Origin of the sequence: Bacillus sp. CH30_1T, assembly GCF_008364765.1 — a bacterium.
Classification (GTDB): Bacteria; Bacillota; Bacilli; order Bacillales; family Bacillaceae_B; genus Rossellomorea.
In genome coordinates, this window is sequence record NZ_VTUY01000006.1 from 115,344 (window position 1) to 173,014 (window position 57,671).

57 protein-coding genes and 3 riboswitches (2 of these 60 cut by a window edge) are annotated in these 57,671 nt (G+C 42.7%); of the genes, 51 read left to right on the forward strand and 6 right to left on the reverse strand.

Annotated elements, in window-relative coordinates; genetic code table 11:
- From ftsX to cobD, 27 genes are all read left to right on the forward strand, one after another.
- Nucleotides 1-130: the final stretch of a permease-like cell division protein FtsX gene (ftsX, locus tag F0342_RS13865; protein ID WP_149156513.1), read on the forward strand. It extends 755 nt beyond the left edge of the window; the window shows 130 of its 885 coding nt (coding positions 756-885); its start codon lies beyond the left edge, outside the window; its stop codon occupies nucleotides 128-130.
- Between the two features lie 39 nt (nucleotides 131-169).
- On the forward strand, nucleotides 170-1,501 hold the full coding sequence (locus F0342_RS13870) for a murein hydrolase activator EnvC family protein (protein WP_149156514.1): 1,332 nt from the start codon (nucleotides 170-172) through the stop codon (nucleotides 1,499-1,501).
- A gap of 1,003 nt (nucleotides 1,502-2,504) precedes the next feature.
- Nucleotides 2,505-2,596, forward strand: a riboswitch (cyclic di-GMP riboswitch).
- A gap of 127 nt (nucleotides 2,597-2,723) precedes the next feature.
- Nucleotides 2,724-2,960 (forward strand): hypothetical protein, encoded by a 237-nt coding sequence (locus F0342_RS13875; protein ID WP_149156515.1) that lies wholly within the window; start codon nucleotides 2,724-2,726, stop codon nucleotides 2,958-2,960.
- Nucleotides 2,961-3,155: 195 nt separating this feature from the next.
- Nucleotides 3,156-3,425, forward strand: coding sequence for a 30S ribosomal protein S14 (gene rpsN / locus F0342_RS13880; RefSeq protein WP_149156516.1), 270 nt, complete (start codon nucleotides 3,156-3,158; stop codon nucleotides 3,423-3,425).
- 27 nt (nucleotides 3,426-3,452) lie between these two features.
- Complete coding sequence (locus tag F0342_RS13885) at nucleotides 3,453-3,698, forward strand: type B 50S ribosomal protein L31 (RefSeq protein ID WP_149156517.1); 246 nt, start codon at nucleotides 3,453-3,455, stop codon at nucleotides 3,696-3,698.
- Nucleotides 3,699-3,758: 60 nt separating this feature from the next.
- Nucleotides 3,759-4,133 (forward strand): hypothetical protein, encoded by a 375-nt coding sequence (locus F0342_RS13890; RefSeq protein WP_149156518.1) that lies wholly within the window; start codon nucleotides 3,759-3,761, stop codon nucleotides 4,131-4,133.
- Nucleotides 4,134-4,487: 354 nt separating this feature from the next.
- Nucleotides 4,488-5,063, forward strand: a complete 576-nt coding sequence (locus tag F0342_RS13895; RefSeq protein WP_149156519.1) for a class I SAM-dependent methyltransferase — start codon at nucleotides 4,488-4,490, stop codon at nucleotides 5,061-5,063.
- A gap of 32 nt (nucleotides 5,064-5,095) precedes the next feature.
- Nucleotides 5,096-5,713 carry a hypothetical protein gene (locus F0342_RS13900; RefSeq protein WP_149156520.1) on the forward strand — a complete coding sequence of 206 codons (618 nt, stop codon included), beginning with the start codon at nucleotides 5,096-5,098 and terminating at the stop codon, nucleotides 5,711-5,713.
- The gene (locus F0342_RS13905) at nucleotides 5,706-6,287 is read left to right on the forward strand and encodes a peroxiredoxin family protein (protein ID WP_149156521.1); all 582 of its coding nucleotides are present in this window, start codon (nucleotides 5,706-5,708) and stop codon (nucleotides 6,285-6,287) included. The genes F0342_RS13900 and F0342_RS13905 overlap by 8 nt, the downstream gene beginning before the upstream one ends.
- A gap of 100 nt (nucleotides 6,288-6,387) precedes the next feature.
- The gene (locus F0342_RS13910) at nucleotides 6,388-6,771 is read left to right on the forward strand and encodes a DUF302 domain-containing protein (protein WP_149156522.1); all 384 of its coding nucleotides are present in this window, start codon (nucleotides 6,388-6,390) and stop codon (nucleotides 6,769-6,771) included.
- Between the two features lie 123 nt (nucleotides 6,772-6,894).
- On the forward strand, nucleotides 6,895-8,034 hold the full coding sequence (locus F0342_RS13915; RefSeq protein ID WP_149156523.1) for a trans-sulfuration enzyme family protein: 1,140 nt from the start codon (nucleotides 6,895-6,897) through the stop codon (nucleotides 8,032-8,034).
- Between the two features lie 95 nt (nucleotides 8,035-8,129).
- Nucleotides 8,130-8,249: riboswitch (SAM riboswitch) on the forward strand.
- A 332-nt stretch (nucleotides 8,250-8,581) separates the two neighbouring features.
- The gene (locus F0342_RS13920) at nucleotides 8,582-9,877 is read left to right on the forward strand and encodes an O-acetylhomoserine aminocarboxypropyltransferase/cysteine synthase family protein (protein WP_149156524.1); all 1,296 of its coding nucleotides are present in this window, start codon (nucleotides 8,582-8,584) and stop codon (nucleotides 9,875-9,877) included.
- A 383-nt stretch (nucleotides 9,878-10,260) separates the two neighbouring features.
- On the forward strand, nucleotides 10,261-11,331 hold the full coding sequence (gene metX / locus F0342_RS13925) for a homoserine O-acetyltransferase MetX (protein ID WP_149156525.1): 1,071 nt from the start codon (nucleotides 10,261-10,263) through the stop codon (nucleotides 11,329-11,331).
- A 174-nt stretch (nucleotides 11,332-11,505) separates the two neighbouring features.
- Nucleotides 11,506-12,951, forward strand: coding sequence for a S41 family peptidase (locus F0342_RS13930; RefSeq protein ID WP_149156526.1), 1,446 nt, complete (start codon nucleotides 11,506-11,508; stop codon nucleotides 12,949-12,951).
- Between the two features lie 174 nt (nucleotides 12,952-13,125).
- Nucleotides 13,126-14,385 (forward strand): PDZ domain-containing protein, encoded by a 1,260-nt coding sequence (locus F0342_RS13935; RefSeq protein ID WP_262481748.1) that lies wholly within the window; start codon nucleotides 13,126-13,128, stop codon nucleotides 14,383-14,385.
- A 250-nt stretch (nucleotides 14,386-14,635) separates the two neighbouring features.
- A complete protein-coding gene (locus F0342_RS13940) occupies nucleotides 14,636-15,085 on the forward strand; it encodes an Lrp/AsnC family transcriptional regulator (RefSeq protein WP_148970246.1) in 450 nt (149 codons plus the stop codon).
- 246 nt (nucleotides 15,086-15,331) lie between these two features.
- A complete protein-coding gene (gene nikB, locus F0342_RS13945; protein ID WP_149156528.1) occupies nucleotides 15,332-16,273 on the forward strand; it encodes a nickel ABC transporter permease in 942 nt (313 codons plus the stop codon).
- 20 nt (nucleotides 16,274-16,293) lie between these two features.
- Entirely contained in the window at nucleotides 16,294-17,199 is a 906-nt protein-coding gene (locus F0342_RS13950; protein ID WP_149156529.1) for an ABC transporter permease, read from the forward strand.
- Between the two features lie 19 nt (nucleotides 17,200-17,218).
- Nucleotides 17,219-18,751, forward strand: a complete 1,533-nt coding sequence (locus F0342_RS13955; RefSeq protein ID WP_149156530.1) for a glutathione ABC transporter substrate-binding protein — start codon at nucleotides 17,219-17,221, stop codon at nucleotides 18,749-18,751.
- Between the two features lie 8 nt (nucleotides 18,752-18,759).
- Nucleotides 18,760-19,764 carry an ABC transporter ATP-binding protein gene (locus tag F0342_RS13960; RefSeq protein ID WP_149156531.1) on the forward strand — a complete coding sequence of 335 codons (1,005 nt, stop codon included), beginning with the start codon at nucleotides 18,760-18,762 and terminating at the stop codon, nucleotides 19,762-19,764.
- On the forward strand, nucleotides 19,733-20,731 hold the full coding sequence (locus F0342_RS13965; protein WP_149156532.1) for an ABC transporter ATP-binding protein: 999 nt from the start codon (nucleotides 19,733-19,735) through the stop codon (nucleotides 20,729-20,731). Before F0342_RS13960 ends, F0342_RS13965 begins: the two co-directional genes overlap by 32 nt.
- Nucleotides 20,728-22,341, forward strand: a complete 1,614-nt coding sequence (locus F0342_RS13970) for a gamma-glutamyltransferase family protein (RefSeq protein WP_149156533.1) — start codon at nucleotides 20,728-20,730, stop codon at nucleotides 22,339-22,341. Before F0342_RS13965 ends, F0342_RS13970 begins: the two co-directional genes overlap by 4 nt.
- A gap of 38 nt (nucleotides 22,342-22,379) precedes the next feature.
- Nucleotides 22,380-22,940, forward strand: coding sequence for a chromate transporter (locus F0342_RS13975; protein WP_149156534.1), 561 nt, complete (start codon nucleotides 22,380-22,382; stop codon nucleotides 22,938-22,940).
- On the forward strand, nucleotides 22,937-23,470 hold the full coding sequence (locus F0342_RS13980; RefSeq protein WP_149156535.1) for a chromate transporter: 534 nt from the start codon (nucleotides 22,937-22,939) through the stop codon (nucleotides 23,468-23,470). Before F0342_RS13975 ends, F0342_RS13980 begins: the two co-directional genes overlap by 4 nt.
- Before the next feature lie 158 nt (nucleotides 23,471-23,628).
- Nucleotides 23,629-24,309 (forward strand): adenosylcobinamide amidohydrolase, encoded by a 681-nt coding sequence (locus F0342_RS13985; protein ID WP_149156536.1) that lies wholly within the window; start codon nucleotides 23,629-23,631, stop codon nucleotides 24,307-24,309.
- On the forward strand, nucleotides 24,309-25,289 hold the full coding sequence (gene cbiB, locus F0342_RS13990) for an adenosylcobinamide-phosphate synthase CbiB (protein WP_316252614.1): 981 nt from the start codon (nucleotides 24,309-24,311) through the stop codon (nucleotides 25,287-25,289). The genes F0342_RS13985 and cbiB overlap by 1 nt, the downstream gene beginning before the upstream one ends.
- Complete coding sequence (cobD, locus tag F0342_RS13995; protein ID WP_149156538.1) at nucleotides 25,246-26,322, forward strand: threonine-phosphate decarboxylase CobD; 1,077 nt, start codon at nucleotides 25,246-25,248, stop codon at nucleotides 26,320-26,322. The genes cbiB and cobD overlap by 44 nt, the downstream gene beginning before the upstream one ends.
- A gap of 328 nt (nucleotides 26,323-26,650) precedes the next feature.
- Here the strand turns inward: cobD and F0342_RS14000 are convergent, their stop codons facing one another.
- From F0342_RS14000 to F0342_RS14015, 4 genes are all read right to left on the reverse strand, one after another.
- On the reverse strand, nucleotides 26,651-27,886 hold the full coding sequence (locus F0342_RS14000) for a dicarboxylate/amino acid:cation symporter (RefSeq protein WP_149156539.1): 1,236 nt from the start codon (nucleotides 27,884-27,886) through the stop codon (nucleotides 26,651-26,653).
- Nucleotides 27,887-28,047: 161 nt separating this feature from the next.
- Nucleotides 28,048-29,439, reverse strand: coding sequence for a sensor histidine kinase (locus F0342_RS14005; RefSeq protein WP_188048550.1), 1,392 nt, complete (start codon nucleotides 29,437-29,439; stop codon nucleotides 28,048-28,050).
- Complete coding sequence (locus F0342_RS14010; RefSeq protein WP_149156541.1) at nucleotides 29,423-30,115, reverse strand: response regulator transcription factor; 693 nt, start codon at nucleotides 30,113-30,115, stop codon at nucleotides 29,423-29,425. The genes F0342_RS14005 and F0342_RS14010 overlap by 17 nt, the downstream gene beginning before the upstream one ends.
- Nucleotides 30,116-30,138: 23 nt before the next feature.
- The gene (locus F0342_RS14015; RefSeq protein WP_149156542.1) at nucleotides 30,139-31,293 is read right to left on the reverse strand and encodes a hypothetical protein; all 1,155 of its coding nucleotides are present in this window, start codon (nucleotides 31,291-31,293) and stop codon (nucleotides 30,139-30,141) included.
- Between the two features lie 247 nt (nucleotides 31,294-31,540).
- Here F0342_RS14015 and F0342_RS14020 point away from each other — a divergent pair, with 247 nt between their 5' ends.
- Nucleotides 31,541-32,494 carry a polysaccharide deacetylase family protein gene (locus F0342_RS14020; RefSeq protein ID WP_149156543.1) on the forward strand — a complete coding sequence of 318 codons (954 nt, stop codon included), beginning with the start codon at nucleotides 31,541-31,543 and terminating at the stop codon, nucleotides 32,492-32,494.
- Between the two features lie 52 nt (nucleotides 32,495-32,546).
- On the opposite strand, the gene F0342_RS14025 is transcribed toward F0342_RS14020, so the two are convergent.
- Nucleotides 32,547-33,392, reverse strand: a complete 846-nt coding sequence (locus F0342_RS14025; protein WP_149156544.1) for a DUF1206 domain-containing protein — start codon at nucleotides 33,390-33,392, stop codon at nucleotides 32,547-32,549.
- A gap of 201 nt (nucleotides 33,393-33,593) precedes the next feature.
- Nucleotides 33,594-33,731, forward strand: a riboswitch (cyclic di-AMP (ydaO/yuaA leader).
- Between the two features lie 241 nt (nucleotides 33,732-33,972).
- Between F0342_RS14025 and F0342_RS14030 the strand changes: the two genes are divergently transcribed.
- Entirely contained in the window at nucleotides 33,973-34,629 is a 657-nt protein-coding gene (locus F0342_RS14030; RefSeq protein WP_148970228.1) for a potassium channel family protein, read from the forward strand.
- 3 nt (nucleotides 34,630-34,632) lie between these two features.
- A complete protein-coding gene (locus tag F0342_RS14035) occupies nucleotides 34,633-35,955 on the forward strand; it encodes a TrkH family potassium uptake protein (protein ID WP_149156545.1) in 1,323 nt (440 codons plus the stop codon).
- A gap of 16 nt (nucleotides 35,956-35,971) precedes the next feature.
- Here F0342_RS14035 and F0342_RS24905 read toward each other — a convergent pair whose 3' ends face one another.
- Nucleotides 35,972-36,130 (reverse strand): hypothetical protein, encoded by a 159-nt coding sequence (locus F0342_RS24905; RefSeq protein WP_188048551.1) that lies wholly within the window; start codon nucleotides 36,128-36,130, stop codon nucleotides 35,972-35,974.
- A gap of 669 nt (nucleotides 36,131-36,799) precedes the next feature.
- Between F0342_RS24905 and serC the strand changes: the two genes are divergently transcribed.
- From serC to hisH, 21 genes are all read left to right on the forward strand, one after another.
- The gene (serC, locus tag F0342_RS14040) at nucleotides 36,800-37,879 is read left to right on the forward strand and encodes a 3-phosphoserine/phosphohydroxythreonine transaminase (protein WP_149156546.1); all 1,080 of its coding nucleotides are present in this window, start codon (nucleotides 36,800-36,802) and stop codon (nucleotides 37,877-37,879) included.
- Between the two features lie 2 nt (nucleotides 37,880-37,881).
- Nucleotides 37,882-39,057, forward strand: a complete 1,176-nt coding sequence (locus F0342_RS14045) for a phosphoglycerate dehydrogenase (RefSeq protein WP_148970225.1) — start codon at nucleotides 37,882-37,884, stop codon at nucleotides 39,055-39,057.
- Nucleotides 39,058-39,127: 70 nt separating this feature from the next.
- On the forward strand, nucleotides 39,128-39,898 hold the full coding sequence (locus F0342_RS14050; RefSeq protein ID WP_188048552.1) for an alpha/beta fold hydrolase: 771 nt from the start codon (nucleotides 39,128-39,130) through the stop codon (nucleotides 39,896-39,898).
- A 77-nt stretch (nucleotides 39,899-39,975) separates the two neighbouring features.
- On the forward strand, nucleotides 39,976-40,617 hold the full coding sequence (locus F0342_RS14055) for an HD domain-containing protein (protein ID WP_148970223.1): 642 nt from the start codon (nucleotides 39,976-39,978) through the stop codon (nucleotides 40,615-40,617).
- Between the two features lie 72 nt (nucleotides 40,618-40,689).
- Nucleotides 40,690-40,920, forward strand: coding sequence for a CsbA family protein (locus tag F0342_RS14060; RefSeq protein ID WP_148970221.1), 231 nt, complete (start codon nucleotides 40,690-40,692; stop codon nucleotides 40,918-40,920).
- A 597-nt stretch (nucleotides 40,921-41,517) separates the two neighbouring features.
- Entirely contained in the window at nucleotides 41,518-43,500 is a 1,983-nt protein-coding gene (uvrB, locus tag F0342_RS14065; RefSeq protein WP_148970220.1) for an excinuclease ABC subunit UvrB, read from the forward strand.
- A gap of 7 nt (nucleotides 43,501-43,507) precedes the next feature.
- Nucleotides 43,508-46,381, forward strand: a complete 2,874-nt coding sequence (gene uvrA, locus F0342_RS14070; protein ID WP_148970219.1) for an excinuclease ABC subunit UvrA — start codon at nucleotides 43,508-43,510, stop codon at nucleotides 46,379-46,381.
- Nucleotides 46,382-46,598: 217 nt separating this feature from the next.
- Nucleotides 46,599-46,913, forward strand: a complete 315-nt coding sequence (locus tag F0342_RS14075) for a magnetosome magnetite crystal formation protein family (RefSeq protein WP_149156548.1) — start codon at nucleotides 46,599-46,601, stop codon at nucleotides 46,911-46,913.
- A 22-nt stretch (nucleotides 46,914-46,935) separates the two neighbouring features.
- Entirely contained in the window at nucleotides 46,936-48,069 is a 1,134-nt protein-coding gene (locus F0342_RS14080; RefSeq protein ID WP_149156549.1) for a DUF4097 family beta strand repeat-containing protein, read from the forward strand.
- 21 nt (nucleotides 48,070-48,090) lie between these two features.
- Nucleotides 48,091-48,294, forward strand: a complete 204-nt coding sequence (locus tag F0342_RS14085; RefSeq protein WP_148970216.1) for a PspC domain-containing protein — start codon at nucleotides 48,091-48,093, stop codon at nucleotides 48,292-48,294.
- Entirely contained in the window at nucleotides 48,294-48,650 is a 357-nt protein-coding gene (locus tag F0342_RS14090) for a phage holin family protein (RefSeq protein WP_148970215.1), read from the forward strand. The genes F0342_RS14085 and F0342_RS14090 overlap by 1 nt, the downstream gene beginning before the upstream one ends.
- A gap of 168 nt (nucleotides 48,651-48,818) precedes the next feature.
- Nucleotides 48,819-49,754, forward strand: coding sequence for an HPr(Ser) kinase/phosphatase (gene hprK / locus F0342_RS14095; protein ID WP_148970214.1), 936 nt, complete (start codon nucleotides 48,819-48,821; stop codon nucleotides 49,752-49,754).
- A 68-nt stretch (nucleotides 49,755-49,822) separates the two neighbouring features.
- Entirely contained in the window at nucleotides 49,823-50,659 is an 837-nt protein-coding gene (gene lgt / locus F0342_RS14100; protein WP_149156550.1) for a prolipoprotein diacylglyceryl transferase, read from the forward strand.
- A gap of 19 nt (nucleotides 50,660-50,678) precedes the next feature.
- Nucleotides 50,679-51,644 carry a nucleoside recognition domain-containing protein gene (locus F0342_RS14105; protein ID WP_148970212.1) on the forward strand — a complete coding sequence of 322 codons (966 nt, stop codon included), beginning with the start codon at nucleotides 50,679-50,681 and terminating at the stop codon, nucleotides 51,642-51,644.
- Nucleotides 51,616-52,266: a pyrophosphatase PpaX gene (gene ppaX, locus F0342_RS14110; protein ID WP_149156551.1), complete on the forward strand. Its 651-nt coding sequence runs from the start codon at nucleotides 51,616-51,618 to the stop codon at nucleotides 52,264-52,266. Before F0342_RS14105 ends, ppaX begins: the two co-directional genes overlap by 29 nt.
- Entirely contained in the window at nucleotides 52,263-52,802 is a 540-nt protein-coding gene (locus F0342_RS14115) for an acyltransferase (RefSeq protein ID WP_149156552.1), read from the forward strand. The genes ppaX and F0342_RS14115 overlap by 4 nt, the downstream gene beginning before the upstream one ends.
- A 422-nt stretch (nucleotides 52,803-53,224) precedes the next feature.
- Nucleotides 53,225-54,412, forward strand: a complete 1,188-nt coding sequence (locus tag F0342_RS14120) for an ATP phosphoribosyltransferase regulatory subunit (protein ID WP_149156553.1) — start codon at nucleotides 53,225-53,227, stop codon at nucleotides 54,410-54,412.
- Nucleotides 54,409-55,032 carry an ATP phosphoribosyltransferase gene (hisG, locus tag F0342_RS14125; protein ID WP_149156554.1) on the forward strand — a complete coding sequence of 208 codons (624 nt, stop codon included), beginning with the start codon at nucleotides 54,409-54,411 and terminating at the stop codon, nucleotides 55,030-55,032. Before F0342_RS14120 ends, hisG begins: the two co-directional genes overlap by 4 nt.
- Before the next feature lie 179 nt (nucleotides 55,033-55,211).
- Nucleotides 55,212-56,486 (forward strand): histidinol dehydrogenase, encoded by a 1,275-nt coding sequence (gene hisD / locus F0342_RS14130; RefSeq protein WP_149156555.1) that lies wholly within the window; start codon nucleotides 55,212-55,214, stop codon nucleotides 56,484-56,486.
- 54 nt (nucleotides 56,487-56,540) lie between these two features.
- On the forward strand, nucleotides 56,541-57,125 hold the full coding sequence (gene hisB / locus F0342_RS14135; RefSeq protein WP_187443407.1) for an imidazoleglycerol-phosphate dehydratase HisB: 585 nt from the start codon (nucleotides 56,541-56,543) through the stop codon (nucleotides 57,123-57,125).
- 3 nt (nucleotides 57,126-57,128) lie between these two features.
- Nucleotides 57,129-57,671, forward strand: partial view of an imidazole glycerol phosphate synthase subunit HisH gene (gene hisH, locus F0342_RS14140; protein ID WP_148970203.1) — the 5' portion only. 93 nt of this gene lie beyond the right edge of the window; the window shows 543 of its 636 coding nt (coding positions 1-543); it begins with the start codon at nucleotides 57,129-57,131; its stop codon lies beyond the right edge, outside the window.

Below are 57,671 nucleotides of genomic sequence, written 5' to 3' on the forward strand. Positions count from 1 at the left end.
AAACCATTTTATTCAGATATTAGATTTTACCCCCTTTATCTATCAAGTAAACGGATTGATTCTATTAATGGGTTGCTTGATCGGGGCTTGGGGAAGCTTTATGTCTGTACGTAAATTCTTAAAAGTGTAAAATTTGATAGGTTGATAGAAGCTGAAAGGAGCATGCCGCTTGAACAAGAAGTATTTCATATCATTATCAATTGCAGCAGCATTAACAATCGGAAGTCTACCAACGTTAGGGACAACTGCTAACGCTCATTCCTCCGTGGAGGAATTACAGAAGCAACAAGAAGGCATTTCTTCTAAAAAAGAGGAAATCAATGGCAAGATTAATGAGAAAAAATCACAAATCAACCAAAACATCAATAAACAACAAGAAATTCAATCACAAATTGCTGAAATCAGTACAAAATTAAAAGATACTGAAACAAAGATTGCCGAGAAATCAAAAGAGATTGACGAAACTACTGAAGAAATCAATAAACTTAAAGAAGAAATTGAAGTTCTAAAGCAAAAGATAGAAGAACGTAACGAACTATTAAAAGAACGTGCCCGTGCGATCCAGGAAAAAGGCGGCTCTGCAAATTATCTTGATGTACTACTTGGGGCGGACAGCTTCGGTGACTTCATCAACCGTGTAACAGCAGTGAACACGATTGTTAGTGCTGATAAGAAAATCATGGACGAACAAAAACGTGATCAGGCTAAATTAGAAAAGAAACAAGAAGAAGTAGAAGGCAAGCTTGCAGATTTAGAGTCGACTAAAGCAAGTTTAGAGTCTCTGAAAAAAGATCTTGATAGTCAAAAATCTAAAAAAGCGGATCTATTCAAGCAGCTAGAAGCACAGCAGGCATCTTTGGAAGTGGAGAAAAAAGATCTTCAAACTGAATCTGATGAGCTTTCTAAAATGGAACACCAGCTTGAAGGTGAAATCCAGGCTGAACAAGCACGTTTAGCGGAACTTGCACGCCAGCGTGAAATCGAACGCAAGCGTCAAGCGGAGGCTGAAGCGGCAAAAAGTGCAGCAGCACAACAACAAGCAACAAACAGCAGTGATTCTACATCTACAGCTCCAAGTGCTCCAGTAAGTGCTGGTGCATGGACAGCCCCAGCTTCTGGAACGATTACAACAAACTTCGGCTGGGATGTATTAAACGGTAAGAAACGTTTCCACTATGGTACGGATATCGCGGCAAGAGGCAGTGTTCCAATCTCAGCAGCAGCTGATGGATATGTCATAAAGAGCCACTATAGCTCAAGCTATGGAAATGTCGTTTACATCACTCACTCAATCAATGGTCAAACGTTCACCACGGTTTATGCCCACATGGCTTCTTCATCAGTAAGCACTGGACAAGCAGTGAACAAAGGTGACAGAATCGGTTACATGGGTAACACAGGATATTCTTTCGGACAGCATTTACACTTTGAGCTTCATGCAGGTTCTTGGAATGCATCTAAATCAAATGCTGTAAACCCACGTCTATATATTAACTTTTAATTAGAAAGAGGCTGGGACAAAAGTGTTTTAGTCTAACTAAAACTCGAACTAATTTGCATTCTAAGTGGCAAATTAGTTCGGGTTTTTAATTTGTTCAAATGGACATTTAGATGTAGCTCTTTCTAGCGGTTGATTGGAGTGCAAGACGAAGACTCCTGCGGGAAGAGTAGCTTATGTGAGACTTGTCCAGCTATAGGGCTTAGAGGCAAATGTCATAAGGCAGATCGTCCATGAAGGCAAAGAACGCCTTCAAGCCCGCTCCGCCTTATGCCAACCGCCTCTGAGCGAAGCCCTTCCGCTTTCCAACCCGCAGGCTTGCCGAGNATTTATCAATGCAAACACAGGAGAAGAAGAAAAAGTAGAGAAGCTCAGAAAAGCGGAACCGATTTATGAAGAAGTCGTCTAAGCTTTTAAAGGAGGCTGGGACAAAAGTGTTTTAGCCTAACTAAAACCCGAACTAATTTGCATTCTAAGTGGCAAATTAGTTCGGGTTTTTAATTTGTTCAAATGGACATTTAGATGTAGCTCTTTCTAGCGGTTGATTGGAGTGCAAGACGAAGACTCCTGCGGGAAGAGTAGCTTATGTGAGACTTGTCCAGCTATAGGGCTTAGAGGCAAATGTCATAAGGCAGATCGTCCATGAAGGCAAAGAACGCCTTCAAGCCCGCTCCGCCTTATGCCAACCGCCTCTGAGCGAAGCCCTTCCGCTTTCCAACCCGCAGGCTTGCCGAGGAGGCTCACGGGCTACCCGCGGAAAGCGAAGTCTTGCACGGAAATCATTAGCGGTATTAAGAACCTACACTGAAATTGTTCGTCTTGATGTCGTGGTTTTTTTGTTTTGTCCCAGCCTCTTCTTTTATTGATATATTTCATTTGGTCTTCATTACATTAAGATGTAAGGAAATGGAATGGAATATTATTCTCATGACTGTTTTCATATCCTTTTCCTTCTAGTATAATGACAACTATATTACCTAAATATTAAAATAATGATTTGTATAGTCCTTCGTAAAGGCAATCTAATTGAAAGATTAGGACTCAAAACCAAGGGTCTTCCATTTTTTATAATACAATAATGATCGCCGGCTTACCGAAAATAATGGATTACAATGAATACTAATTAGGACGTTTATTAGTATCATTTTGCCTGCCATTCTGGTGGGATTTTTTTATCTATATGTCCAGTATAGTAGGATTTGAATCTGTAGTAAGGATGATGATGTTGGAATCGACTGAATTAAAAAGGCAATTAAGAAGTTTTTGTAGAAGGAACCGTACTGCATTAAAGCATACCTATGTTGGTGAATATACAGCAGAAGAAATCAGTGAAATGCTTATCCAGAGTCTGGGTGCTGAAGAGGTTAAAAAAATTCTAGCTGATATTGATATAATCAATCGTCGCAACGGAGATACAGTTAAATATTTTATGCTTATTTTAGAGGGATTGAAAGCAGCATAAGAATACATAAAAACCGAATGCCGGTCTCGAATGGCATTCGGTTTTATCTATGTTTCAACAGTAGTGTGTACGTCGGGGAGTACTCTCCTGCAGGTTGTAGGCAAATATCATTGCAAAAAGAAAAAGAGTATGGTTTAATAGCCATATGCGTTTTAAAACGTAATCATTACGATTAACAAAAAGGAGTGAATCACATTGGCTAAAAAATCAAAGGTAGTAAAAGAGAAGAAGCGTCAGGAGCTTGTTCAGAAATATGCAGATTTGCGCAGGGAGTTAAAGGGAAAGGGTGATTATGAAGCGTTAAGAAAGCTGCCGAGGGATTCCTCACCGACACGATTAAATAGTCGTTGTGAAGTGACAGGGAGACCGAGGGGGTATCTCCGTAAATTTAAGATGTCCCGTATCGCTTTTAGGGAGTTTGCTCATAAAGGGCATATACCTGGCGTCAAAAAATCAAGCTGGTAATCCACGAAACTATAAGGAGGAGTAAGAATGAAAAAAGAAATCCATCCAGATTATCAACAGGTGGTATTTATGGACACGAACAGCGGTTTTTCCTTTTTAACAGGATCTACAAGAACATCCAATGAAACGATTGAGTGGGAAGACGGGAACACGTATCCTTTATTAAAAGTAGAAGTAAGTTCAGACACGCATCCTTTTTATACAGGACGACAGAAGTTCTCAGATCGTGGAGGCCGTGCAGAACGCTTCTTGAAAAAATACAACATGAACTAGTGCATGTATTCCTGTCAGAAAGAATAGGTTGAGGTATAGACTCATGCCGAGGTGACTACGATGAACGAACATTTAATGGAAATTGTCGCAAGGGATATTGTTGAAGGCCTGCCAAAGGAAAAAAGGGACATCTATCAATATGTGGTCGGTCTTGAAGATGAATTGGCGAGCCGATCCGAGACGTCAGAGGAATTTATGGCCTTACTTGTGAAACATTCTCCCCATCAACAGGCAGCCTCTCATTTTAACATGAGCTTTGGAGAGCTGATGAAACGGATGAGGGATATCGAACAAGAGATTAATACGAAATTAGATCAGAAGCTGCTAAATGTAACATGGATTGATTATACAGACACCATACAGTCGATGAAAGGACCAGAAGCAATAAATTCAAGTTACTTCTTCTTCTCCATGGATCATGCTTATACTAAATAAGAAGTAGAAGTATAGAGTTTAAATCGTAATCATTACGTTATGAAGAGGTTTCTAAATGAGAATACCGGGATATAAATGAACAGGTGATTTTCTTTTTATAAAGCGGTTTTTAAATAATTTTTTTGAAGAAAAGCATTATGGAAAAAATCCTTTTACGAAAGCCCTAATTAAGGAATAAAGGATTCTCCCATCAGGGAGAATCCTTTTATTATTCAAAAATTCGACACACATTTCCCCGCACTATCTGTAATAATTCTCCTATAGGATACACTATGAGTAAATAACTTGCTTGTATTTAAAAGATTTAAGATACTAATACATAACAGGGTATATTTACCGAACGGAGGAACCCCGATGACCGGAGATTTATTTGAACATCACAAAGCTTCAAAGCTCCTCGATCCAAAACGTCAAGAGCTCGTACCGGTGGACAAAGTACTCGAACTTCTCAAACTCAATAAAGACGATATCGTCGCCGATTTAGGCTGTGGCAATGGCTACCTGACGCTTCCTATTGCCAAAACGGTTGAAACAAAGGTCCAGGCGGTAGATCTGCAACAGGAAATGCTGGAGTACCTGAAACACCGTGCCACTGAAGAGAATGTAGACAATATTATTTACGAGAAATCATCCCTTGAGTACCTCAGTTTCAACAAAGGTACTTTGGATAAAATCGTATCCGCTTTCGTCTTGCACGAAGTTCCCGATCTGATCAAAGTATTTCAGGATTTACACGATATGCTGAAGGAAGATGGAATTTGGCTGATCCTTGATTGGGAAAAGGTAGAATCAGAAATGGGACCGCCTTTAAATCATCGGATTTCTTCCGAGGAACTCGATCGACAGCTCCAATCATCCGGATTCCACACAATAGTAGGTCACTTGCATCCATCGGCTTATTATATTGTTGTTAGAAAGAATAATAGATAAGCCAGAAAGTATCTGAAGGGAGGGGAATGCCTATGACTGAACAATGGTACTCCATAGGCTCCTTCACATTCCCGGCTTCTTGGGGAGCCATTATCGCTTCGTTCATACTCACTTTCTTGTTCCTCTATTTTTGGAATAGAAAGGCGAGCGACTGGTATTCGAATAGTATTTTTAGTTTTTTACTCGTCTGGAAGCTGAGTGTGATTGTGGTTGACTTTCAAACGGTTATGGAGCATCCCATTACAATCCTCTATTTTCATGGAGGAGTCTTTGGGTACTGGTTAGGACTGATAGCAGCTCTAACTTACATATTTGTTAAAAAAATAGATCATCCGGCTACTATCATCATTTCATGGATGGTCACAGTTCTTGTCTTTGAAGCTGTCCTTCATATGCTTCATCACCATTATCTTGTAGCTGGTATCCAAGTTGTGCTCAATCTATTAATCCTTGTCTTTTTCATTAAAAAAACAAGTGATCCCGGCGGCGATATCTGGGCAGGACAGTTATTGGTTATGTTTACTTTGGTCCAGTTATTTCTAAGTGCCTTCATTGGAGGATTTGAATTGACCGTCACCGCCTGGACGTATTTGATCATGATGACTTATCTCATCTTTCTTTTAAACGTAAGGAGGAAACAGAATGAATAAACGAAATTTTGCATTGGCCATCGTTGCGCTTCTGATTGGCATCTTCTTAGCGAACTTTTTTCAGGATCAGCAGGAAAAGAAGGCAAGGGAAGAGGCCGCTCAATTAGCCAATGAATCCATGGATCTTTCTAATGCAGAGCAGGGGCTCGCAAAAGGGGACCGCGCTCCGGATTTTGAATTAACCACTTTAGATGGTGAAGATGTAAAGCTTTCAGATTATCAAGGTAAGAAAGTAATCTTGAACTTTTGGGCTACCTGGTGTCCGCCATGTAAAGCGGAAATGCCCCATATGCAGAGTTACTACGAAGAGAATGCGGAGAAAGAAAACGTTGAAATCCTTGCCGTCAATCTGACCTCCATAGACGATGGGGAAAAGGCCGTCCATCAATTTATCGACGGCTACGAACTCACCTTCCCCATTCCGATGGATGAAAAGGGAGCAATAGGAGACGAATACCGGGCATTCACCATCCCGACCACCTACATGATCGACACCAAAGGCATCATCCAACACAAAATCGTCGGCCCCATGAACGAAGACATGATGGGTAAAATGGTTGAAGGAATGGAATAATTGAGAGGGACGGACCTCTAAATAGGGATGTTTGACCTGATACACTATGAGGTATTAACAGAATATAGACTCAGAGAAAGATAAAGGTGGAGATGTGAACATGTTTCATTACACAAAGGAAGTTTCAATGAGTGTGAAAGAAGCAGTGGAAGCAGTAGAAACTGCCTTGAAAGATGAAAGCTTCGGCGTGTTATGGAATCTCAATCTTGCTCAGAAACTGCAGGATAAGGGCCTTGATTTCAATGAAGAGGTAGTCGTATTAGAGGTGTGTAATCCTCACGAAGCGAAGAAGGTGCTGGAAGAAAGCATGCTCGTAAGCTATTTCCTACCTTGCAAAGTGACGGTATACACAGAAGGCGGTACAACCAAGATCGGTATGGCAAAACCTAGCAAGCTGATCGAAATGGTGGATAACGATAAACTGAAAAGCCTGGCAGTGAATATTGAAAATCGCTTGATCGGATGTTTAGATAACGTTCAATAAACGGTGAGCACCTGTTGCAATTGGGCAGGTGTTTTTTTATTTCTTGCAATACATCCTACTCCTCACAATCTTCTGAATATGATACACTTTTAAAAATACATAGATTCAGGAAGGATGACAGAGATGAAGTTCACAACGAAAGTCGTACATAGTCAGTTAAAAGGGACTGAGGAAATCCGCAGTAAGACGACACCGATTTACCAAACATCTGCCTTTTCTTTTACCTCTTTAGAAGAGTTGGAGGGTTTCTATGAAGGGAAATCCCCCTATCTCTATACGAGAACGGGAAATCCAAATACAGACGAGCTTGGTAAGATGGTAGCAGACTTGGAAGGAGCTCCAGCAGGTGTCGCGACTTCTTCTGGATTATCGGCCATCCTTGTTGGAATCCTCGCTGTTGTGCAATCAGGCGATCATATCATTGCCGCCGAGGATTTATACGGCGGTACGTTCCATATGCTGAAAGAAGAGCTGAAATCATTCGGTATTTCTACTTCATTCGTTGATTTTACAAGTGTGAAAGAATTAGAGGAAGCCATTACTCCACAAACCAAACTCCTTTACAGTGAGACGGTGACGAACCCGTTTATGCGAGTGGAAGAAATCCAGAAAATGGTCGAATTCGCTGAAATACACAACTTGAAAACCATGATTGACAACACATTTGCCACACCGTTTCTGCGCCAGCCTTTCTTGGAAGGAGTCGACCTTGTCGCTCACAGTGCCACGAAGTATATCGGAGGACATAGTGATATCACAGCAGGTGTCGTCGTGGGAAAAGAAGAGCTTGTTCAAAAAGCGAGAGAGAAAGTTGTCAACATCGGGTCAAATTTGAGTCCATTTGAAGCGTGGCTGACTTGCCGCGGAGCAAAAACATTGGCTCTTCGTATGGGAACCCAAGCAAGAAATGCAGAAGTTCTGGCGGAGAACCTCCGTTCAAATGAATTTGTGAAGGAAGTCTATTACCCAACGGATTTATCGGATAAGGGAAATGGAGCCATCGTTACGATCGAGCTATCCAACACATGTGACATCAGCACATTCTTCAAATCACTTGGATGGATTAAAATCATCCCTTCTCTGGCCGGCGTGGAGACGACGGTTTCTTATCCATTAGGAACATCTCACCGTGCCCTTCCAAAAGAGGCTCAGGAAAAACTCGGAATAAATACACATGTCGTACGCATATCGATAGGTATTGAAGACGGGGAAGACATCGTCGTTCAATTTAACGAAGCGATTACAGCTTCTATTAAAAATTAAATAATGTAAAAATTCTAAAAATACTCTTGACGTTGAGGTCGGTTACCCCTTATAATTCATCTCAACGCAAGAATTTTCACATTGACAACTACATGCTCTTATCCAGAGAGGTGGAGGGACTAGGCCCGATGAAACCCGGCAACCTTCATGTACGCAGTAATGCGTCACATGAAAAGGTGCTAATTCCTGCAGGCGATCTGCCTGAAAGATAAGAGGAGGACCCTATTAAATTAGACCCTCTTCTTAGGAAGAGGGTTTTTTATTTTTTCCTCTTCTATCTTCTTAGGAAAATATACTTCTTTGATTTTTCAGTTTCTGAGTTCAACAGTGGAATTTTGGCCGAAATTTAACATGAGTGGATGAGTAGGTATTTAACTGTTAAAAAAACGCATTATTTTAACAGTCAAATATCATTCCGAATTCAACAGACAAATTATCACCTAAATTCAACAGGCAAAATTCCAACAAACTTTAACAGGCAAACGTCCAAAATATCCAACCGCAAAACGGAAACCCAAACACCAAAACCATTTAGGAGGAATTATCAATGACAAAATCATTCGATTTCGACACACTTTTACTTCACGGTGGCCAGGAGCCGGATCCATCAACAGGTTCGAGGGCAGTGCCGATTTATCAAACGACATCCTACGTTTTCGATAACAGTGATCATGCTGCAAAATTATTTGCCCTTGAAGAGCCGGGAAACATTTATACCCGTATCATGAACCCGACAGTAGACGTGTTGGAAAAGCGCCTTGCTCTTTTAGAAGGTGGAATCGGAGCACTTGGTGTTTCATCCGGAATGGCTGCTATCTCACTATCAATCTTAAATCTAGCTGGAGCAGGTGATGAAATTGTAGCAGCCACCAATCTTTATGGTGGAACCTATAATTTATTCTCGACCACCCTTCCGAAATACGGAATCAAGGTTCATTTTGTAGATCCGACTGACCCGGAAAATTTCCGTAAAGCGATTACGCCAAAAACGAAAGCTGTATTCGCTGAGACGATCGGAAATCCAAGTCTACATGTGCTTGATATTGAAGAGGTAGCAAAAGTGGCTCATGACCATCACATCCCACTGATCATCGATAATACCTTTGCCACTCCATATGTATGTAAGCCGATCGAGTATGGAGCTGATATCGTCATCCACTCTGCAACAAAATGGATTGGCGGTCATGGTACAGCAATCGGGGGAGTCGTCATTGACGGTGGAAAGTTTGATTGGAATCATGAAAAATTCCCAGGCTTCACGGAAGAGGACCGTAGCTATAACGGACTGCGCTACGCACAGGATGTCGGACCGGCAGCCTTTATTACAAAATTAAGAGTGCAGCTGCTTCGTGACTTAGGGGCGTGCTTAAGTCCCCAAAACGCATTTCTGCTGCTGCAGGGATTAGAAACGCTGCATCTTCGCATGGAACGTCACACAGAGAATGCCTTTAAGATTGCGGAGCATTTAGATCAGCATAATGGTGTCGCTTGGGTATCTTACCCTGGGCTGCCGCAGCATCCGTCTCATGAACTTACTCAAAAATATTTGAAGAACGGAGCGGGATCCATCGTCGTCTTCGGAATTAAAGGTGGTAGAGATTCAGGACGGAAAGTAGTCGATAACATTTCCCTTTGGTCTCATGTTGCTAATGTAGGGGATGCGAAATCACTGATCATCCATCCGGCTTCTACGACCCATCAACAATTAAACGACCAGGAAATCCGTGCGACAGGGGTAACCGAGGATCTTGTGAGACTTTCTGTTGGATTAGAGTCTGCGAAGGACCTGATCGAGGACTTAGATCATGCCATTGAAGTGGCGTTGGAAACATCACTGGTATAATAGAAACTGGGGAAACTAACCCTAAAATCGTAATTGAAATCACTTTACAGGGTGAAAAAGTGGATTTAGGTACTATATATAGGGTATCCAGGATCTATGTAAGGGAGATATCAGCGGAAATTTGATTTTATCAGCGGAATTTCGAATATATCAGCGAAATCGGGCTTTTATCAGCGAAATTCCCAATATATCAGCGAACAGGTTGCTCGCCGTCCCCTCGAATGAAAATCTGAATTCTTGACGATAGACTTAACGATGAATTCTCAACGCCCATAATGGCAAATATCCAAAAAACAGTCCAAAATCAACTATTTTATTCGCGGGGGTATCCGGAATGGAATCCTGATCACCCCCGCCACAACATCAAAAAAGGAGGTGGAGGAATGGAGAAGCTATACACATATGAAGTTAGCTCCATTACCATCCCATCCCTAACATTAGAGTCAGGCACCACGTTGAAAAATGTAGATCTTACGTATGAACGAACAGGAAACAAAGAAGGACCGACCATCCTGGTTTGCCATGCTCTCACCGGGACCCATATCGTAAAGGGGACGAGTGAAGACCGCGGCTGGTGGGACGGACTGATTGGTCCGGGGTCGTATATTGATACCGAACATTATAATGTGATTGCCTTTAATGTATTAGGAGGATGTGAAGGAAGTACGGGACCGGCGTCCACCAATCAACATACGGGAGAGCGTTACGGTCCGGACTTCCCTAGTATTACGATAAGGGACATGGTCCATGCCCAATATAAAGCACTCCAACAACTTTCAATCGACCACATGGAAGCGGTCATCGGAGGCTCACTGGGAGGGATGCAGGCCTTAGAATGGGGAGCCCTCTATCCTGCCTATATAAATAAAGTATTCGCCCTTGCCGTCACTCCTGCCTTAAATGATTACGGTCTCGCCTTTAATCACATCGGAATCACAGCGATTGAAAAGGACCCTGAGTTTCAAAAGGGGTATTATCCACCAGGCTCCATTTTAAAAGGGTTAGAGATTGCGAGAATGGTTGGAATGGTCACGTACCGGACACAGGAACTGTTCGACCATCGTTTCCAGCGTGAAAAGCAAAACGAACTGTTCAATGTCGAAAGCTATCTCGATTACCAAGGAAAGAAATTAGGAAAGCGGTTTGACCCAAACAGCTACCTTACCTTGCTGAAAGCGATGAACTCACATGATATCGGAAGGGGAAGAGGAGGAACAGAAGAGGTAGCGAGAAACTACCAGTGCGAACTGATTTCGATAAGTTATGAAGGAGATTTAATTTATTCACCTGGGTATCTAAAAGAGTTTACACATCTTGTCCCAAAGAGTAAACATTACTTTATCTCCACCTCCTTTGGTCATGACGGGTTCCTAGTGGAATTTGAAAAGTGGGGAGGAATCATTGCTTCTCACCTTCAAAACCATCACGTTCAAAGAGTTTTTACTGGAATATAAGGATCGCCTTATCATAACTCGTCCCCCTCCGGCATATAGTTAGATAAGCAAAGACACCGCACCGCCTTAGCGCGTTTTTGTGTGGTGTCTTTTTCGTTGGATAAGAAAGGCTGGCGTCCTTAGTCGCGCCACTCTTATCTATACAAAGACCAACAACAAGCTGGAGGGGAATATATGGAGTGGACGGGCAGAAAGCTCATCATCACAATCATCATTAGCATGCTGATCGGTGCTGGAGGAATGTATGGCGGCTTGGAATGGACGGGCAAGGATGGGGACGAGCTTGCTCAGTTTGACGGAAAAGGCGAGCTTAATGACAAGCTACACAAAGTAGAAGTAGCGTATGACTTGATTAGTGACAAGTTCTTTCAGGATGTGGATAAAGGGCAACTGGTGGAAGGTGCGATTCAGGGAATGCTGAAGACTCTGGATGACCCTTATTCCGTTTACATGAATGCCGAAACGGCATCGCAATTTAATGACGCTCTGGATTCTTCTTTTGAAGGAATCGGAGCAGAAGTCACGATCATGGACGGAAAGCTGATCATTGTCGCTCCTTTTAAAAATTCTCCTGCGGAAGAAGCGGGGTTGAAACCGAATGACCGGATCATTAAAGTAGACGGAAATAGCATCGAAGGACTTGACCTATACGAAGCTACCTTGAAAATCAGAGGGAAAAAGGGTACTGAGGTTCAATTGGAGATTACGCGGGAAGGACTGACGGATCCCATTAAAGTTTCTGTGAAACGTGATGAGATTCCTGTCGAGACGGTCATCTCTGATGTGAAGGAAGTCAATGGAAAGAAAACAGGATACATCCAGATTACTACTTTCTCAGAAAATACAGCCGCTGATTTTAAAAAGCAATTAGAAGAACTTGAGAAGAAAAAGGTAGAAGGATTGGTCCTTGATGTGAGAGGGAATCCAGGAGGTCTCCTTTCAAGTGTGGAAGAAATCCTCAAAGAGTTCGTAACAGAGAAAAAGCCATATGTGCAAATTCAGGAACGCAGCGGGGAAGTGATGAAATCCTTCTCAAATAGCAAAGCAAGAAAAGCGTACCCTGTGGTGGTGTTAATTGATGAAGGAAGTGCTTCTGCCTCCGAAATTCTCGCTGGTGCATTAAAAGAGGCTGAAGGTTATCCACTCATCGGAACGAAGAGTTTTGGAAAGGGCACGGTACAACAAGCCGTTCCAATGGGAGATGGAAGCAATATCAAGCTGACGATGTTCAAGTGGCTGACGCCCAATGGAAACTGGATTCATAAAAAGGGAATCAAACCGGATATCCCTGTCAGACAGCCGTCCTATTTCTATGCCCATCCGCTTCAAATTGAAAAGCCCCTTCAAGAAGGGATGAACAATGAACAGATTCAAAACGCCCAGGAAATGCTTCAAGGACTTGGATTCTCCATTGATCGGGTGGATGGATATTTCAGTAAGAAAACAGAAAAGGCCGTAAAGGATTTCCAAAGTCAGGAGAGCATTGATGTTACAGGGATTATTGATACTGTAACAGCGGAAAAGTTACAGGAAGAAATCTTTGAAGCGGTAAAGAATGAGAAGAATGATCTGCAGCTGCAGGCGGCTTTAGAATATATTGAAAGAACAGCACAGCATTAATAAATTGGGAGCCAACCATCATGATGGTTGGCTCCCAATTTTTATTTTGAAAAATCACACATATTCACTTGTTATTCCTGTCTATCCGACATCATTTCCCGGGAAAATATGCAGAATACTGTCGGAAATGAAATCGAATCGTAAAACTATCAAATAAAATTGCAATAGGTTTTAATGGATTCTTTTGATAAAATAGTAGATAATGCAAATTTTCTTGAAAAAGGTGGTGACGGATCATTGGTTGAGATTTGGTTGCTGGAGGTCTTGAAGGGATTTGGAAAGTTATTTCTTCATCCTGTTTTATATTTGTCTGTGTTTTTCGCTATCATGACGGGCTATTATCGTGTCAAAAGAGAACGAAGAGACTTTAATACGAGATTGCTGGACGGATATCATGATACGCGGGTTTTATTTTCATATGGTGTTGTACTTGGATTGCTTTTTTCTGTCGTTACAGTGGGAGCAGGGGTTGTGATTCCTTTCGCCGGAATTATGCTAATAGGGTTGGTATCCATCCTGTTCGCACTAACGAGTCGTTTTCACCTCATGTCTGCGACCATGACGGTAGGGTTTTCGTATTTTATCCTGGTTGCGGTGGATTATTTTCAGTGGGATATCCCTTATGTGAATACATATGTAGATAACTTGAATTTAGGGCTGCTGAGCTCCATCGTCGTGCTTCTTGGTATATTGACGATGATTGAAGGAAGCCTGATTCGATTGAACGGGTGGAAGCATACTTCACCCCGTCTACTTAAAAGTGCACGTGGACTGAAAGTAGGTGCCCATCAAGGGAAGAAACTGTGGCTTGTGCCGATGTTTGTGCTGATTCCTACCGGAACATTGACCCTTCCATTTGAATGGTGGCCGGTGTTTACATTGGGGACAGAGACGTATTCTCTCCTTTGTGTGCCGTTTCTACTTGGTTTTCAGCAGCTTGTTAAAAGTACCTTGCCTGAAGTTGCGATTAAGCATACGGGATACAGGGTTTTCTGGCTTGGTGCATTCGTATTGACACTGGCTGTAACAGGATTCTGGGCTCCTATGTTTTCAATCGGGGCAGCTGTTGTGGCAATGGGAGGACGGGCATGGATTTCTTATCGCTACCGAAGTGCTGAGGATTCTAAGCCATACTTCTTTAAAAGACAGTCTAAGGGAGTCATGATTCTTGGAATTCTACCTGGTTCTCCTGCAAAGAAACTGACGCTGCAAGTAGGAGAAATCGTCCTGAAAGTAAATGGAGTGGAAGTGAATACGGAAAGAGCATTTTATGAAGCCCTTCAAAAGAACGGCGCTTACTGTAAACTTGAGGTACTTGGGACAAACGGGGAAAACCGCTTTACGCAGGGAGCCCTCTATGAAGGTGATCATCACGAGTTGGGAATCATTTTTGCCGATGAGTCTTCAGGATGGGAGCATCATCAGGTTTCGTGAAAATTCAAGAAAACCTCCTCTTAGAGAAAGATACTATAGTTAGAAGGACTTCCTTTAGTAGGAGGTCCTTCTGTTTATTCAGAGGAAATTAATCTTTTTTTTAATCTGGATTAAGGACTAAAGGAACGTGATGAAATACCCTTCATATTCTTTCGGGGAATTCTGATACTCCCTTTTCTCAAAACTGGTTTATCGTTATAATGAATTTACTTTGTTAAAATACTTTATGTTTGATTTGTGAGGTGATGTGATGAAGATTGATGACATTGATCGTAAAATTTTACAGTTGTTAACTGAAAATGGACGACTTTCTTACGCTGATATTGGGAAAGAGTTGAATCTTTCACGTGTATCTGTCAGGGAAAGGGTACATCAGTTAATGGAAAATGGGGTCATAGAGCGATTTAGTGTGGTAATTAATTCTGAAAAAGTTGGAAAGCAGGTATCGGCTTTCTTTGAAGTAGATTGTGAGCCAGCTTATTTAGTGGAAGTCGCTCAAACCTTAGCCGATAATCCAAGTGTAGCAAGTTGCTATCAAATGACAGGGCCAAGCACATTACATATGCATGTACTAGTCGAAGATTTTACAGCGTTAGAGAAGTTTGTGAATAATGAACTGTATTCTCTGGAGGGCATTTCCAGAGTAGAAAGTCACATTCTACTAAGAAGATTCAAAAGTAGAAGTGGACTTAAATTATAGGAAAAAGGGCTTAACCATCATTTTGGTAAGCTCTTTTTTTTTGGATTCTTTTGAAAAACGCCGATAAAAGCTAAAAATTCAAAATATATAATTTTTTTAGAAAAATGTGTGGATTTTCCTTTCGGCATCCGATATAATCGTCAATAACATAAAATCAACTACGTTTGTTAAGTTAATATTGATTTTGACCTAACAAACGTAAGTAGGCTGTAAAAGAAAAAACTAAGGAAAAGGAGGTTGAAGATATTGGCAGCACTTATAACACGAAGGTTTTTTGAGCTTTTACTTTTACTCATCGGTATTTCGTTCCTGGTTTTCGGCAGTATGCATATTGCACCAGGAGATCCAGCATCCATTATCGGAGGACCAACTGCTTCAGAATCTGATATTGCAGCCATCCGCGATAATCTCGGCCTGAATGATCCATTCTTGGTTCAATATTGGGATTATCTGAAAGGGGTATTTCAAGGTGATTTTGGTTATTCCTATCAAACAAAGCAATCCGTATCCGAAGCGATTGCAGTCAGGTTTCCTAATACGTTGAATCTCGCCATTGCGAGCATGATTGTAGCTGTAGTGATCGGACTCATCGCTGGAATTATTTCAGCATTAAAACAAAATTCCTGGTTGGATGTTTCGAGCACGGTCGTGGCTTTAGCAGGTATTTCCATACCGAACTTCTGGCTTGGAACAATTCTGATTCTGGTATTTGCAGTAAATTTGCAGGTCTTACCAGTCGGAGGGCTGGATTCTCCTTTTTGGACGATAGAAGGGATGAAACAGCTGATTCTTCCAGCTATTACATTGGGCACAGGGTCGGCCGCAATGATTGCGAGGATGAGCCGTTCCTCAATGCTTGAAGTCATTCGGGCAGACTACATACGTACAGCCAGGGCAAAAGGATTAAAAGAGAAAACAATCATTTGGATCCACGCCCTTAAAAATTCGATGATTCCTGTCATTACTGTAATTGGATTGAACTTCGGTTTCCTCCTTGGCGGAACGATTATTACGGAGCAGGTCTTCGCCATCAACGGTGTGGGAAGATTAATGATTGATGCGATAGCAGCCAGGGACTTCCCAATGGTTCAAGGTTCCGTTTTATTAGTGGCAACGCTCTTTGTTCTTGTGAATTTGTTGGTTGATATTATTTATGTCTTTATAGATCCACGAATTAGCTACGATTAATAGAAGGGAGGAAAGAAAAAATGGCTGCTGAAGTGGTGACGAATAACTCTGTAAGAAGCTCCGTTCAATTGAAGAAAAAGGAAAAATATCTGATAACGACCGTAAAACGTTTACTGAAAAATAAATTAGCCGTAATAGGGTTGATTATTATAACCCTCCAAATTTTTCTGGCTATAGCAGCACCATGGATTACTAGCCACGGGCCGCTTAAACAAGATTTAGCGGCAAGTGAGTTACCTCTATTCTCGGAAGGACACTGGCTGGGAACGGATAACTATGGCCGCGATATGTGGAGCAGGATTGTCTTTGGAGCAAGAATCTCCCTTGTAGTTGGGATCACTGCAGTAAGTCTGGGGCTGATTGGGGGCGTAACACTTGGTCTCCTGTCAGGATATTACCGTAAGCTGGATGGATTCATCATGAGGATTGTGGATCTACTCTTTGCTTTCCCGGGTATCCTCCTAGCTATGCTGATCATTGCCGTTCTTGGAACGAGTTTAGTGAATGTGGCGATTGCAATTAGTATTTGGTCCATCCCAACTTGCGCACGTATCGTAAGAGGATCTGTATTATCCGTAAAGAAGCAAGAGTACATTCAAGCGATGAAATCACTTGGAGCCAGTGATCTGCGGATCTTGGTGAAACATATTCTACCTAACTGTATAGCCCCCATCATTGTATTCGCCACCATGAGAATGGCAACAGCTATACTATCCACAGCTGCTCTTAGTTATCTTGGCTTAGGTGCACAACCTCCGACACCCGAATGGGGTGCCATGATTGCCCAGGGTCAGAACTTTATGTGGACGTCACCACATATGACGATCGTACCGGGGGTTGCCATCATGCTGATCGTATTTGCATTTAATGTAGTCGGAGATGGTTTAAGAGATGCACTTGATCCAAACATGGATCTGAATCAATAAAATTAGAGGGGGATGTAAGATGAAGAAATGGCTTATCGTATTGGTAGGATTATTGGTAGTTTTCATGACGGCATGTTCAAGCAGTTCAAGTGGAGGTGGTGACAAAAGTAGCGGGGAAGTCTCCCAGGAGTTAACGTATGCGACAACTTCCGATGTAGTGGGGCTTTCACCTATATTAACAAACGATTCGGTTTCCTCTAACGTCATTGAACAAGTCTATGAAACTCTTTTCACGAGAAATCCAGAGTCGATGGAAATGGAGCCTTTGCTTGCTGAATCATATGAAACACCAGACGATAAAACTTGGGTTATTACACTAAAAGAAAATATTAAATTTCATGATGGAACGGACTTTAATGCAAAAGCAGTTAAATACACATTCGATAAATTTATGGATCCTGAAACAGCTGCACCCCGTGCATCACTATTGGAGCCCATTGAGTCAGTGAATGTTGTGGATGACTATACGGTTGAAATTAAAACGAAATATCCATATGGACCATTATTGGCAGCATTGTCACATACAAATTCATCAATTGTCAGTCCGGCAGCGGATGAATCTCAAAATTTAATGAAGGAACCTGTAGGAACCGGCCCCTTTAAATTCGTAAGTTGGACACCGGGAGATCAGGTGGTAATCGAGAAAAACGAAGGTTATTGGCAGGATGCTCCAAAGCTTGAGAAAGTCGTTTTCAAAGTGGTACCAGAAGTGACGACAGCCATTTCCATGCTTCAAACAGGGAAAGTTCAATTTATTGATGCCATTCCTACCGAACAATTACAACGTGTAGAGTCTCTAAAGAATGTAGAGGTATCCAAGCAAGAAGGGACACCTGTTTACTATATGGGATTCAATATGGAAAAAGAGCCGATGAATAATCCTGAGTTTCGCCAGGCAGTAGCTTATGCACTCGATCGTGAAGCATATGTGAAAAAGTTGAATGGACTTGGTATCGAAGGGAACAGTGTAATCGGGCCAAAGGTATTCGGGTATGATGAGTCAGCAAATGAAGCCGGGTATCAGCATGACCTGGAAAAAGCGAAAGAACTGGTGAAAAAGAATAACTTTAAAGAAAAAGAGTTTACGATATTAGTAGCGAATCGTGATAGTTATATGCTGATGGCAGAAATTGCCCAATCGCAGTTACAGGAAGCAGGCTTGAAAGTATCCATTGAGACAATGGAATGGGGAACATTCTTAGATACAGCGCGTGATGGAAAATATGACATGACGTTCCTCGGCTGGTCCAATACAACTTCAGATGGAAGTGAGCTATTATATCCAAACTTTCATTCAGATAACGTAGGATCATCCAATCGTGTCCGATACAGTAATCCTGATTTCGATAAACTCGTAAATGAATCGAGAGAAAATGTTGATCAGAATGTCCGTGCTGAGAAACTGGATGAAGCGAATAAATTACTGGTTAAAGATGCACCGGTCATCGTCATGAATCATGGAGTGGTAACAGCAGCAACGGATCAATCTGTAAAAGGTCTTAAATTAGATCCGACTGGTCAATGGTCGTTATACAACGTTTACAGAGAGTAGGGGTAAGGATGACAACAGATCTATTATCTGTAAAGAACTTAGTCACAGCTTTTCGGACGGCAGATGGTGATGTGTCGGCTGTCCGGGGAGTATCATTCTCTATAAAAAAAGGAGAGACCCTTTGTGTCGTAGGGGAGTCAGGGTGCGGAAAAAGCATTACCTCTTTATCCGTGATGGGGCTGCTTCCAAGCAATGGATTCATCAAGGAAGGCAGTATTGATTTCAAGGATCGGAATATAACCCAATTATCTGCAGAGGAACTGAGAAAGATTCGCGGTAAGGATATATCAATGATTTTCCAGGAGCCTATGACGGCGCTGAACCCGGTTTTGACAATCGGGTATCAATTGAGAGAACCGCTCATTTTACATCATAAGCTAAATAAATCAAATGCTCATAAACAAGGGATTGAGTTATTGAAGCAAGTAGGGATCCCTTATCCTGAAAAAAGAATGAAACAGTATCCTCATGAGTTAAGTGGAGGAATGAGGCAGAGAGTCATGATTGCCATTTCACTCGCCTGTCACCCCCAATTACTCATTGCGGATGAACCGACTACTGCCTTGGACGTGACCATTCAAGCTCAAATCCTTGATTTAATCCAAGATTTGAAAGATAAGCTTGGCATGGGCGTTATGATGATAACACATGATATGGGGGTTGTGGCAGAAGTAGCGGATCGAGTGATGGTCATGTATGCAGGGGAAAAAGTAGAGGAGGGATCAGTAGAATCCATTTTTGAAAATCCCCAGCATCCCTATACCAAGGGATTGTTGAAATCTGTACCCAATTTGGATGAACCCGATTTTGAACTTGAGGCAATCCCTGGTTCACTTCCAAATATTAATGAAGAAATCAACGGGTGTCGTTTTCATCCCCGGTGTCCTTATGCAATGGAAAAGTGTGTCGTTCAAGTTCCGGATGATTTTGAATTGCAAGGAGACCACAGAGTGAAATGCTGGCTACAGGAGGTAGACGAAGGTGCCGACAACCGTCAAAAAGTCCATACTTAAGTTAGAAAGTGTGAAAAAATACTACCCTATCAAGGGGGGATTACTCAAAAGAGTTCAAGGTCATGTGAAAGCAGTAGAGGATGTCAGTTTAGAAATGTTTGAGGGTGAGAGTTTAGGTGTTGTCGGGGAATCCGGGTGTGGTAAATCTACATTAGGCAGAGCCGTACTAGGGCTAGAATCTGTGACTGAAGGAAAAGTGATCTTTCGGGGACAGGAGCTTCAGCATTTATCCGATCGTAACCGACTTCCCTTCAAGAAACAAATGCAAATGATTTTTCAGGATCCATATGCTTCACTGAATCCAAGACAGCGAATAGGAGATGCCCTTGAAGAAGTTTTTATCATGCATACCAAGCTGTCCAGCAAAGATAGAAGAGAGAAAGTAATCGACCTGCTTAAAGAGGTAGGCCTCAAGGAAGAACATTATGACCGATATCCACATGAGTTCAGCGGGGGCCAGCGCCAAAGAATAGGAATCGCTCGTGCCATAGCATTGAATCCTTCTGTCATTATTTGTGATGAAGCAGTTTCTGCACTCGATGTATCCGTGCAGGCACAAGTTCTGAAACTGTTAAAGACTCTTCAGTCAAAATACGGTTTAACCTATTTATTCATCTCTCATGATCTGGGAGTGGTACGTTATTTTTGTAATCGGGTAATGGTGATGTACTTAGGAAACACGGCTGAATTGGCATCTGCCAAACAGCTTTACGAAAACCCATTGCACCCTTATACGAAGGCTCTCTTGTCATCTATCCCCCGTCCTTCAATCGAGAGGAATCGGAAGAGGATCCGGTTGGAAGGGGAAATCCCAAATCCTGCAAATCCTCCTTCGGGATGTACATTCCATACACGCTGTCCGATTGCTACAGAGATATGTAAGCAAAAGAAGCCAGTTTGGCGTGATATGGGAGATCAACATTATGTAGCGTGTCATCATGTCGAAAAAGGAAGTGAACTACTATGAAGATGGATCATTTATATCAACCGTATTCTTCAATACGTAATACCGTTTTTGCAAAGAAAGGAATGGTTGCTACTTCTCAGCCACTTGCATCTCAGGCAGGATTGGAGATATTACAAAAAGGCGGAAATGCGATAGATGCTGCGATTGCCACTGCGGCTGCGCTGACAGTAGTTGAACCTACATCAAATGGAATTGGTGGTGATGCATTTGCCCTGGTGTGGGTAAAAGGGGAACTTCATGGTTTGAATGCAAGCGGACCTTCTCCAAAAAGTATTTCCATTGAAGATGTTAAAAGGAAAGGGCATGAAGGGATGCCTGTGCATGGAGCTGTCCCTATAACCGTTCCAGGTGCCCCTTCAGCATGGGCAGAGCTATCAAGCAAATTTGGTAAGCTTCCATTAAATGAGGTGCTGGCACCAGCGATTCGATATGCTGAAGAAGGGTATCCAATCAGTCCTGTACTTGGGAAGTATTGGGGATTGGCCTATAAGAAATTCAGGGAATTATTTAAAGATGATAAAAAATTTCAGCCCTGGTTCGATACATTTGCACCCGATCAGAGAGCACCTCTTATTGGAGAGATATGGACATCACCGGGTCACGCCGCGACTCTCAGGTTGATTGCAGAGTCAAATGGAGAGAGTTTCTATAGGGGAGAGCTCGCGGAAAAGATTTCTTCCTATGTCGAGAGGTGTGGTGGTTACTTATCCAAGGAAGATCTTTCAGAATATAAAGCGGAATGGGTGACCCCGATATCAACAAACTACAAAGGTTATGATGTTTGGGAGATTCCTCCTAACGGTCAAGGGCTGGTTACCTTGATGGGACTAAATATCGTGAAAGGCTTCAATTTATCAGAAAAAGACGCAGTTGATACATATCACAAACAAATCGAATCCATGAAGCTTGCCTTTACCGATGGAAAAGCATTTATCACAGAAGAAAAAGAAATGCCGATTTCTGTGGAACATTTGTTATCTGAAGGATACGCACGCTCAAGACGGGAAATGATTGAACAAGACGCGATCACTCCAAAAGAATTTCAGCCCCAAAAAGGCGGTACGGTCTACCTGGCTGCTGCTGATGATGAGGGGAATATGGTTTCCTTCATTCAAAGTAACTATATGGGATTTGGTTCAGGTATTGTGATTCCGGGTACCGGTATTTCCATGCAGAACAGGGGGCATGATTTCTCTTTAGATCCTGATCATCCCAATGCACTAAAGCCCGGAAAGAAAACATATCATACGATCATTCCTGGATTCTTGACAAAAGGAGAAGAGGCAATAGGTCCATTTGGTGTGATGGGTGGGTATATGCAACCTCAGGGACATTTCCAAGTAGTGATGAATACGATTGATTTTCATTTAAATCCACAAGCTGCTTTGGATGCACCAAGGTGGCAATGGTTAAAGGATAAAGAAGTTCTGGTTGAGCCCAATTTCCCCAATCACATTGCCCAGGCATTGGCCAGGAGGGGGCATCATATTCAAGTAGCGACAGATCACGGATCTTTCGGAAGAGGCCAGATCATTTGGAGAAATCCGACATCGGGAGTTCTAATGGGAGGTACAGAGTCACGGACCGATGGGGCCATTTCGGCTTGGTGATGAATGGTGATTGATCGAATGGAAGAGGGGGTGACATCATGAAACAATGGCATTTATTTCTCGCTTTTTTTCGAGTAGGTATGTTGGGATTTGGAGGAGGACCTTCCTCCATTCCTCTTGTTCACAAAGAAGTAGTGGAAAAATATAAATGGATGAACGATGATGATTTCTCCGATGTTTTGGCTCTTGGGAATGCATTGCCTGGTCCGATTGCAACCAAGATGGCGGGGTATATCGGATTTCGGGTCGGTGGCTACTTAGGGATGATTAATGCCGTGTTGGCCACCATCATTCCAACTATTGTTTTGATGGTTTTATTGCTGACTGTTCTAAATACTTATAAAGATAAGAATTGGGTACAGGGGATGGCGAGTGCAGTAGTTCCTGTAGTCGGCGTTATGCTGGGTGTATTAACGTGGGGGTTTGTCGAAAAGTCCCAAAATAGTATGGGCTGGAAAATAACCATCATTCTGCTGGCAGTGAGTGTTCTATTACTTTCCGTTTTAGGAGTTCACCCGGCTATCGTGATTGGTGCTTTACTAGGATTTGCCCTTCTGTCACGAAATCCAGGTCAGGAAAAGCAGGTGAAAGCATCATGATTTATATTCAAATTTTCTTGGCTTTCTTCATTCCCGGAGTATTGGGATATGGAGGGGGGCCGGCATCAATACCATTGGTGGAAAATGAAGTGGTTGATCATTATGAGTGGCTGACAGTAAGTGAGTTCAGTGAAGTTTTGGCGTTAGGAAATGCTTTGCCGGGACCTATAGCTACAAAGATGGCCGGTTACATAGGTTACCAGCAAGGCGGGGTGCCAGGGGCAATAGTCGGTGTGTTTGCAACAGTTGCCCCTTCATTAATCTTAATGATTATGTTACTCGGTTTATTAATGAAATATAAGGATTCCCCTAGAGTGAAGAAGATGACAAATTTGGTTCGTCCGACAATTGCAGTATTGTTAGGGGTCATGACGATTGGTTTCTTTACCAATGCTTATGAGGGAATTGGAATTTTTCAAACTGGATTGATTGCAGTGTGCAGTTATTTTCTACTTGAAAAATGGAAAGTGAGTCCAGCATACGTAATAGGTGCTGCATTGCTATATGGGGCATTTTTCCTTGGTGCATAATGTGATGATGAAAGAGCTAACTTTGGAATGAAAGAGTTAGCTCTTTTTGTCGTGTTTTTCATTGGAGAGTGTATTAAGTCAAGATTATGAGATTGGTATTAGAAGGAAAATGACAAAATTGATATAATAGTATAGTTAGTTTAAAGGAGAGGTAACTTATGAAGAGAGAAATCATCAACCACCACTTACTAACCTGCTCCAAGAATCAAATCATCCTCCAATCATCACGCCCACTCAAAACAATATCCTCAGGCGTCACCAATGCCGGAACAGGCTGGTATAAAACGTTTGTTAATCGCCATGTATCAAAAAATTACAATTGTGATAGCCATCATGAAGAGATGCAAGATTATCTCCAGCAAATAGGTGCAAAAAGAGAAGAAACGGTCGGGATGATGACGGCTGTTCAATTGGAAGATGTGTGCTGGGGGTTTTATGAGGAGGAGACATTTTCTGTATTCGTTGTCGTTACAGCAGGAGTCGGCAATGCCGTTGATGCAAGTATGAGTGACCGTCATTCGTTTGATCATTCACCCGGTACGATTAACATCTGGGTGTTCATCAATGGGAGAGTATCGGAGGCCGCAAGCATCCAAGGGATTATGACTGCAACAGAATCCAAGGTGAAAGCACTTGCAGCTCATAATGTGAAAGATCCCGTTACAGGGAGTGGAGCAACGGGTACCTCTACTGACAGTATATTAATCGCGAGCACTGAAGAGGGAGTTCTTCTGGAATACGCAGGAACGATTACCCCTTTGGGAAAAAGGATTAGTAAAGGAGTTTATGAGTGCACCATCCACGCGATTTCCAAGTATAAGAAAAGGGTGGGTACCTGATGATTCATCACTTGTTTGCTATAACAATCGCCTATTTGCTGGACCTATGGATTGGAGATCCTCCCCACTGGCATCATCCTGTTAAGTGGATGGGAAAGGCGATCTCTCGTTTAGATCGCTGGTTGAATAAAGGGGGGGTTATAAAAAGGAAAGGTATAGTGATGGTATCGATATTGGTAGTGGCGGCGTTTATTCTTACCTCTTGCCTCATTTGGGCAAGTTACTCTATGCATACAATCTTAGGGATCTTGGTAGAAGCCATCGTCATCACGACGACCATCTCCCAAAAGAGCCTTAGATTGGCCGCTTTAGAAGTATTGCAACCACTTGAAGAAAACGATCTGGAAACAGCAAGGGAAAAGCTTTCATATATCGTAGGCAGAGATACAGAAAACTTAAATGAAAGTGAAATTGTAAGAGGTACTGTTGAAACCGTTGCGGAAAATACAAGTGATGGGATAACGGCTCCTTTGTTTTGGGCATTGATTGGCGGTGCCCCTCTTGCCATCGTGTACAGATGTGTAAATACTTGTGATTCCATGGTGGGATACAAGAATAAGAGGTACATAGACTTTGGGTGGGCATCAGCCAAGCTGGATGACGTCCTGAATTGGATTCCGAGTAGAATAACAGGATTCATCTTATTTTTCTGTGCACGGCCTGAATATTTCACTTACAAAGAAGGATTTCGAATTCTACTGGAAGACGCCAAGAAACACCCTAGTCCAAACAGCGGCTGGGGAGAAGCGGCAGTGGCGGTGAGTCTAGGGGTTCAACTGGGCGGCCTCAACACGTATAAAGGGATGGTTTCCCATCGAGAAAAAATGGGAAGAAAGGTTTTTGAATTAGAGCGGAATCATATCTCTGCAACCATTGGCCGTATGCAGAAAGCGTGTTTTATTTTTATTATGATTCTTTGGATAGGGGGAGTACTTGTTGGAATTACCAGAACATGGATCGAATCCGCAATATACATATAGAGCAATGGATATTTCGATGCCTGATCAAATCGTCGACTTAAGTGCAAATATTAACTCCAGCGGTCCGCCAGATCGTTTAAAAAAGATATGGCAGGATCTATTAGGGGATATCGTGACGTATCCGGATCCTCACTCTGCATCCTTACGAAGAAAAATTGCCCGTAAAGAAGGGGTGGGGGAAGAAGAGATTCTCATAGGGAATGGTGGTGCTGAACTGATCCATCTTATTGGGAGATGGTTGGCCCACTCGAATGTTCTCATCATTCATCCCACCTTTTCAGAATACGAAAAAGCTTGTCAAATCAATGACTGCACCATTCATCACCTACTTCTGGAAGAGAACGACTGGGATCTTGATTCAAAAAAGTTGGCAGCGTATCTTTCAAAGGTGGATGCTGTCTTTATATGTAATCCGACCAATCCGACTGGTGTGTTATATTCAGCTTCAAAGATAAAAGAGATTGTTAAGGAAGCTCATAAAGAACATTGTTATGTGATTGTGGATGAAGCATTTTATGATTTTCCTTTGGAAGAGGTGACGGCAGCCCATCTGGTAAAGGAATACTCAAATCTAATGGTGTTAAGAAGCATGACGAAAATGTTTAGCATTCCTGGGATCCGCTTGGGTTTTCTAATGGCTGGTGAGACAGTCGTGAAGGAACTGGGAAACTATCAAGTTCATTGGAGTGTGAACGGAGTCGCTCAAAAAGTAGGGGAAACACTCTTGGAGGAAACAGATTTCGTTCATCATACTAAATACATGGTGAAAAGGGAGAGGGAGAAGCTGTTTGCATTTTTCGACCAATCCAAATTTGACTATTCACCAAGTCAGACGAACTTTTATCTCTTAAAGGATCCAGATCTTAACGATCAAACCGAGTTATTTCGTTTTCTGTTGGAGAATGGTATTGTGAGCCGCCATACCCATAATTTCAAAGGGTTGGATGGAAGGTGGTTAAGGTTTGCCGTTAAGGGAGAAAAAGAGCACGGAAAATTAATGGCCGTCTTAACGAGATGGAAATCCCGTCCTTAAATAAAGAGGCTGGGACAAAAGTTTTTTATCCTAAGTCAAACCCGAACAAACCTGCTTCTTAGTGTGCAGATTTGTTCGGGTTTATTATTTATCTTCGAATCATTTGATTTTAGCTGTTTCCAGCGGTTGATTGGAGTGCAAGACGAAGACTCCTGCGGGAAAGTAGCTTATGTGAGACCCCGCAGGCTTGCCGAGGAGGCTCACGGGCTACCAGTGGAAAGCGTAGTCTTGCACGGAAATCATTAGCGGTATGAAGAACCTACACTTCTATTGTTCGTCTTTTTATCGTGGTTTTTTAGTTTTGTCCCAGCCTCTTTTTATTCGATATTTATACGGAAGCGGCTTCATGATTGTCTCCATTTTCCGTCTTATCAATAATCGACGTACCAACCAAATCTCCCGTCACATTAAGAGCCGTACAACCCATTCCAACTAGGGCATCAATCGCCGTTAGCAGAGCGACGGTTTCCATCGGTAACCCGAGCTGGGCGAAAACAGTGGCAATCATGATGATACCTGCGCCGGGAACACCGGCTGTTCCAATTGAAGCCATAGTTCCTACGAGGACAACGACCAGCATATCAGTCAGGCTTAATGGGTTACCGATTACGTTAGCAGCGAAAACAGCCGAAACGGCGATCCGGATCGCAGCGCCATCCATATTGATCGTGGCACCAAGTGGTAAGCTGAATCCATATAAGCTTTTAGGCAGACCAAGATTTTTTGCGGCGTTTAATGTTAGAGGCAGGGTACCCGAGCTGCTCTGGGTCACAAATGCTGTGATCATCGGTGTCCGTGCCTGGGCAAAGAAACTGCCGGGACTAATCTTGAATATGAGCAAGGCGACAATATAGATGGCAATTTGGACAAACAATGCAATGTAAAGCACCAGAATCATATTTCCTAATGATAACAATGTGTCTAATCCCTGTTTTCCGACAGTAACTGCCATGATCGCAAAGATACCAATCGGGACATATTGAAGGATCACCTTCATGATGGCTAAGGTCGCTTCGTTTAATCCGTTCACGACTTTATATACCTGTTCACCCAGTTCGTGATGTTCCGTTGATGATCTTAAATAGGATATGGCAATACCGAACACAATGGCGGTAAAGATAATTCCCAGAAAGTTCATTTCCGTGAACGCAGTGACGATATTCTCCGGAATGATGTTCAGAAGTACACTGGTTACCCCCGGATTTTCCGGTACTTCGAATTTCTCCGCCGTATCGAGGGTCATGCCCGTTCCCGGATTGAAAATACTTGCAACGGAAATTCCTACCACAATCGCTAATGCTGATGAGAATAAATAATATAAGAACGTTTTTCCACCCATTCGGCTGAGTTTGCTCACATTAGTCTGGTTCACGCCGACCATCAATGTAAACAGGATAAGAGGGATGATAAGAAATTTCAGCAAGCGAATCAATATATCGCCAAGGGGGGAAAGAAAGGATGCATCCTTTCCGAATATCAATCCAGCCGCAATCCCAAGTACAAGAGCGACGGTTATTTTCACAATAAGGGATGTATTTAGATACCCTCTCCAAAGAGATTTCATTGTAACCCCTCCTTCTAATTAGTAGTAGATTTCCCAAAATATCTAAATTCTTATGGGTTTAGTGAGGATTTATTGTCATAAGATACAACAGAATAAAAAGAGTGTCAAAATTCATGCCTGATCCATACAAAAAAAGAGCCTGGATTCAAAATCCAAGCTCTTTAAGAAAGTAAGGGAAGGGTGAAACCGGCAGTTGTACCTGAACCCTTTTCACTTTTTACAAACAATTTTCCATGGTGCAATTCAATGATGTTTTTACAGATGGCTAGTCCTAACCCTAACCCATCTGAATTCTCCTTCTCCTTATAGAATAAGGTGGCAATATGCTGCAGGTGTTCTGGGTCGATTCCCTGCCCCTCATCTTCTATTTCAAAGGTAAAACGGGAATTCATCTTGTTATAACGTATGAAAACAGTTGAATCCGGGTCGGAGTACTTAATTGCGTTATCTAATAGATTGATCAACACTTGTCGAATACGATTCTCATCAGCAAATAGATCCATGGTCTCTTCGCTTTCCAACATAATGGATATTCCTTTTTCTTTCCGTTTTTGATCCAGCTGAAGAATGACTTCATTGACTGTACGGTTGAAAGAAAAGGTAGTGGGGTGAGTTGTAAATGATCCATTTGAAAATCGCGAAAAGTCCAATAGCTCCTCTACAAGTCCAATCAATCGATTCGTTTCGTTCGAAATGATGTTCAATCCCGTTTTGTTTTCCCGCACATTTTGTAAATCACCCGTCAGCAATGTTTCGCTCCATCCTTTAATACTCGTAAGGGGAGTGCGAAGTTCATGGGAAACGGAAGAGATGAACTCATTCTTCATTTTCTCCGTTTTAAGCAGTTCCCTCGCCATGTCATTAAAGGACGTACTCAAGGTTTGGAATTCGTCCTTGTATTGTCCGACAATTCTTGTTTCCAATTCTCCTTTAGCAAGCTTCTGTGATGCTTCGGTCAGTTCAATCACAGGTGTCGTTAAATTACGGGCAAAAAATGTACTCACCATAAAAACGATAAGCAAAATAACCAGTCCAATTAAAAATAAAGAAAGCAAGATCGTTCGGAAACTGTTATCCAGTGATTCCAAGGATGTAATAAACCGGATCAATCCAATGGTGTTATTCTCTCCATTTAACGGTACAGAGACAGCCAAAATATGCTCACCTGTTTTAGGATGGTTGCCAATCCAGGTTCCGCTGCCATTTCGAAATGCCTCCTCAATATCCTTGAAGTCAGGCTTTTGATCCGGAATAAAACCAGTCGATGAAGATAATAAGTCTCCATTGGCATTCAATATTTGTGTTTCGGCTTGAGGGATGGAGAAGTTATTTTGGAGATTGGCCAATTCATTCCTCAAGGTAAATGAATGAAGGTTCATATACTTATTGGCAAACTGTGACGAGTTAACAGCATGATTCTTCAGCATATCTATTGTACCGTTGTAGTAATAAGAATAGATTCCGGAAACGAGAATGCCTAAAAATAAAAGAATGGTTAAGGTGATAATGGACACGTTCTGAATGAGTAATCTTCTTTTAATTCCCATTTTCATCATTCCAGCGATATCCATATCCCCAAACCGTCAGGATATAGTGAGGATGGGAAGGATCTTCTTCAATTTTTTGACGGATTCGTCGAATATTCACATCCACAATTTTCGGATCACCTGCGTATTGAAGTCCCCATACTTCATCTAACAGATCATTTCGAGAGATCGCTTCCCCTTTTGCCTTAAATATAATGCTGAGTAATTCGTACTCTATCGGGGAAAGGTCAATCTTCTTTCCTTGAACGAATAGAAGTCTCTTCTGTTCGTCCAACGTGATGGGGGATTGGTTATCCTCCTTGACCTGATGAACATTCATTCTTCTCAGTAATGCTTCAATTCGAGCGATGAGCTCATTCGGACTGAATGGTTTCGGAATATAATCATCTGCCCCGTTCATCAATCCGTGTACCTTATCCATTTCTTGCACTTTAGCCGTTAACATGATGATTCCAATGGATGGATTCCAATTTCTGATCTCTTTGCAAGCCTCAAATCCGTTCATACCAGGGAGCATGACATCGAGTAAGACAATATCGACTGTGGGTTGGGCTTTCTTAACCAGGTCAATTCCATCCTCCGCGCTACCAGCTTGCAAGACAGCGTATCCGTATCGCATTAAGTTAATCTCGATAAAGCCACGGATGGCTTCTTCATCTTCAATAATCAAAATGTGCTTCATCCAACTACACCTCCATTTTCTCATCAGATAGGCTGGAAGAGACGCTTGCCTATTGCCGTTGAGTATTTTGTTACATATGTGAATTGATTGGTTTCATATAATAGATTCCACCCTTTTGGCAGTGATTGACCTTTGTCAATCGAGTATACATCAAATAACACACTGCCATCTTTTGTGGAAAGGAATTCCACATAACGTCCGTCTTCTGATTCCTTCACTTCTATAGATGGCCATTCCTGTGGAATCTCGAGCCTATATAAATAATCTGTATTGTCGTAGTATCGATGAATGAGCTCTGCTTGTTTTTGATCGTTGAGCTGATAATACTCATTGATGAATGGCATTTCAGAATAGGCAAGATTATCATCGCTTGCCTCTTTTTGCAGAGTGAATTCAAGGATTCCATCTCCGTTCGAATCTTCACTATTCACGGCATATGCCCTGAAAAGCTCTTCTTCACTTATGTTTTCCGGTATAACATTCATCAACTTCTCGTCCTCTACACCAATAATGAATGACGTAGACGAATGAGCACCTACACCTGCATCCAGTATCGCACCTTTTATAGAAGGGGAGATGGAACCTGCTAAGGAATGGTAGTAAGGGTATACATATGGATCTAATTTCAGCTCATCTAATACGTTCATTTTATGATTGCTGAATTGATAAAGACGAACGGAATGGGACTGGTTGGGTACGAGTGACGCAAGGAGGATTTCTCCTTGATCATCCTTAGTGAAGTTTCCTGAAAAAAACGCACTATATTGGGATTCCAACAGCTTCTTCGGTTTATCTTTAGATAGATCGTACACGATCAGTGCTTTGTCTGAAGCGTCTTCTGAGAAGGAGAACCCAACTAGTATTTCTTTGTATCCATCCTGGTTAAAGTCCAGAAATTCCACTTTATGAAGTTCCCTTCCAAGATCCTTCAATTTCATTGTTTCCTTCCATTCCCCTTTTTCTTCCTTTAGAACAATGGCTTCCATTTGAGAGGTTTGATCAGGTAGTCTATAAAATACGATCAATTCGTTCTTTTGATCGTGATCCAAATCTGCTTCAATCATTTTGTTTGCTTGTTTATCTTCAGACGGTGAAACCCATTCCGCCTGTGACGGAACATATTTTCCAATCGCTTGTTTCACTTCCTGCTGTTTAACCGGAAGTTCTGGTGGCTTCATTAACGATGTATTGGATTGGAATAAAGAGCAACCCGTACACATCGAAAGACAAAGCATTAGGAACAAAACCTTCTTCAATTGATCATCACATCCTGCCTAGAGCTTTCACTAGTATAGTGTAAACTCAATCGACAAAAGTAACAAAAAAGTTACAAAAGTCTCCCTTGCTTTGTAACCGGGAAGTAACCTTTTCCAGCGCTTATGTCCCTATCATTAAAGGTAACAAGAAAGTAGAAAGGTGATTGACATGGGGAGACAAGGGAAAAAAAGAAAATGGATCAAACCCATTGAGTTGGGAGGATTGGCAGGAGTGATCGTGTTATTACTCATTCTTTCAACTTCGTGGGTATTGGACATTGGGGAAGCGAAGAATTCAAAGGAAACAACCACTCAACAAAAAGTAGTCCAGGAAGAACCTCCTGAAAAAGTGGAAGGCGAATCGGGACAACCTGTAGTAGGGGATGAGGAACATGATAGCGATACTCAAGAAGAGGAACAAGAAGCTAATTCCAGTGAAGCGGAGAGTGTGAAAGACGACAATTACTATGAGGAAGAGGAAATAGAAGACCATTCGACCAATGTGAATGAACAAGGGACCTTCGAGGATGAAAAGACGGTCTACATCACATTCGATGATGGTCCGAATGAAAATACGGAAGCGATTCTTAAAGTGCTTAATCAATATGGTGCAAAAGCGAGCTTCTTTATGCTGGAACCGAATATGAAAAAACATAGTGAGGCAGTTCGACAGATGGTGGAAGAAGGGCATAGTGTCGGGTTGCATGGTGTCACCCATGATGTATCAGAAGTCTACCAATCTAGTGAATCGGTTGTAGGGGAGATGCTGACGGCCCAATCTACGTTAGAGTCCATTACGGGTATTCGCAGCGAGCTGATTCGCGTTCCTTATGGGTCAGTACCCAATATGAAGCCGGAATATTTGAAAGCAGTAAAGAGAGAGGGATTTAGTTTATGGGATTGGAATGTGGATAGTGAAGATTGGAAATATCATAGTGGGGAGTATGTTCAGAATGTCATGGATCAGTTAGCTTCTTATTCATATGAAAACCAGCCAAAAGTCATTCTTATTCATGAAAAATCTACGACACTCGCTTATTTAGATTCTTTACTTAAGAAGTTGACTGATCAAGGATATAATATGAAGACTTTAACAGAAGAAATGGATCCAGTTACATTTTAACAGTGGTGCCAGAAGAAAAAAGGAGCTGCCCTTTGGCTGCTCCTTTTCATTCTTAATACATGCTCATATGACGGTTTTTACCTGTTAAAATTTGAAACACGCCATATAGTACCAAGCCTGCCGCTACAATTCCCAGAAGCCATTGTCCATAAGGTTGTTGGGCTATCTTGGAAAGTGCTCCATCCAATCCTTGTGTTTTATCCGGATCGGCTGTGATCGCAGTTTGAATAAAGAAATAACCGATCAGTAAAAAGACGATGCCCCGGGAATATAACCCGAGCTTGCCTGTCTTTCTTCCCAATTCCCATTCTTTCTCGGACATTTCATGCCGTTTGAATTTGTTCGTGTATTTTTCAGTATAAGCATTATGAATTTCATAAAGTGCATATCCAATAATGATAAGTCCGACAATTCCTACAACCCATTGACCAAAGGGCTGAGACAATAACTTAGCAGATAAGGTTTGTTTAGATCCCGAACCGGAGCTTTTGGCATGCATCGCAATGGCGAAAGCATTATAAGTCAAAGAACCGTAAGCAATCCCGGTGATCAGATTAGCGAGTCTTCTAAACATTGATTTCCCGTCATTTTTCCCGTGTTCCGGATCTTTCACCACTTGAATGAGGTGCCAAAGAACAATTCCGATCAGGCCGAGACCTAATATCCAGAGAATGACTTCCCCAAAGGGTTTGCTTGCCACTGCTGAAAAGGCACCACTCGAGTCCGAAGTGCTTCCTCCTATTCCAAGTGCGGCCATAATGGCTAATGCGCCAATCAGCATATAAACAATCCCTCTTGAAATAAATCCAATTCGTGCAAACCCTCTGATCCAAGGTTTTATATCATTTGATGAAACAGATGAACTGTTTGATGTTGTAATGGATGAAATTCCTGCCATATACACTTCTTCCCTTCTGGTCCTATTTTCGTAATACTTATGTATGCTATTCCCCTGATATAGAAAAGAGAAACCTTTTTAACGAACATTAAATGCTGGATGGATTGAGATAATTTTGCCTGTTTTTCTTTTGAAAAATTTTTATATAAAACCTATTTACAACGAATTAGGAGAGGAGTAATATATCTATCATCAAATGAATATTCTTTATCGCTTAATTCATTTTTGAAGCGGGGGACCCAAGTGTTTTAAAGGGGTGAATCCTTTCATTGAAAGGTAGGGCTACTTCCATAACCCGAATCCGTCAGCTAACCTCGTAAGCGTAATGGGAGAGGATGATACTTGTGATCGATTATGGATGACCACAGGCTTAGTTCCTGCTGGTCTTTTTGCGTTGTTTAGAAGTCCGGCTCAGGGGGCTGGAGGGCCAGAGGTCATGAGTCAAACCTGCCATAAAGGCACAGGAAGCCCCGCCAGGTTCGCCTTATGTTATCGCCTCTATTCGAGCCGCATGGGCTTTTGTTGTAATGAAGAAGTACTATATGGTTAAGCTATTAAAAAGGTTTTGGAGGATTTCATCATGAAAAAGCAGTTTGCAGTTATTGGATTAGGGAGATTTGGAGGAAATCTGGTTCAGGAATTGGCTGATCTGGATGTTGAAGTGTTAGCCATTGATATTCATCACGATGTCGTCCAGCATTATATAGACATTGCCACGCATGCCGTGCAGGCGAATGCCATGGATGAATCTGTATTGAAATCCCTTGGTCTCAGAAACTTTGATCACGTGATCGTGTCCTTTGGGGATAATATAGAAGCAAGTATTCTTACCACCTTACTTTTAAAAGAATTAGGGGTTAAAGAAGTATGGGTCAAAGCTTCGAACTCCTATCATCAGAAGGTGTTGGACCGGATCGGGGCAGATAAAGTCATTCACCCGGAACGTGACATGGCGCGAAGAATCGCCCACCACATTACATCAGAAAAGATCATTGATTATATAGAGCTTTCGAAGGAGCACAGCATTGTAGAAGTGCGTGCGTCTAAAAAAGTCGCGGGCAAAACGTTAATTGATCTCGATGTCCGTGCGAAATTCGGTTGTAATATTATTGCCATTCACCGCGGGGAGGAAGTCATTGTCTCTCCTTCTGCTGATGAATTCATAAAAATTGAAGATCTACTGATTGTCATTGGACATAACAGGGATATCAATCGATTTGAAAAAGAAGGTGTATAACCTATGAAGCATAGGGTGATCCGGTTAAGCCCTCCTCAACTTCTCGTTGTGACATTTCTATTTTTTATCATAGTAGGAATGGGATTACTTAAACTGCCGTTTGCCACCACAGAATCGATTACATGGCTTGATGCCTTGTTCACGACGACTTCCGCTATGACGGTCACAGGGCTTGCGGTCGTTGATACGGGAGGGTCCTTCACTCTTTTTGGTGAAGTGGTCATTATGAGTCTGATCCAAATCGGGGGACTGGGTATCATGTCCTTTGCTGTCTTGATCTTTATGATGCTTGGAAAGAAAATCGGATTTAAAGAACGACTTCTTCTTCAACAGGCATTAAATCAGACGTCTGTAGGAGGAGTCATCAAGCTTGTAAAATATTTATTTATCTTTTCCTTCCTTGTTGAAGGTTTCGCCGTTCTTTTATTGGCGTCAGAATGGGTTCCTGAATTCGGTTGGAGAAGAGGGCTTTACGTCAGTATATTTCATTCTATTTCCGCGTTTAATAATGCAGGATTCTCTCTTTGGCCCGATAGTTTAATGGGGTATGTGGGAAGTCCCATCGTCAATATCACGATTTCGTTTCTGTTTATTGTAGGTGGGATCGGATTCACCGTTTTAGTAGACTTATGGAAATCAAAAACGATTCGAAAACTGTCACTCCATACGAAAATCATGGTAGTTGGGACAATTGTCATCAATATATTCGCTTTTATGATGATTTTCATCCTGGAGTATAATAACCCGAACACACTGGCTCAATTACCATTCCTTGATAAACTATTCGCTTCTTATTTTCAAGCAGTCACGCCCCGCACGGCTGGTTTTAACTCGCTTGACTACGGAAGTATGGAACGCTCCACATTGCTGCTCACGATTCTTTTGATGTTCATCGGGGCCGGGAGTGCTTCAACGGGTGGAGGAATCAAACTGACCACCTTTGTGGTGATTTCATTGAGTGTGTTTGCTTTCTTGAAGGAGAAAAGAGAGATTCGTATTTTCCGTCGTACGATTGATCAAAACTATATTTTTAAAGCTTTGGCTGTGTCGATGATCAGTGTGCTCCTTGTTTTTACGGCTCTGTTTTTCCTTGATATGACTGAAAAGAATGCTTCTTTCCTGGCTATTCTCTTTGAAGTGGTCTCAGCCTTTGGAACGGTAGGCTTGTCCATGGGGATTACCGGCTCTCTGACAGCGATAGGTAAATGGATCATTATCATCGTGATGTTTGTCGGGAAACTGGGCCCACTTACACTGGCTTTCTCCCTATCAAGACCGGACAAAGAAAAGATCCACTATCCAAAAGAGGATATATTAACAGGTTAATACTCAACCAACCGGCTCACTTCATTTTGCCCTTCGCGGGTAAGTAAGGGAGCCGGTTTTTTATTTCTTTTAGGCTCTTTTCGTGAAGGTTTGAGAATATAATTGAATCTGCCAGGGCTCTGTCAATGAATGTGTGCTGGATGGTGAGGGGAACCGATCCGCTTGCAGCTAGCATTGAGCAGAGCCTCCTCAGCTTTGCCGAACGGGGTCTTGGCACGCCCGAAATCGCAGGAGTCTACGCAGTTCCCCTTACCATCTATAAAAAAATTCATGACAAAGCTTAATATAGAAAACGGACTACTGCTCTCTTTTAATGAGGTTATTTACGGTGGGAGCATTGTTTAGTTCATTTAAAAGATAGTTTAATGATCCCTCGATTTATGAGTAAAAATAAAATTTTCTTTTACTCCTTTGTAGATATTTTTTTTTGGAAAAAACGCTCAACATTCCTACAATAGGAGCTTTTTGTATTGGCTATACGTCATTAGGAGAAGCACAGAGTGGATTGTAGCGGAAGGTACTTAACTCCTGCGGGCAATAGAGGAAAGGTCGAGACCCCACAGACTTGAACGTCGAGGAGGCTCGACTTCCTCCCCGCGGAAAGGAACGGTCCATGTTTTCGCACTACCACTCATTCAAAACAAAAATTCACTTTTGGGAAGTTATGCAAACCATAATGTTTATGAAAAGAGCTTTTTTAAAAACGACAAAGAATCAATCCATAACCACGCATGAGTCTAAAAACGGTTCTGTTAAGCGTTTTCATCATTTGTTTTTGATATTGACTAAACGACTGTGCGCGATTATACTGTTGAAAAATTCTGAACTTTAGGCGGTGCTGTTGTTGAAGCGTGTGTATAATTTTTCTGCTGGTCCTGCGGTGTTACCTGAGCCTGTTCTAAAAAAGGTTCAAGGCGAATTATTGAACTATCAAGAAACGGGCATGTCTGTAATGGAATTAAGTCATCGATCTGCCCCTTTCCAAAATATAATAGGAGAAGCTCAAGGTTTATTACGTGAACTGCTCTCGATTCCAGATGATTACCATGTCGTCTTTATGCAAGGAGGAGCATCCCTGCAATTTTCCATGATTCCTCTAAACTTACTGGGTTCAGATCAAGAAGCTGACTATGTCCTGACAGGCAGCTGGTCAAAGAAAGCTGTCAAAGAAGCAGAAAAGGTTGGGAATGTCCGTACTTTATCACCTCAAGAAAAGTTTGAGATCCCTGCTTATACACCTGAAGATTTTTCAACACAGTCAAGCTACGTACATATTACCTCCAACAATACAATTGAAGGAACACGTTACCATAAATGGCCTGAAACAGGAGGCATTCCACTTATAGCCGATATGTCCTCCCATATCCTTTCGGAGAAAATAGACGTTTCCTCCTTTGGGATGATCTATGCAGGTGCTCAAAAGAATCTGGGTCCTTCTGGTGTAACGGTGGCGATCATTCATGAAAGTCTGGTTGGTCAAGCATCGAATAAGTGTCCAACGATGCTGGATTACGAAACATATGTAAAGCATGATTCGCTCTTTAACACGCCTCCAACCTTCTCTATATACGTATTAAAACTTGTACTGGAGTGGGTGAAGGAAAATGGAGGAGTGGAAGGGATGCAGGCTGAAAATGAGAGGAAGGCCGGTCTCCTATACACCTGTATAGACGGATCATCTTTATTCCACAACCCTGTCCCGGAAAAAAATCGCTCCTTAATGAACATTCCTTTTTCAACACGTGATGAGGAGCTGGACTCCCGGTTTCTAAAAGAAGCCAAGGCAGAAGGGTTTGAATTTTTAAAAGGACACCGTTCTGTTGGTGGAATGCGAGCGAGTCTATATAATGCCATGCCGCTACGAGGAGTGGAAGCACTGGTCGATTTCATGAAAAAATTTGAGTCTAAGCAAGGAGGATTATAAGGATGATTTCAATCAATACGTACAATGCAATAAGTCAAAGCGGACTTTCACTGATCGAGGATGACCTGAACTACCATCTGAATGGAAATGGTGATCCCGATGGAATCCTGGTCAGATCCAAGAACTTGCATGATTTCTCTTTTCCTGCGTCAGTCAAAGCCATTGCCCGGGCAGGAGCAGGGGTCAATAATATCCCGATTGATCAATGTACGGAAAAAGGAATTGTTGTCTTTAATACACCCGGTGCGAATGCAAACGCCGTGAAAGAGCTCGTACTGGCTAATTTGATCGCTTCTTCACGTAACCTTTATTCTGCTGTCGGCTGGACAAACACTTTAAGAGAAACAGAGGAAGATGTACCAAGTGTCGTAGAAGCAAAGAAAAAAGAATTCGTAGGAAGCGAGATTAAAGGGAAGAAACTCGGAGTCGTAGGGTTAGGCGCGATTGGCGTCCTTGTCGCAAATGATGCCCTGGCCCTTGGGATGGATGTGGTCGCCTATGATCCATTTATATCAGTGGAAGCAGCGTGGCGTTTATCCCAGGATGTGAAGCGCGCTCATCATATTGAAGAAGTATGGGCAGAGTGTGATTTTGTGACGCTACACATTCCATTAACAGACAAGACGGAAAGCTTTGTGAGTGAAGAAGGCTTCACTAAGATGAAAAAGGGTATGACGATCTTAAACTTTTCAAGAGGTGAGCTAGTAGAAGAAGATGCTCTGGAAAAGGCCCTTGAAGCAGGAATTGTCCGTAAATATGTGACGGATTTCCCAAATAAAAAGGTTTTGAACATGAAAAACGTCGTCCCTGTGCCTCATTTGGGTGCATCTACCGTAGAATCTGAAGAAAACTGTGCCATCATGGCGACAAAGCAGCTGAAAACATATCTTGAAACGGGTAATATTAAGCATGCTGTGAACCTGCCTGATGTGGAACTTCCTTATAGTGGAAAAATGCGAGTGACGGTCATGCACCAAAACATCCCGAATATGGTCAGTCAAATCGCCAATGTTCTCTCAGGGTACGCAGTCAACATCGCAGATATGATTAACCGCAGTAAACATACGTGGGCCTATACCATGATTGATTTGGATCAAAAACTCCTCGAAGAAGAACAATATCAAGTGAAAAGCAGGATGAAAGAAATACACGGTATTGTTTCCGTCCGTCTCATTTAAATAAAGTGACTAGAACTCCCTTAACCCGAGAACAATGTGTAGTAAAGCGGTTGAGGGAGGATTTATTTTTATGGCGATGATTCATTTTAAGGGTAGAGATCTTTATTTTGACGATATAGGAGAGGGGAATCCCCTGGTCTTGATCCATCCCCCGGGCATGGGAAGGATGACCTTCATAAAGCAGCATGTGCTTTCCAGGCATTTTCGACTCATCATTCCGGACTTAACAGGACATGGAGACTCCTTTACCCTGGATCAGAATATAAGTATCGCTGAGTTTGTAGAGGATATAAAGGCGATCCTCGACAACTTGAACATTGCTGCATGTGTGATGCTTGGATATTCTGCGGGGGGAATAGTAGGACAAACATTCGCCTGTACCTATGAAAATCGGGTTTCCGCCCTCATTCTAGTAGGGGGATATCCGAAAGTCACGAATCCCAAGCTGATATGGATGCACCATATGGGCATGAAAATGGTTCGTGACCATCCTGCCCGCCTATCGGGGATTATTTCCAGAGCACATTTCAAGGACAAGCTTGAGCGTGAGAAGCTCAGGGGTCATATGAATAAGGCGAACCCCCATATTTGGTATCAGTTCTACGAGCAATCCCTTCATTATGATGGGATAAAGCAGGTCGAGAAGCTTCCCATACCGCTACTCTTAATTTATGGGGAAAGGTCGGATTGGATCAATTCTCATCTAAAACTGTATAACGATTGCTATCCTAAGAAAATATATATCATTCCAGGAGCCTCTCATCAAATTCCCACACGTTATCACGATGCTCTAAATAATATACTGTTAGGAGAAATTGAAGGGTTGGAAGCTAAGGGTTAGTGGATAATCTTTGCCCTTGCTCCTTCAACTTGATACTATTTTCATAAAGTAAAGTCGATCAACGAGAGGAGAATAACATGGGAATTCATCATTATTTTAAGAGCTTATCGGACCTTGAAACCCTCATTCGCTGTCCTGGGCGATTTAAGTATCATGAGCACAATGTAGCAAGCCACTCATTTAAGGTAACTAAAATAGCTCAATTTCTTGGGACTGTAGAGGAACAGAACGGGAAAGAAATCGATTGGAAAGCTCTGTATGAAAAAGCACTGAATCATGACTACGCAGAGTTATTTACTGGCGATATCAAGACCCCTGTGAAGTATGCATCGGGAGAGTTACGTGAACTTTTCAGCCAGGTGGAAGATCAGATGGTCAATAAATTCATTACTACAGAATTTCCCCCGCAATTTCAAGAAGTGTACAGAGAACGGTTTAAAGAGGGAAAAGACGATACCCTTGAAGGAAGGGTCTTATCTGTCGCAGACAAAATCGATCTTCTGTATGAATCCTTTGGAGAAATTCAAAAAGGGAATCCGGAACCTCTATTTATTGAAATTTATCAAGAAGCCCTATCTACGATTGTGAAATACAAGGACCTGGAGTGCGTACAATACTTCTTGGAATATATTCTGCCTGATATGTTGTCTGAAAAATTCATCCCTCATAGTGAGTTAAAGGAAAGGACCCAGAGATTAATTCAGCAGGGTGAGGAGTAGGAAAAACCTTTCCAGATAGGGAAATCTTCGGTAGAATATGTGTTATTCCCTTATCTTTAAGGAGAGTTGAACGTGTCCAAAATCATTTTAGGTTTATTTTTACCAGGATTGCTTGTCGTTCTGTTCACACGCGTTACTTACAATCATTATGTCGGATTGATCTTGACCGTAGCCCTCATTGCAGCTTCTGTTTCGAAGGGCTATACGGACTCCTGGTTACTGATTGTCGTAGACGCGGCTTCATTAACCGTCGGATTCTGGTATAGCGACCGGATGATGAAAAAAGCGAAGAGAAGTGCATGATTTCGATGACAGATGAATAGAAATTTGAAAACAGGGCCTATCTTTTTAAAAGATAGGCCCTGTTTTTCTTATGACAAAGGGCTTGCATATTCCTTTGAAAAGGTCGGGAGAGAATTCCTGTGTCAAACAGATATCATAATTGTGGATAAATAAAGAATAGTGTGAATAAGTAAGGGGGGTGGACATGTTATTCACAGATTGAATCCGCATTCATCAACATTGTGCACAAGAAATTTGACGAATTGTGAATAAACTTAGGGATTTTCCACAAGGAATATCTACTTATACACATAGTTGTACACAGGTTGTGTATAGAAATGCTCGGATTATGTCGGAAATTTCTTATAAGCTCCTTGCTGCCTGCCGTAAAATGTCGAAATCATGATTTAAGCCTCTAAACTGTTTCTTCATCAAAAGTTATCCACAACCAAGATGATGTTATCTCTACAAAATAAAAAAAACGAACTTTTGTTCGCTTATTATTGGTTAATACTGTAGGAAATGTGGTAGAATGTGTATAGAAGAATGGACAGTGTTTAAGATGGGTATAAGTAGGTAAATACAAGGTAGCATTCCTTTATAATAGGAGGTTTCACGGTGAAAGATCAATTCGAGCTCAAGTCTAAATATAAACCAGAGGGAGATCAGCCCCTGGCGATTGAGAAATTAGTTCAAGGCATAAATGAGGGGAAACGTCATCAAACCTTACTTGGAGCTACAGGTACAGGAAAGACATTCACTGTCTCCAATGTGATTAAGCAGGTTGAAAAGCCGACCCTCATTATTGCTCATAATAAAACATTGGCGGGGCAGCTCTACAGTGAATTTAAAGAGTTTTTCCCTGATAACGCCGTTGAATATTTTGTCAGTTACTATGACTATTATCAGCCGGAAGCATACGTTCCTCAAACGGATACGTTTATTGAGAAGGATGCAAGCATCAATGATGAAATCGATAAACTCAGGCACTCTGCCACATCTTCTTTGTTTGAGCGAAAAGATGTCATCATCATTGCCAGCGTGTCCTGTATTTATGGTTTAGGTAACCCGGAGGAATACCGGGAGCTCGTTCTTTCCCTGCGTACAGGTATGGAAATCGAACGAAATCAATTGCTGCGTAAGCTTGTGGATATTCAATATGAACGAAACGACATCGACTTTCAGCGTGGAACCTTCCGTGTGCGAGGCGACGTAGTGGAAATTTTCCCGGCTTCCCGGGATGAACACTGTATGCGTGTAGAGTTTTTCGGAGATGAAATTGACCGGATTCGTGAAGTGGATGCCCTGACCGGTGAAATCATGGGCGATCGAGATCATATCGCGATTTTCCCGGCTTCCCACTTCGTAACCCGTGAAGAAAAATTGCAGGTCGCCATCAAGAATATTGAAAAAGAGCTTGAAGAGCAATTAGCCATCATGAAAGAAGAAAATAAGCTGCTTGAGGCCCAGCGTTTAGAGCAACGGACCCGTTATGATCTCGAAATGATGAGGGAGATGGGCTTTTGCTCAGGGATTGAAAACTACTCCCGTCACCTGACACTAAGGCCGTCCGGATCGACACCGTATACTCTTCTGGACTATTTTCCAGACGATTTCTTAATTGTTGTTGACGAGTCCCATGTGACATTACCTCAAATCAGGGGGATGTTTAACGGGGATCAGGCCCGTAAAAAAGTGCTTGTGGATCACGGCTTCCGTCTGCCTTCAGCCATGGACAATCGTCCCCTGCGCTTCGAAGAATTTGAGAAGAAAACACAGCAGCTCCTCTATGTTTCGGCAACTCCTGGACCATATGAGTTGGAGCATAGTCCTGAAATGGTTGAGCAGATCATCCGTCCGACAGGACTGTTAGATCCGATTATCGAGGTACGTCCCATAGAAGGACAAATCGATGACCTTCTGGGTGAAATCAACGAACGTATTGAGAAAAATGAACGTGTCCTTGTGACTACCCTTACGAAGAAAATGTCTGAGGATCTCTCTGCATATTTGAAGGAAATGGGTATTAAAGTTCAATATTTGCATTCAGAAATCAAAACCTTGGAACGGATTGAAATTATTCGCGACCTCCGTTTAGGTAAATATGATGTATTAGTGGGAATCAACCTACTTCGTGAAGGATTGGACATTCCCGAAGTATCACTCGTCACCATACTGGATGCCGATAAAGAAGGGTTCTTGCGTTCTGAACGTTCCCTCATTCAAACGATTGGCCGTGCAGCTCGTAATAGTAACGGTAAAGTCATCATGTACGCGGACAAAATGACCGACTCTATGCAAAAAGCACTTGATGAGACAGAACGTCGTCGAACGATACAAGAAGAATATAATGAAAAACACGGCGTTACCCCGACGACCATACAAAAAGAAATCCGGGATGTCATCAGGGCAACTCATGCCGCAGAAGAAGCAGGGGTTTATGAAGGAGAACAGACAAAAGTTTCGAAAATGTCTAAACCGGAGCGACAAAAACTTATTGCTAGCTTAGAAGTGGAAATGAAGGAAGCAGCCAAGGCATTGGACTTTGAGCGCGCTGCACAGCTTCGTGATACCATTCTTGAGCTCAAGGCGGAAGGATGAACGATATATGGCGCGAGATCAAATAATCGTACAAGGAGCTAGAGCTCATAATTTAAAAAATATAGATATTAAAATCCCCCGGGATAAACTGGTCGTTTTAACAGGGCTTTCGGGTTCAGGTAAGTCATCCCTTGCCTTTGATACCATTTATGCAGAAGGACAAAGACGTTATGTCGAATCCCTTTCTGCCTATGCGCGTCAATTTCTAGGTCAAATGGATAAACCTGATGTCGATGCCATCGAAGGGTTGTCCCCGGCGATTTCCATCGATCAAAAAACAACGAGTCGTAATCCCCGTTCGACTGTAGGGACGGTAACAGAAATTTACGACTATCTAAGACTGTTGTTTGCAAGAGTAGGGAAACCGATTTGTCCAAATCACGGGATCGAAATCTCCTCCCAAACGATTGAACAAATGGTCGACCGTATTCTTGAATACCCGGAAAGAACGAAGCTTCAAGTACTGGCACCAGTTGTATCAGGCCGTAAAGGAACTCACGTGAAGACCCTTGAAGAAATCAAGAAACAAGGGTTTGTTCGAGTACGTATCAATGGTGAAGTCCAGGATCTTGGAGAAGAAATCTCGCTGGAAAAAAATAAAAAGCACTCCATTGAAGTGATTATTGATCGAATCGTCGTGAAGGAAGGTGTCGCAGCACGTCTGTCCGACTCACTTGAAACTGCACTTAGATTGGCAGACGGTCAGGTGATCATCGATGTAATCGGGGAAGAAGAGCTTTTATTCAGTGAGCATCACGCATGTCCATACTGTGGATTTTCCATAACGGAACTGGAACCAAGAATGTTTTCCTTCAATAGTCCATACGGTGCCTGCACAAGTTGTGATGGGTTAGGAACAAAGCTTGAAGTCGATAAGGAGCTCGTGATTCCCAATTGGGATCGCACTCTCGACGAACATGCGATTGCTCCGTGGGAACCGACAAGCTCCCAATACTATCCGTCTCTTCTTAAGGCCGTATGTGATCACTATGATATTCCGATGGATATGCCTGTGAAGGAAATTCCGAAACAACAAATGGATAAGGTCCTGTATGGATCCGGCAAAGATGAGATTTACTTCCGTTACGAGAACGATTTTGGTCAAGTTCGTGAAAACTATCTTCGTTTCGAGGGAGTCATCCCGAATGTTGAGCGCCGTTACCGTGAAACGAGCTCTGATTATATCCGTGAACAGATGGAGAAATACATGGCGCAGCAGGATTGCCCAACCTGTAAAGGCCACCGTTTGAAAGAAGAGAGCTTAGCAGTAAAAGTAGACTCACTTCATATTGGGGAAGTAACAGCCTTTTCAATAGAAGAAGCAGAGCAGTTTTTCCATAAGCTCGAGCTATCTGAAAAAGATATGAAGATTGCCAATCTTATTTTGAGGGAGATCCGTGAACGCCTCGGATTCCTGGTCAACGTTGGACTTGAGTACCTCACACTAAGCCGGGCAGCAGGCACGCTTTCGGGGGGAGAGGCTCAACGGATTCGTTTAGCGACTCAAATCGGTTCCCGTCTGACGGGGGTCCTCTACATTCTTGATGAGCCGTCCATCGGATTGCACCAACGGGACAATGACCGACTGATCGACACCTTAAAGAACATGAGGGAAATAGGAAACACCTTGATCGTAGTCGAGCATGATGAAGATACGATGATGGCTGCAGACTACCTCATCGATATCGGACCTGGAGCGGGTGTTCACGGGGGAGAAGTGGTGTCTGCTGGAACACCACAAGAAGTGATGGATGACTCGAACTCATTAACGGGTCAGTACCTTTCAGGGAAGAAGTTCATCCCTCTCCCACAGGAAAGACGTAAACCTGATGGCCGGTACTTAGAGATTGTGGGAGCGAAAGAAAATAACCTGAACAACGTCAAAGTGAAGCTGCCATTAGGAATCTTTACCGCTGTGACTGGAGTATCCGGATCCGGTAAAAGTACGTTGATCAATGAAATCCTGCATAAGTCACTGGCTCAAAAGCTTCATAATGCAAAATCAAAACCTGGTGAGCATAAAGAAGTGAAGGGGATTGACCACCTTGATAAGGTCATCGATATCGATCAATCACCGATCGGTCGTACCCCAAGATCCAACCCGGCTACTTATACCGGGGTATTCGATGATATCCGGGATGTATTTGCCACAACCAATGAAGCGAAAGTTCGGGGCTATAAAAAAGGCCGTTTCAGCTTTAATGTTAAAGGAGGACGTTGTGAAGCATGTCGCGGAGACGGGATCATCAAGATCGAAATGCACTTCCTTCCAGATGTGTACGTTCCATGTGAAGTTTGTCACGGGAAACGATACAACCGGGAAACACTTGAAGTGAAATATAAAGATAAAAATATTTCTGATGTGCTCGAGATGACAGTCGAAGATGCAGTGAAATTCTTCGAGAACATTCCGAAGATTAAACGTAAACTGCAAACCATCTTTGATGTTGGACTTGGCTACATCACATTAGGTCAGCCAGCCACTACGTTATCAGGGGGAGAGGCCCAACGTGTGAAGCTTGCTTCAGAATTGCATCGTCGTTCTACGGGCCGCTCTCTATACATTCTGGATGAGCCGACAACTGGACTTCATGTGGATGACATTGCTAGACTCTTAGTTGTTCTTCAACGACTTGTTGAAAACGGAGATACGGTCCTCGTCATCGAACACAATCTTGATGTCATTAAAGCAGCCGATTACCTTGTAGATCTTGGTCCTGAAGGCGGGGACAAAGGTGGTACGATTGTTGCAAGCGGAACCCCTGAAAAAGTGGCCGAAGTACAAGGTTCCTACACAGGAAAGTACCTGAAACCTGTGCTTGAGCGCGATCGTGAACGGATGAAGAAGAAGATTAGGGAAAAAGAAGAAGTGACGAATTAATGATGGGAGAGATGCAATGCAAAGCGCATCTCTCTTTTTAATAAAAAAACCATTCCCGACGTCAATCCCCAACCAAAACCACAACTCCATACCTATCTAAAATCAGCCTCAAGTTGGAGTGAAGAACATTCCCATTATGTGAAAATAAGATTACAAACAAATGCATTGAAACCTTTTGCTTCACGTATCGTAAATAATAGTAGAGGAGATGATGAAGATGGAGACCAATAAGGTATTATCAGCCCTGTGCTATTTCAGTATATTTTTTGCAGGCTTCCTTTTTCCGCTGATCGTTTATTTTGTATCAGATCATCCTTATGTGAAAAAGGACGCTAAAGCAGCCTTTTTATCTCACTTATTACCGGTTGTTGCGGTGCCCCTTGTGATTACAGGCTTGTTTTTGGATATGGGGGTTTTCGCGAGTGGTGCGGGATTGCCGATATTCACCGTCATCATGATCGGTTTAGCCATATTACTTAGTGTTGTCGTGGTCATTTGGAATGTGTATAAAGGCATTAAAGTACTTTTATAATCAACAAAGGGGATGAAAGAGTATGAATGAAGAACGCAAACGCATTTTGGATATGTTGGAAAATGGGACGATTTCGGCACAGGAAGCAGTGGCATTATTGGAAGCACTTGATCAAAAGCCAAATACATCAAAAGAAAAGGCAAAGGAAAAGGATTTCCTTGATGAATTTGTGTCCATCTTTCAAGAGGATAAAAAGGGTGAGAAAGAACATTCTACTCATTCGGGAAATCCGAAAGATAAGCTTCTTGATTTCATGAATAGCGCGTTGAACAAGATTAAGAATTTTGACTTTGATTTTCAGTGGAATCAATCGGTTGAGCTGTCTCATGTGTATCAACAGCCCAATACGGATTTCGAGAAAATCGATGTAGATGTGGCCAATGGAAAGGTAGAACTGATCCCTTGGGATGGTGAGGAAGTCCGGGTGGAATGTGAGGCCAAGGTTTATCGTACAGAAGATCATGAGGAAGCCAGAAAGCAGTTCATGGAGAATACGTCCTTTGCTGTCGACGGGGATACGTTGTATTACTCCACGCAATTAAAGTGGATGAAGGTGGACTCTAAACTCTACATTCCAAAGCATCAATATAAAAGGATTTCGATCCGCTTATTTAATGGTGGATTAAAGGCAGAGAATTTAGATGTCCAGGATCTTCGTGCCAAAGCTGCTAATGGAAAGATTCATATCGATCACCTGACAGCGAAAAAAGCAGAAGTGGAAACATCCAACGGTGCGATTTCAATCCTGAACGCGAAAGCCCACCATGTTGAAGCAGAATCCATTAATGGAAAGGTCCATGTCGAAGGGGATATCTCAATCTCAGATGTGCAATCCCTGAACGGAAACGTGGTTTGTGCCTTGACCGGGGATAAAGCCGACACGCTTCACGCAAAGACGGTAACGGGCAACATTGATTTATTCGTTCCTGAAAACATCAACATTTCCGGAGAGGCAAAATCAAACTTCGGTGGTTTTAAGCTTGAGTTGCAGGGTATTGATGTATTGGAGGAAAAAAATGAAGTGGTTCAAAAGTCGATTCGTTTCAGTCGTAAAACCGATTCAGATGATAAGCTTCATCTTTTTGCGGAAACAAAAGCAGGATCTGTCCTCATAAAAAAGCATGAACAGAAGAATGTTAATAAGGACAAAGCATAAGATGAGAAAGAAGGAATAACGATGAGAAAACAATTAGCACGATCAAGGTCTGACAGAAAACTCGCCGGGGTGCTTGGAGGTTTGTCCCGTTATGTGGGGATCGATGCAACGATTCTAAGGGTGATTTTCATCATCCTGCTCATTCCGACGGGATTCTTCCCTCTGGCCGTCGTATACGGTTTATTGGCCTTCGTGCTGCCAAATGAGGAGGAAGCCATCAAATAATGAGATGGATTATTGGAATTTTAATCAATGCAGTAATCTTTATTGCATTGGCAGGGTTTTTTGAAGGATTTGAAGTATCCGGGTTCGGGGCAGCAATAGGAGCCAGCTTTATTCTTTCGATACTGAATGTTCTAGTGAAACCGATTTTGATCATCCTGACTCTGCCGGTGACGATTTTATCACTCGGGCTGTTTCTCTTCGTCATTAATGCCATTACGTTACTGCTGACGGATGGCCTGATGGGAAGCAGCTTTGAGTTATCCGGATTTGGCATGGCTTTTCTGGCATCGATCATTTTGTCACTTGCCAACCTGGTGATTCAAAAAACAGTGCTGGATCCGATGAAAGAGAAGTAATAGGAAAAAACTCCGGCTTGATTGTTGGCCGGAGTTTTTTTGTGGGGATAAAACGTGCACCTGTTACAAGTAAGCTGCCTTGCGCTTTTTTCTATAATTGCTAAAATAGGTTAGAGAAAGAATCGTTTATAAATATGAAGCGAGTGTAACGTGAAGGAGGAGCTGCATGTGGCAAAGGTCCGCACAAAAGATATTGTCGATAAGTTTAAATTAGAGCTTGTCGGTGGAGAAGAAGGTTTACATAGACCTATTACAACGAGTGACATTTCCCGTCCAGGTTTGGAGATGGCGGGTTATTTCAACTACTATCCTGCAGAGCGGATACAACTATTGGGAAAAACCGAGTTATCTTTTCTGGAGCTATTAGATGAAGCGGAACGTAAGCGCAGAATGGAAGCTCTCTGTACAGATATTACGCCTGGTATCATCATTTCCAGAGACCTTGAGATTCCGCCTGAGCTAGTGGAAGCATCGAATCGTTATGATGTTCCTGTCATGCGTTCTTCGATGAAGACAACACGATTCTCTTCGAGGCTGACAAACTATCTGGAAAGTAAGCTTGCCCCAACAACGGCGATCCATGGTGTACTGGTGGATATTTATGGAGTCGGAGTGTTGATCACGGGGAAAAGTGGCGTTGGTAAAAGTGAAACTGCTCTAGAACTAGTGAAAAGAGGTCATCGTCTTGTAGCAGATGATTGTGTCGAGATTCGCCAAGAAGACATGGATACGCTAATCGGCAGTTCTCCTGAATTGATTGAACACCTGTTGGAAATACGCGGTTTGGGGATCATCAATGTCATGACGTTATTTGGTGCAGGAGCCGTCCGCAGCCATAAGCGCATTACCCTTTGCATCAATCTCGAGCTATGGGATAAAACGAAACAGTACGACCGGCTTGGACTGGAAGAAGAGACAATGAAAATCATCGATACGGATATTACAAAATACACTGTACCTGTTCGTCCTGGACGAAATCTCGCGGTTATCATTGAGGTGGCTGCCATGAACTTCCGCCTGAAACGTATGGGCGTAAATGCAGCAGAGCAATTTACAAACCGATTGTCTGATGTGATTGAAGATGGAGAGAATGAAGATATCTAATCCTTACATAGAACGTGAATGAAGTTTACATTCATATACTATCTTAATGGAAAAAAAGGAGAGACAAAATGAACGAGAACATTACACCAATCGACCCTATTGCCATTTCACTCGGTCCGATCCAAGTACACTGGTACGGTGTCATCATCGGACTTGGGATTGCATTAGGACTCTATTTAGTCATTCGTGAGAGCAAACGACTGGGCCTTCACCCCGATACATTCATCGATTTGCTCGTTTGGGCCATTCCCATCGCTATCATTTGTGCACGCGCTTATTATGTCATCTTTGAGTGGGATAATTATTATGCCGATCACCCCGGGGATATCATTAAAGTCTGGAATGGTGGAATCGCCATCCATGGTGCATTGATCGGTTCTGTCCTCACTACGATCGTGTTTGCTAAAATAAAAGGGCTGTCGTTCTGGAAGCTCGTTGATATTGCGGCACCGAGCCTTATTTTAGGTCAGGCAATCGGCCGCTGGGGTAACTTTGTAAACCAGGAGGCCCATGGTGGAGAAGTGTCCCGTGCGTTTCTTGAAAGCCTGATGCTTCCCGATTTCATCATTAATCAAATGTATATTAATGGAGTATACTACCACCCTACATTTCTATATGAATCTCTTTGGAGTTTTGCCGGATTGATTCTTCTTCTTGTCCTGAGAAGAAAGGCAAGCAGTCTTCGTCGTGGAGAACTGTTCTTAACATATGTGATTTGGTATTCCATTGGTCGATTCTTTGTTGAAGGATTGAGAACGGACAGTCTGATGATGGGGTCTTTACGATTCGCTCAAGTGATTTCGATTGTTCTTATCATTGGAGCGATAGGTGTGTTCTTTTACAGAAGAAAAGCTGGCCTTGCGAAGAAGGCATACGATGAAAAGACGGATAGCGTAAACGCTTAACAAAAGGAGAGTAGGGCGTATGTGGATGTCATCTTTGAAAAATGGCGGACTTACAGGTTTGAAAACAACGTGGTCACTGGGAAAGGTCATATTTCCGGTCACGCTGATCGTGTTTTTGCTTCAATATACACCTGTCCTTCCTTGGGTCATGGAGAAGATTTCTCCGTTCATGAAACTTATCGGGCTTTCAGGTGATGCGGCCATTCCTCTTGTATTGGGCAATTTTCTTAATTTGTACGCAGGAATCGGTGGGATCCTATCCCTTGATTTAACGGTGAAAGAAGTATTCATCATTGCTGTGATGCTCTCCTTCTCTCATAATTTGTTCATTGAATCAACGGTAGCCGCAAAGGTTGGCGTGAAGATTTGGCTGATTGTCGCTGTTAGGGTCGGGTTGGCCCTGGTATCGGCGATTGTCATCAATCTGGTTTGGAACGGTGGGTCTGAAATCGCCAAGTACGGAATGATGCCCCCACAACAAGCCGAGCCGGACGGGTGGGGGGAAATCATTCTCCTGGGACTCGAAAAAGCGGGATTTGGTGTCCTGCAATTAGCTCTTATCGTCATTCCTCTTATGATGATTATTCAAGTGATGAAAGATCTGAAATGGATGGATGTTTTTTCACGATGGATGTCCCCAGCCACACGGGCGCTTGGCATGAATGCAAATACATCATCTACGATGGTGGCGGGACTCGTCATCGGGCTGGCATACGGAGCAGGAGTCATGATTCAGGCAGTAAAAGAAGATGGTGTGAGTAAGAAGGATGTCACGATTGCCTTCATCTTTTTAGTCGCCTGTCACGCCGTGGTGGAGGATACGTTAATCTTTATCCCGCTTGGCATCCCTGTCTTGCCACTCCTGATCATCAGGCTTGTCACAGCGATTTTGTTAACGATGGCGGTTGCTTACATTTGGAACAGGGTCGATGCAAAGAAAGAAAAGGAGAGACATTATGAGCAGGATTACAACAATATTATTTGACTTAGACGGAACATTGATCAACACCAATGATTTAATCATTTCTTCCTTTTTGCATACATTGAATCATTATTATCCGGGGCAGTACGAAGAAAAGGACGTTCATCCTTTTATGGGGCCACCATTAGAGGAGTCATTTGGCGGACTGAATCCTGACATGATGGAAGAAATGTGTGCTCATTACCGTGCTTATAATCATGAGCATCATGACGCACTTGTCACTGAGTTTGAAGGGGTGTATGAAACCGTTCAAGCCCTTTACGAAAATGGATACAAATTAGCGATAGTCTCAACGAAAATCCGTGATGTTGTGTTAAAAGGATTGGACCTTATGAATCTTCGTCCGTTCTTTGAAGTCATCATCACCCTGGACGAAGTCGAGAACGCGAAGCCGCATCCTGAACCGATTGAGAAAGCTCTCGTAGCATTGGGGTCTTCACCTGAAGAAGCAATTATGATCGGTGACAATCACCACGATATTTTAGCCGGGAAAAATGCAGGAGTGCTATCGGCAGGTGTAGCGTGGAGTGCGAAGGGGAGAGAGCATCTGGCTCACTACGAACCGGACTTCATGCTGGATAATATGAAAGACTTATTACCGATTGTTGGAGTTCCGACTGCATGAGACGAACGACCCGCTACCCTGTAGAAGGAGCAAATTCTCTCAGGCATGTTTACAAAACCGTTCCTTTCGGGAAGGTCGTCAAAAATTTCATCGTGATTCAACTGGCAAGGTACACACCCTTTTTGGGGATGAAAAATTGGATGTACAAGAATTTTTTGCAGATGAAGATTGGTGAACACACATCATTCGCCCTGATGGTGATGCTTGACGTGATGTTCCCGGAAAAAATATCCGTTGGGCGTAATACGGTTATCGGGTACAATACGACGATCCTGGCCCATGAATACCTGATCAAGGAATACCGATTAGGTCATGTGGAAATCGGATCGGAAGTGATGATCGGGGCCAACACCACAATATTACCGGGTGTTCAAATTGGCGACGGAGCCATCGTATCAGCAGGAACCCTCGTACATAAAGACGTCCCGGCAGGAGCGTTCGTAGGTGGTAACCCAATGAGGATCATCTACACCAAAGAGGAACTTGCCGCACGCTGGCGAGAAGATGCAATCTACGGATTGAAAAAAGAAGAATAAGGGAAAAGGCAAAGATAGAATGAGTTCTATTTTTGCCTTTTTTGTTTTTCAAAGGATGTTTTAAAATAGATTGTTGTTTTTATGATTTTTTATTAAGTAACCGATTCTCAGAAACTTGATTGGAGTGGAAGGCGAGCGCCTGTAGCGGAAATCAACTACTCCATGCCCAGTGAAATGATCACGATTGCAATATACCTGTGGTAAATGTTCGTCCAATTACTATGTAAGCAACGTACGATCAACCAATCACTGAAAAATCCACAAATCAAACGGTTGACGAATAAAAAAAGAAACGCTACACTACTAATAACTTTATTTTATTAGTGCATTAGCGAACTAAAGGATTTCTGGATAATCGAGAATAAGTAGCAATCCCCAAATCGGGGAAAAATAGATGAATTATTACGCCAAAGGTGGTTCTTATGACTAAGTTATTCATGTTCGAGAAGCCATTGGGAATGAGAGATACATTCCCTGATTTATATGAAATCAAAGATCAGACGAAAAAGAATATGGAACAGGTGATGAAACTGTGGGGTTACAAGTTTATTGAGACTCCCAGCCTTGAATATTATGAAACAGTTGGTGAGGCATCGGCGATATTAGATCAGCAGCTATTCAAGCTTCTGGATCAACAGGGTCACACCCTTGTATTAAGGCCGGATATGACAGCGCCGATTGCCCGGATTGCCGCGTCAAAATTATTAAAGGATGAAGCACCGCTGCGATTGGCATACTCGAATTCTGTGTTCAGGGCCCAGCAGAGGGAAGGCGGGCGCCCCGCAGAATTTGAACAAGTGGGAATTGAATGTATCGGTGACGACTCAGTCAGTGCCGATGCTGAGGTGATTGCCCTGATGGTTTCGGTATTAAAAGAAGCTGGATTGGAACATTTCAAGATTTCCATCGGCCACATCGGATTTGTGCAGGAGCTGTTCACTCAAATCGTCGGGACAGAAGAACGGGCGGATACGTTAAGAAGATACTTATATGAAAAGAATTATGTTGGATATCGCCAGCATGTCAATGAGTTGGCTCTCTCATCCATTGATAAGCAGAGATTGTTCCGTTTCTTGCAATTACGGGGATCAGAAAATGTGCTGGGTGAAGCCCATTCTCTTCTAGAAGGGGAAAAAGGACTGCATGCATTAGAACAGCTGAAAGATCTTTGGAGTATTTTAAAAGATTACGAAGTGGAGCAATATGTGAAGTTCGATTTGAGCCTGGTGAGTCACATGAGTTATTATTCAGGTATTTTATTTGAAGTGTACGGAGAAAATGTAGGGTTTGCGATCGGAAATGGCGGCCGCTACGACAAGCTACTTGAAAAATTCGGAAAGAACTCCGGTGCGACAGGCTTTGGATTGCGTCTGGATTATGTTCTTGAAGCGATGCAGGTTGAGTTAAATTCCACTCTTCAGCAATGTGTGCTGTTTAGTGATGATCGCAGGAAAGAGGCTATCGGTATTGCTTATGAGCTGCGAAGTGAAGGAGTCAAAGTGGTGCTGCAGAATTGGAAAGGCGTAGGAGATGTGGACGAGTTTACGAAGGGCTTCAGCAATGTGCACTTTGTTGTGGGACAGGACCCGAAAGGCGGTGAAACATCATGAGTGCGTTAACCATTGCCATGCCTAAAGGCAGGATATTTGAAGAAGCCGTGGAACTATTAAGGAAGGCAGAATACAATCTGCCGCCCGAATTTGATGACTCAAGGAAGCTGATCATCGAAGTTCCCCAGGAAGATTTACGATTCATCCTGGCAAAGCCGATGGACGTTCCGACATATGTGGAGCATGGAGTCGCAGATTTAGGGATTGCCGGGAAGGACGTTATGTTGGAAGAAGAACGAGACGTATATGAGCTGCTTGATTTGCGGATCAGTGGCTGTTACTTGGCGGTCGCAGGACTGCCTGATACAAAAATGAGTGATGTGGCACCGAAAATTGCTACGAAATATCCGAATGTTGCGTCATCCTATTTCCGTGAGCAGGGTGAACAAGTGGAAATTATTAAACTAAACGGTTCCATTGAGCTTGCTCCATTAATCGGACTTGCTGATCGCATCGTCGATATCGTTTCAACGGGAAGAACCCTGAAAGAAAATGGACTGGTGGAATACGAAACCATCGTTAACATCACCTCCAGACTTATCGTCAACCCCGTCAGCTACCGAATGAAAGACGAAAAAATAGAAGACCTCGTCACCCGGCTGACACGAATCATCGGGTAAGAGGGACGGACCTTTCCTGGAGCAGGTCAATACAGGAATATCAATACTAATAAAGAGAATTTGAGGTTCGGATGCTTGTTCATTCAGGCAAGGTCCGTCCCTCCAAATATAGATTACATAGGGAATACGGCATCTGCTTTCGTAAGCAGGTCCGTCCCTCTCGAAGGCTGGTGGATGTGATGAAGATTGTGAAGGATATAAGCGGGGCGTCGATTAAGCGCTCGGTCGATAGTGGTACGGAGGAGCAGCGAAGAGCGGTTCAGGGGATTATTTCTTCTGTGCAGAAAAATGGCGACCAGGCAGTCTGTGAATTTACGAAGAAATTTGATGGTGTCCAATTAGAAAACTACAGGGTTTCTCAAGGTGAGATAGAGGAAGCCTTCGCTTCTCTGGATTCTGAGATGATCTCGATCATTGAAGAAGCTGCCGATAATATCCGAGACTTTCATGAGAAACAAAAAAGATCTTCATGGTTTACAACGAAAGAGGATGGAACCATGCTTGGCCAAAAGCTGACCCCCCTTGATTCAGTCGGCGTGTACGTACCGGGTGGAACAGCTGCGTATCCATCCTCTGTATTAATGAATGTGTTGCCTGCTAAAGTCGCTGGAGTCAAACGAATCACGATGGTTTCTCCTCCTGGAAATGATGGGAAGCTATCTGCCGGCGTGTTGGTTGCAGCTAAAATTGCCGGAGTGGAAGACATCTTTAAAGTCGGCGGTGCCCAAGCCATAGCCGCATTGGCCTATGGAACGGAATCCATCACTCCTGTGGATAAAATAACAGGACCGGGGAACATTTATGTAGCCCTGGCTAAACGCGAAGTATTCGGTGATGTGGATATTGATATGATCGCCGGCCCGAGTGAAATCGTGATTCTGGCCGATGAGAATCAGCGTGCGGATGAAATTGCCGCAGACCTTCTTTCACAGGCAGAGCATGATGTGTTTGCCTCTGCCGTTCTTGTGACGAATTCATCTACACTGGCTGAAGAGGTATCGACACAGGTAGAACGACAGCTGTCTTCTCTTCCAAGAGAAGACATTGCCCGTCAGTCCATCAATGATTTCGGAGTCATCTACGTGACGAGAGATATTGAAGAAGGAATAGATGTTGTGAATCAACTTGCAGCGGAGCATTTGGAAATTTTAACGGAGAAGCCGTTTGGAACGATGGCGAAAATCCGTCATGCCGGAGCGATATTCCTTGGCCGTTACAGCTCGGAGCCAGTAGGTGATTACTTTGCAGGACCTAATCACGTACTCCCGACGAATGGGACAGCACGTTTTTCAAGTCCGTTAAATGTAGATGAATTTATGAAGAAGACAAGTGTCATTTCATATAGTGAAAAAGCATTGCAGCAAGATTATCAAAAAATCGCAAAACTTGCCCGCTTGGAGGGTCTTGAAGCCCATGCAAGGGCAGTGGAGATTCGATTCGATCAAGATAAATAGGGAAGAGGGACGGACCTCCATGAGGTCCGTCCCTCCAAAAAGGAGGACATCATGGTGAGAAGTGCAGAGATTGTGCGAAAGACGAATGAGACGGATATTCGTTTGAATTTTGGAATCGATGGAGAGGGAAACTCTAAAGTAGAGACAGGCGTCCCATTCATGAGTCATATGCTGGATTTGTTCACAAAACATGGGCAATTTGATTGTACGATTGAGGCAAATGGCGATATTGAAGTGGATGACCATCACACCACTGAAGATATCGGCATTTGCTTGGGACAGGCGTTACTTGCATCACTGGGAGACAAAAAAGGGATTAAGCGTTACGGCTCAGCCATGGTTCCGATGGATGAAGCTCTTGCCCAAGTCGTGGTGGACCTGAGTAACCGTCCGCACCTCGAGTTCCGTGCAGAACTTCCAAGTCAGAAGGTCGGGACCTTCGATACAGAGCTTGTTCATGAATTTCTTTGGAAGCTTGCTCTTGAAGCACGAATGAATCTTCATGTCATCGTTCATTATGGTCACAATACCCACCATATCATTGAAGCAATCTTTAAAGCACTGGGACGTGCCTTGGATGAAGCAACCATGATTGATCCCCGGGTAAAAGGGGTTCCGTCAACGAAGGGAATGTTATAATTCATGATCGGCATTGTAGACTATGGGATGGGGAATCTGTTCAGCGTCAGTAAAGCACTTGAACGGTTGAACATTCCTTATTTTATCAGTGATCAACAAGAGGAATTACTGAACGCAGATGGGTTGATTTTACCGGGAGTGGGAGCATTTAAAGATGCTATGAATCTTCTCGAAACCACACATTTAAAAGAAACCATCTTCACTTTTACCCAAAGCGGGAAGCCGCTCTTAGGCATTTGTTTAGGCATGCAGCTCCTCTTTGAAGAAAGTAAGGAGAATGGATCAACAAAAGGATTGGCTCTTCTACCAGGTGAGGTGCTTCACATCCCAAAAGAGGACAGTCAAGGTAACTCATTCAAAGTCCCTCACATGGGATGGAATCTTCTGCGTTACCAAAAAAACTCCCCCCTTTTAGAAGGGTTATCTGAAGGCTATGTTTACTTCGTTCATTCGTATTATGTGCACGAAGGATCCCAAGACGTGATCGAAGCGAGTGCTGATTATGCAGGAGTGAAAATCCCGGCAGTCGTGAGTCGGGAGAATATA

Coding starts and splice junctions, on each gene's coding strand:
- hisG (WP_149156554.1), top strand. CDS start 54,409: ATGAGTGCGTTAACCATTGCCATGCCTAAAGGCAGGATATTTGAAGAA.
- F0342_RS14030 (WP_148970228.1), top strand. CDS start 33,973: ATGAAAAAGCAGTTTGCAGTTATTGGATTAGGGAGATTTGGAGGAAAT.
- F0342_RS13900 (WP_149156520.1), top strand. CDS start 5,096: ATGACTGAACAATGGTACTCCATAGGCTCCTTCACATTCCCGGCTTCT.
- F0342_RS14090 (WP_148970215.1), top strand. CDS start 48,294: ATGAGATGGATTATTGGAATTTTAATCAATGCAGTAATCTTTATTGCA.
- F0342_RS14080 (WP_149156549.1), top strand. CDS start 46,936: ATGAATGAAGAACGCAAACGCATTTTGGATATGTTGGAAAATGGGACG.
- lgt (WP_149156550.1), top strand. CDS start 49,823: ATGAACGAGAACATTACACCAATCGACCCTATTGCCATTTCACTCGGT.
- F0342_RS14115 (WP_149156552.1), top strand. CDS start 52,263: ATGAGACGAACGACCCGCTACCCTGTAGAAGGAGCAAATTCTCTCAGG.
- F0342_RS13975 (WP_149156534.1), top strand. CDS start 22,380: ATGAAACAATGGCATTTATTTCTCGCTTTTTTTCGAGTAGGTATGTTG.
- ppaX (WP_149156551.1), top strand. CDS start 51,616: ATGAGCAGGATTACAACAATATTATTTGACTTAGACGGAACATTGATC.
- F0342_RS14075 (WP_149156548.1), top strand. CDS start 46,599: ATGGAGACCAATAAGGTATTATCAGCCCTGTGCTATTTCAGTATATTT.
- F0342_RS13930 (WP_149156526.1), top strand. CDS start 11,506: ATGGAGTGGACGGGCAGAAAGCTCATCATCACAATCATCATTAGCATG.
- F0342_RS13910 (WP_149156522.1), top strand. CDS start 6,388: ATGTTTCATTACACAAAGGAAGTTTCAATGAGTGTGAAAGAAGCAGTG.
- F0342_RS14010 (WP_149156541.1), bottom strand. CDS start 30,115: ATGAAGCACATTTTGATTATTGAAGATGAAGAAGCCATCCGTGGCTTT.
- F0342_RS14015 (WP_149156542.1), bottom strand. CDS start 31,293: ATGAAGCCACCAGAACTTCCGGTTAAACAGCAGGAAGTGAAACAAGCG.
- F0342_RS13980 (WP_149156535.1), top strand. CDS start 22,937: ATGATTTATATTCAAATTTTCTTGGCTTTCTTCATTCCCGGAGTATTG.
- F0342_RS14050 (WP_188048552.1), top strand. CDS start 39,128: ATGGCGATGATTCATTTTAAGGGTAGAGATCTTTATTTTGACGATATA.
- cbiB (WP_316252614.1), top strand. CDS start 24,309: ATGATTCATCACTTGTTTGCTATAACAATCGCCTATTTGCTGGACCTA.
- F0342_RS14085 (WP_148970216.1), top strand. CDS start 48,091: ATGAGAAAACAATTAGCACGATCAAGGTCTGACAGAAAACTCGCCGGG.
- uvrA (WP_148970219.1), top strand. CDS start 43,508: ATGGCGCGAGATCAAATAATCGTACAAGGAGCTAGAGCTCATAATTTA.
- F0342_RS13920 (WP_149156524.1), top strand. CDS start 8,582: ATGACAAAATCATTCGATTTCGACACACTTTTACTTCACGGTGGCCAG.
- F0342_RS13985 (WP_149156536.1), top strand. CDS start 23,629: ATGAAGAGAGAAATCATCAACCACCACTTACTAACCTGCTCCAAGAAT.
- F0342_RS13935 (WP_262481748.1), top strand. CDS start 13,126: ATGGATTCTTTTGATAAAATAGTAGATAATGCAAATTTTCTTGAAAAA.
- hisD (WP_149156555.1), top strand. CDS start 55,212: ATGAAGATTGTGAAGGATATAAGCGGGGCGTCGATTAAGCGCTCGGTC.
- F0342_RS14005 (WP_188048550.1), bottom strand. CDS start 29,439: ATGAAAATGGGAATTAAAAGAAGATTACTCATTCAGAACGTGTCCATT.
- F0342_RS14105 (WP_148970212.1), top strand. CDS start 50,679: ATGTGGATGTCATCTTTGAAAAATGGCGGACTTACAGGTTTGAAAACA.
- F0342_RS14055 (WP_148970223.1), top strand. CDS start 39,976: ATGGGAATTCATCATTATTTTAAGAGCTTATCGGACCTTGAAACCCTC.
- F0342_RS14035 (WP_149156545.1), top strand. CDS start 34,633: ATGAAGCATAGGGTGATCCGGTTAAGCCCTCCTCAACTTCTCGTTGTG.
- F0342_RS14120 (WP_149156553.1), top strand. CDS start 53,225: ATGACTAAGTTATTCATGTTCGAGAAGCCATTGGGAATGAGAGATACA.
- F0342_RS13960 (WP_149156531.1), top strand. CDS start 18,760: ATGACAACAGATCTATTATCTGTAAAGAACTTAGTCACAGCTTTTCGG.
- F0342_RS24905 (WP_188048551.1), bottom strand. CDS start 36,130: ATGCTAGCTGCAAGCGGATCGGTTCCCCTCACCATCCAGCACACATTC.
- F0342_RS13950 (WP_149156529.1), top strand. CDS start 16,294: ATGGCTGCTGAAGTGGTGACGAATAACTCTGTAAGAAGCTCCGTTCAA.
- F0342_RS14020 (WP_149156543.1), top strand. CDS start 31,541: ATGGGGAGACAAGGGAAAAAAAGAAAATGGATCAAACCCATTGAGTTG.
- F0342_RS14045 (WP_148970225.1), top strand. CDS start 37,882: ATGATTTCAATCAATACGTACAATGCAATAAGTCAAAGCGGACTTTCA.
- F0342_RS14025 (WP_149156544.1), bottom strand. CDS start 33,392: ATGGCAGGAATTTCATCCATTACAACATCAAACAGTTCATCTGTTTCA.
- F0342_RS14000 (WP_149156539.1), bottom strand. CDS start 27,886: ATGAAATCTCTTTGGAGAGGGTATCTAAATACATCCCTTATTGTGAAA.
- F0342_RS13970 (WP_149156533.1), top strand. CDS start 20,728: ATGAAGATGGATCATTTATATCAACCGTATTCTTCAATACGTAATACC.
- F0342_RS13915 (WP_149156523.1), top strand. CDS start 6,895: ATGAAGTTCACAACGAAAGTCGTACATAGTCAGTTAAAAGGGACTGAG.
- F0342_RS13955 (WP_149156530.1), top strand. CDS start 17,219: ATGAAGAAATGGCTTATCGTATTGGTAGGATTATTGGTAGTTTTCATG.
- F0342_RS13885 (WP_149156517.1), top strand. CDS start 3,453: ATGAAAAAAGAAATCCATCCAGATTATCAACAGGTGGTATTTATGGAC.
- F0342_RS13890 (WP_149156518.1), top strand. CDS start 3,759: ATGAACGAACATTTAATGGAAATTGTCGCAAGGGATATTGTTGAAGGC.
- F0342_RS13895 (WP_149156519.1), top strand. CDS start 4,488: ATGACCGGAGATTTATTTGAACATCACAAAGCTTCAAAGCTCCTCGAT.
- F0342_RS13940 (WP_148970246.1), top strand. CDS start 14,636: ATGAAGATTGATGACATTGATCGTAAAATTTTACAGTTGTTAACTGAA.
- metX (WP_149156525.1), top strand. CDS start 10,261: ATGGAGAAGCTATACACATATGAAGTTAGCTCCATTACCATCCCATCC.
- F0342_RS13905 (WP_149156521.1), top strand. CDS start 5,706: ATGAATAAACGAAATTTTGCATTGGCCATCGTTGCGCTTCTGATTGGC.